Here is a 56,546-nt window from a genome sequence, read left to right as displayed (position 1 = left end):
CAGCGCGACCACCATCGCCGTGAGCACGAGGATGAGGCTGACCTGCACGCGGTCGAGCACCATCGGGCTGATATCGGTGCGCGTCACGTACGAGGTGCCGAAGTCGCCCGTGAGCAGCCCGCCGAACCACTCGAAGTACTGCACGATCAGCGGTCGATCCGTGCCGAACTGCTCTCGCGTCTGCTCGAGCAACTCGGGGGTGGCGTTCACGCCGAGTGCGATCTGCGCCGGGTCGCCCGGGATCAGTCGCATGAAGAGGAACACGACGACCGTGGCGACGACGTACGTCACCGCGAATCTCGCGAGATTGATCAGGATCCGTATGGCCATGCGGGTTCGGGTTCCTCGGGTTCAGTGGCGGGTTGGTGTGGTGCTCCCGCGAGAGCGCAGTTGTGGTCTCAGGCGTACGCCTCGTGCGACCTCAACTGCGCTCTCGCGCACTGGAGGGGCGAAAGCGGCGGTTCGCACCGCCGCTCCGCTTACTTCCAGCTCAGGTTCGTCAGGTCGAGCGCCTCGATGATGGCGTTCTCCGGCATGCCCTGGAGATCCGCCTTCGCGACGGTGATGTTCGGGAACAGGAAGAGCACGCCGGAAGCGGCGTCCTCGACGATCTGCTCGGCGACCTGCTTCATGCCGTCGACGTACCCGTCCTCATCGGCGGCGTCAGCTTCCTCGGCGATCGGGGCGATCTTCGAGTTGTCGTAGCCGATGTAGTAGTTCGGGTCGTTGAAGACGGTCAGAATGTCGCGGGCCTCGACGGCGAGCACCGTGGTCATCTGGTAGTCGTGCTTCGTGAAGACCTCGTCGAGCCAGACCGCCGGGAACTCGGCGGACTCGATGGTCGCGTTGATGCCGACGTCCTTCAGCTGCGAGACGACGATCTCCGAGACGGCCTGCGCGTAGGGGCGCGTCGGCACGGTGAAGGTGATGTCGAGGTTCTCCTGGCCGGCTTCCTGCAGCAGCTCCTTGGCCTTCGCGGGATCGTACGGGTACGCGTCGTTCAGATCTTCGTAGTACGGATCCGTCGGGGCCGCGTACGTGGCGACGAGCGAGCCGTAGCCGTTCCATGCGGTGTCGAGGATCGCCTGCTTGTCGAGGGCGTAGAGCACTGCCTGGCGCACGCGCACGTCGTCGAACGGGGCGGCCTTGTTGTTCATGGAGAGCGAGACCTCGCCGCTCGACGTGCCGGTGGTGACGACGAACTGGTCATCGGACTCGAAGCTCGAGAGCAGTTCGGGGGCCTGCAGGTTCGCGATCGCGTCGACGTCGCCGGTCTGCAGGGCGTTCGTGGTGGCGGTCGCATCGGCGAAGTACTTCAGCGTGACCTGCTCGACGCCAGGGGCCTCGCCCCAGTAGTCGTCGCGCGTGTCGAAGACGAGGCTCTCGTTCGGGGTCCACGACTCGACGGCGTACGGGCCGGTGCCGACGGGGGTGTTCGCGAGATCGTCGACGGCGTCCTCAGAGAAGATCGCGCCGACCGGCGTCGCGAGGCTGAAGAGCCACGCGTTCGAGGGCTTGCTCAGCGTGACCGCGACCTCGGTGGGGGAGACGACCTCGACGCTCTCGACGACGTCCATCTTCGCCTTGAGGCTCGACACCCAGTCGGTCTTGACGCGGTCGAAGCTGAACTTCACGTCGTCTGCCGTGAATTCGTCGCCGTTCGAGAAGGTCACGCCTTCCTGCAGCGTGAATGTGTACGTCTTGCGGTCGTCGCTGACCGTCCACTCGCTCGCGAGCAGCGGCTGGATCTCGCCCGACTGGTCGAGCTCGACGAGGCCCTCGTAGACGTTCGACATGAGTGCCTGCGGAATCGCAGAGCCTGCGGTCGTCGTGAAGTCGAGGTTCGTGGGGGTGCCGGTCAGGGCGATGGTCGCGGTGGTGGGGGTCTCCCCGTCGCTTCCCGAGCTGTTGCCGGCGCCCGCGGAGCAGCCCGCGAGACCGAGGATGGCCGCGGTCGCGATTGCAGCCGTGGTGAGAATCGCATTCTTACGTCGCATCATTGCTTTCCTGTGACTGAGGCCTCGCTGGGCGAAGCCGGGATGGAGGGTGGAGTCGGGCGACGATGCCCAGTCGCCGGTCCGCATGCACAGCGTATTCGCGAAACCGGAGGCGGTGTTCCAACAAATCCCGAGAGATTTCGAACCAGGATACATGGTAAGGCCACTTACGTGGGCGCTATCATCGGAGCACGCAGCCGACTCCACAGTGCTGCGCCCCTCGATCAGGAAGAGACTCAGGTGTCCACCACCCACAGCTTCGAGCCCGCGGTGCCCGTGCACACCTACCAGCGCATCGTCGATCAGATCGAGCAGGCGGTCATCTCCGGAGACATCCCCGTGGGATCGCAACTCGCGAGCGAGCGGGATCTCATGGTGCAGTTCGGCGTGAGCCGGCCGACCGTGCGCGAGGCGCTGCGCATTCTGCAGAGCATGGGGTTGATCGAGTCGCGCCCGGGCACCCGCGGCGGGCCCGTCGTGCTCGCGCCGTCGTCGAAAACCCTGTCTCGCTCGCTGCGCGCCCTCGTGGGCACCGATGCGCTCGACGTCTCAGCGCTCGTCGAGTACCGCGTCGTGCTCGAGGGCACCACGAGTCGCCTGGCTGCCGTGCGGCACGATGCCGAGCAGCTGGAGCGCATGCGCGCTGCGATCGAGCAGATGGAGCGCTACGCCGAGGCGAACTCGGACTCGTTCGCCGCCGCCGACATCGAGTTCCACGAGGCCATCTGGGAGGCCAGCGGCAACGAGGTGCTGCGCCTCACCGGTGAGGCGGTGTCCGGCGTGCTGCGCGCCATCATCCAGCGCGACGTCGAGAACGAGCACCACGACAACCGGTTGAAGCTCGAGTCCGCTGCGATCGACCGGAGCCTCTTCGCTGCGATCGAGCAGCGCGACGGCGCCCGCGCGAGCGGGATCGCGCGACGGGCGGTCGCCGATCGATTCGGGCTGCTCGTCGAGAGCGATCTGGATCGCCGCGCGCTCGCGGCCCTCGCGGAGTAGAGCGGGCCGCCGGCGCCACTCGCTCAGTGGGAGCGGCGGGCCGAGACGCACGCGAGCGCGAGGCTCATGGCTGCCGCGACGAGCGCGAAGACGACGACCGCCTGCGAGAGGCCGAACTGCTCGGCCATCGCACCGAGAGCGATGACCGGCACCGCGCTCCCGAGGTAGGTGACGGTGTACACCGCGCTGACGGTGGAGGCGTGCCGCAGCGGGTGCACTGCAGCCGTGGCCGCGGTGAACGCCGCCTGGAACGCGATGCCCTGCCCCACACCGGCGAGTGCGCTCGCGATGACGAGGAACCACACCGCTCCCACTCCGCCGGCGGCGGCGATCCCGATGAGCGCCACGGCGAGCGCGCTGAGCCCGACCGGCAGTCGCCACGTGCCGGAGAGCGGGACCAGCTGCACGAGTGCTGACGAGGCGAGCGTGACCGCGGCGAGCACTCCGATGACGACGCGCGAATCCGTGCCGGCGATCGTTGCGAAATGCGAGGGCGCCAGGGAGAGGCAGAAGCCGAACACCATGAAGCTCAGGAACCCGGTCGCGGCCGCGATGCGGAACGCGCGGGCGGCGGCGGGATCGTTGCGCCCGTTCGCCCCCGGCGCGTCGGGTCGCGGATCGGGCGCGTCGGCGAGTGCGATGCCCGCGAGTCGCGGCGTGCACTCGTCGTGGGGCGCGACGGCGATGATCACGGGGACGAGTGCGGCGAGGACGACTGCGACGACCAGGTACGGGGTCTGCAGGGGCACGCCGACGAGAGAGAGCAGGCCGCCCGCCACGGGGCCCGCGGCGACGCCGCCTGAGGTCGCGAGCAGCGTCAGGCGCCCGACGAGGGCGGGGCGTCCGGGAAGCAGCACGCGCAGGGCGCCGGAGCCGGTGCCCGTCGCGCACGCCACCGCGATGCCCTGCACGGCGCGGGCGACGCAGAACCAGCCGAGCGTCGGCGCGAAGGCAAGGGCCGCGGTGGCGAGCGCGGCGGCCGCGAGTGCCGCGATGAGCACGGTGCGGCGATTGACCCGGTCGGCGACGCGGCGGAACAGGGTCAGACCTACGATCAGCGAGAGCACGTAGCTCGAGAACGCGATCGAGATGCCGAGGGACCCGGTGTTCAGCTGCGCCTCGAGCAGCGGGAACAGTGGCGTGCTGAGATTCGCGCTCACGAGCAGGGCGAAGAGCGCCAGCGAGGTGAGTGCGACGCGGGCCCGAGGGCGGTGCAGTGCGGGAGGAGCCGGGAATTGCGGGGCCTGGGTCGGGGGCGGGGCGCTCGGGGTGCTGAGCGGGGGTCTCGCGGTCGCTGATGCGGTCGCACGCATGGCGGGCTCCTTCTTCGGGCGCAAGGGTGGCGCGTCCGGTGGTTCAGCCCACGGGGTGGTGCGGGCGTTGATCCGAGTGCGGCGGGGGTGTCCGCCTGCACATGAATGAGTTCATCGTACCCCGTCGATCTGCGCAAGCGAGCTCTCGCTAATTGGGCGATATGATCAATATGTCACCGGTAAACCGATCAGAAAGTGGTCAAAATGAGCGAACTTGACGCGACGGATCGGAGAATCCTCCTCCTGCTTGATCAGGATGCGCGGATGCCGACCGCGATGATCGCCTCGAAACTCGGCCTCGCGCGCGGCACCGTTCAAGCGCGGCTCGAGAAGCTGAAGGATGCTGGGGCGCTGCGCCTGCACAGTTCCCGCGTCACGCCAGCGGCTCTCGGGAGGCCGGTGGGCGCGAGCGTGCAGGTCGAACTCGACCAGCATCAGATCGGCGCCGCGGTCGAAGCGCTCGCGAACATCCCCGAGGTGCTGGAGTGCTTCGCGCCCGCAGGCAGCACAGATCTCCTGCTGCGGGTCGTCGCGCGGCATCCCGACGACCTGTACCGCGTCAGCGAGGAGATCCGTCTCTGCCCGGGCATCACCCGCACGTCGACGAGCCTGTTCCTGCGCGAGGTGATCCCGTACCGCGTCACGGGCCTGCTGGGTGAGCGCGCCCTGCGAGCCGGCGGCTCGGAGGGGCCGGCGCCCACGAAGCGCCGACCCATCGGAGCATAGACTGGGCGCATGCCCATCACGTCGGCGATGCTGCGCATCGCGGATCATCATCCCGAGCACCTCGCGATCGCGGGCGACGGGCAGCGGCTCACGTACGGGGAGCTGGTCGAGCGCTCGCGTCGTACGGCAGCGGTGATCGACACTCTGCAGAACGCACTCGGCGAGACGGGGACTCCGCCGTCGCCCGCGCCCGAGACCGGCGGCATCCCGATCAGCGCGATCAGCGTCGACTCGGCGCTCGCCGCGGCTCGATTCGTGGCGGCGCTCGCCGGGTACCGCGCGGTGTCGGCGACGATCGATCCGCGCTGGCCGCTCGAGCACCGGGTCGGCGTGGTGCTCGCGACGGGCATCAGCGTGATCGTCTCCGACTCCGCCGATCTGGCGGCAGCGCTCGCGGCGCAGGGATGGGGCGGCACGATCCTGACCCTCGCAGCGTTCGAGGAGCGCGAGCGAACCGTCGATCCGGCTCCGCCGCCCGAGGTGCGCGACGCGCGTGAAGCGTTCCTCCTCCTCTTCTCCTCGGGAACGACGAGCCGCCCGAAAGCGTTCCTCAAGACGAGGCAGCAGTACCGGGAGAACGTCGCGGTGTCGAGCGCGCACCTCGAACCGCTGCCAGGCGTCGCGACACTCGCCCCTGGCCCGGTCTCGTACAGCCTGACGCTCTACGCCGTCATCGAGTGCCTCGCCACGGGCGGCAGCGTGCACGTCGCAGACGCGTTCGATCCCTTCGGAGTGGCGGCGCGCGTGCGCGACGAGGCCATCACCCGGGTGGTCGCCGTGCCTGCGGTGGTGCAGACGCTGACCGACGCAGCCCGACGCGAACCCGACGCGTTCGATCGGCTCGAGCTCGTCGTGACGGGTGGAGCGAACCTTCCGGCTGCGATTCGCGACGGGTTGGCCCGCGCGCTGCCGCAGACGCGCCTCATCAGCTACTACGGTGCCGCCGAGATCGGGTTCATCGGCGACAGTCGCGACGGCGACGGCACCGCGATCACGATCTACCCCGGCATCGACGCGAGCGTGCGAGACGAGTCGGGTCGCGAGGTGCCGGAGGGGAGTGCCGGCACGCTCTGGATCCGTGCCGCCGCCTGCTCCGACGGCTACCTCGCAGGCACGACCGATGACGTGCTCCGCGGCGCCGACGGGTGGGCGACCGTGCACGACCAGGCCCGACTCGTCGCCGGCAAGCTGCATCTGCTCGGCCGCGCCGGCGACGTCGCGGTGACGGGCGGGCACAAGGTCTCGCTGCCCGAGGTCGATCGCGCCTTCGCGGCGGCGCCGGCGTCAGGCGGCGATCGCCGTGGCGCTCACGCATGCGGGAGCATCGTCGCTCTCGTCGTCGAGGCGAACGGCGAAGCGGTGCCGGATCGCGAGGCGCTCGCCGCCTGGGCCTCGGAGCGCCTGGCTCCGCAGTTCGTACCTCGCCGCTGGTTCTCGCTGCCGCAGTTGCCCCGCACCGTGGGCGGCAAGGTGCGTCGCGGGGAGACGGCCGAGCGCATCGCCGATGGATCGGCGGTGCGCCTGTGAGCGCCGCCGCGCGGGGGCGCCGGGTCGTCGTCACGGGCATGGGGGCGGTGACGCCGAGCGGGATCGGCGTCGGAGCGCTGTGGGACGCGGTGATGGGCGGGCGCAGTGCGATCCAGCGCTTGGACGGGCCGGAGTTCGATGCGCTGCCGGTGCGCATCGGGGGCAGGATCGAGGGGTTCAGCGCGGAGGGTCTCGTACCGGCCGGACTCGTGCGTCGTCTCAGTCCCGTGCAGCTCTGGGCGATCGCCGCAGCCGACGAGGCGCTGCGGCATGCTGGGGTGATCGGGGGAGACGCTGCCGGTGCGCACGTCGAGGCGTTCTCGGCGGGCGAGGTGTTCTCGGACGACGCGGATCGCGTGGCGATCATCGCGGCGACCGGGTCCGGCCCCGTCGACGCCATGCAGGCCGCCACCCGGGCGCTCGACGCGCGCGGGCCCAGAGCGGTTCCCCTGGCGCTCGCGGTGTACGGGGCGCCCGACGCGGCCGCTGCGCTCCTCTCGCAACGGTACGGTGCAATGGGCCCCGCGCAGGGGGTGTCGGCGACCTGCGCGAGCGGGGCGATCGCGCTCGGCGAGGGGCTTCGACGCATCCGCCACGGGTACGCCGACGCTGTGCTGGTCGTCGGCATGGAGGACTGCCTGGGGCCGGTGAACCTCGCCTCGAACGCGAACCTGCGCGCGCTGGCCGCCGGGTTCGAAGACGCCCCGCAGCTGGCGAGCCGTCCCTTCGACCGCGCCCGCAACGGGTTCGTCATGTCGCAGGGGGCCGGCGCGATCCTGCTCGAATCGGCTGAGCGCGCCGCTTCGCGCGGTGCGACGCCGCTGGCCGAACTCGCGGGCTTCGGGGCGTCGAGTGACGCCCACCACCCGACGGCCCCGCACCCGGAGGGGCGGGGAGCCGCACGCGCGGTCGCCGAGTGCCTCGACGACGCGGGCGTCGCGCCGGAGCAGGTCGATCACGTCAACGTGCACGGCACCGGCACCCCCGCGGGCGACGCCGCCGAACTCGCGGCTCTCGATCTGGCACTCGGAGCCCGTGCTCGAACGGTTCCGCTTTCGGCGACCAAGTCGACCACCGGCCACCTGCTCGGCGCGGCCGGTGTGGTCGAGGCGGTGATCTCGGTGCAGTCGCTGCGGGAGCAGCGCGTTCCCCCGACGCTCAATCTCACCGACCCCGAGTTCCCCGATTTCGATGTGGTGACGGGGCGGGCGCGGGCGGTCGAGCTCCGCACGGTGCTCTCAACCTCGTTCGGATTCGGCGGTCACAACGGGGCGATTCTGCTGCGCGAACCCGGGACTGACGCGAGCGAGAGCCATGCGCGCCCTGCAGCGCGCCGAGACCGGACAGAGGAGATACGATGACCGATCGAGAACTCAGGCACGCCGAGCTTGCCGAGCGCTATCTGCCCGATGCGCTGCTCGCACGGTTCCGCGAACGCGCCGCCGTCGTCGACCGCGAGAACGGGTTCTTCGACGAAGACCTGGGCGACCTGCGCGAGCGCGGATACCTGCAGATCTTCGTGCCCGCGGAGTTCGGCGGGCCCGGCCTGTCGCTGCACGAGGTCTCGCGCCTGCAGCAGCGCCTCGCGGGTGCGGCGCCGGGCACCGCGCTCGGCATCAACATGCACCTCATGTGCACGGGGGTGGCAGCGGCGATGCTCGCGCGCGGGGATCGCTCGCTCTCCCACGTCTTCGCAGAGGCGGCAGCCGGCGAGATCTTCGCGTTCGGCATCAGCGAGCCGGCGAATGACTGGGTGCTGCAGGGCTCGAACACGATCGCTGATCCGCAGCCCGACGGGAGCTACCGGTTGACCGGGACGAAGATCTTCACCTCGCTCTCGCCCGTGTGGACCCGGCTCATCACTCACGGGCTCGATGCGAGCGAACCCGGTGACCCGCAGCTCGTCTTCGGGTTCGTCGAGCGCACCTCGTCCGGGATCACCGTGTCGGATCACTGGGACGTGCTCGGCATGCGCGCGTCGCAGAGCCGCTCGACGAGGCTCGAAGGCGCGGTCATGCGCGCCGATCGTGTCGCGCGCCGCATCGCGCCGGGGCGTACGCCCGACCTCCTGACGTTCGCGATCACGAGCAACTTCCAACTGCTCGTCGCCTCGGTCTACGCCGGCGTCGCGCGGCGCGCCCTCGACGTGGCGGCTGAGGCGCTGCACCGGCGCCGCTCCGCGTCACGAGACGCCCCGCTCGCCGACGTGCCGGAATGGCGCACACGGCTCGCCGATGCGTACCGCGACTTCCTCTCCGTGCCGGCACAACTCGACGCGTACACCCGTGACTTCGACGAGCTCGTCGACCACGGCGCCGGGTGGCCGCCCCGCCTCGTCGCGGCGCGGATCGCGGCGGGTGAAGCGGCGCGGCGGGCGGCCGAGACGGCGCTCGCGTGCTCCGGCGGAGCAGGCTTCGACAGCGGCAGCGAAGCGGGCAGGCTCTTGCGCGACGCGACGGCGGGGCTCTTCCACCCGCCGAGCACGGATGCCTCACGGCCGATGTTCGCCGCCGCACTGCTCGACCAAGCGTGACGATCAGGTCGCTCCTGCTCCGATCGCTCACCCGCATGGCAAGCACGATTGGAGTACTGCCCGTTACCTGACTCCGGACGTAAAGCGCGACTTCGACCGCTGCATTCCAGAGGTTCGCCCCGCACGCCGTACGCATCCTGCATAGGCTGCACACACGGCGCTGAGGGGGAACCGGCTCTGGACACGCGGAGGATGCGCGAATGCCGAACGACCTTTCCATCGCTGATGCCGAGTTGCACGCTGCTGCGGACGAAATGACGCGAGCGGCTGGCGCGTTCGGCACCGTGTCGCGCGTTTCCACCGGTGCCGACTACGGATCCGGCATGGTGAGCTCGGCCGTCTCGGATTTCTCTGCGGCCCTGCGCGGCGCCTGCGGCGCGATCGAGGAACGTCTGCATGTCAATGCGCACTGGACGTCGAGCACCGTGGAGAGTTTTACGGCGCTCGACGGGCAGGTCGCCGCCGCGGTGAGCGCGTGAGGCGCGGCCATGGGTAACGGTGCGATCGCACGCCTCGGCGACATGGGGTCTGTCTTCGCCGTAGGGCGCAATCTAGCGCGCTCGGACCGGATGCACGAGGCGACGAGGTATGTGGCATCCGGTCTGCATCAGCTGCAATCGGCGGGGAGCGCGAAGACCCTCACGCGGCTCGTTGCCGCGTGCCGCCCCATCGAATCCGCGGCGCAGCTTGTGGCCGCCGCACAGGCCGCGGCCGCGGCCGCCCTCGAGGTGTACGCACGCGAGGTGAGCGAGTTGCAGCAGGAGGGGCGTCGCCTCAGCGACCTGAGCGAGGCGGCCCGAGCGCGACGGAACGTCATGTCGCGCGAGTTCGAGGAGAGTTACGGCAGCGACCAAGAGTCCATCGATCGGACGCGACGATTGGGCGGGCTCGTCGAGGAGGCGGATGACGAACTGCGGGGCATTGAGCAAGCGCTGTTCGATGTCGACGAGGCGAGAATGCGAGCGGATCGGCGGTGCGCCGACGCGCTCAATGCTCAGACCGGAGCGCTGCACGCGCTGAAGCGAGACACCGTCGGTAGCGCTGGAGTGGCTTCCCCGATGCAAGCCGTACATCTTGCAGTTCAGGCGTCACCAACCACCGATCGAGACCTGGCCATCGAGGCACTGACCTCGGCCACCTTGTCGGTGAATCAGAATGCCACCGTGTGGGAAGGCTTGGATCTCACTCCCCAGGAGGTCCGAGATCTTCCGATGAAGGACCTCTTCGCACTGGCGAACGTCGACGGTCTGCCCGCGTGGGCGCGCGACATCGCCTCGCGAAAGGCACTGGACTATGCGCTTTCTCAACCCGCCACAGCGTACGGCCTGATGGGGTTCACCGGCGAAGACATGAGCCAAGACGAGTTCGTGGAGCAGGTGACCGCGCTCAAGGCGTCGCTTGAGCAAGCCGAGAAAGACGGTCTCAAAGCGCCCGGGCGGCCGATAGTGCAGATGCTCGGGTTCGGGAATCACGATGGCGCGCTGACCACGGCGATCTCGCTGGGAGATGTGGATGCAGCATCGAACGTTGGGGTGAATGTGCCCGGCATGGGGGCGAAAGCTGACGATTTGGGTGGCGCGCTGCGTGGGGCGCAGGAGCTATTTCGGGTTGCCAATGAGGAGAATTCGAGCACAAGCTACGCAGTGGTGACCTGGCTTGGCTATCGGACACCCGGAATGCCGCCAGACACGGGAGTACTAGGTATGGATCGAGCAAACGCCGGCGCGCCAAACCTCGCCCGTTTTCTTGATGGGATTCATGCGCTACGAAGTCGGGAGTCCTCCGATGAGCTCGACCGGCTCGTCGTGTTCGCGCACTCGTACGGGTCGACGACCGCAGGGCAGGCCTTGAAGCTGACCACGAATGATGTTGACGCGTTTGTGACGTACGGATCAGCGGGATTGGCCCCCGGTACTGCTCTTGAGGAGCTGCATGCGGCCGACGTATTCTCCACGAAGGCACGCGGAGATAACGTCGCCGGCCTCGGGTACTCGGGGAATGATCGCGTCGACCCGCGTGCGATCGGCGCGCAGGAGTTCGACGCCGACTCGGGCGAAAAGCGAGTCACCGCGCACGATATGTTTTCGGAGGACGCCCCATGGAGTGTGTGGAACTGGGGCGGAGATGTTGGATACCTCTCCATCGGCACCAGCACTTTGGAGTTTATGGGCCGTTCTCTGGTGGGGACTCCGTGATGGTGAGGCGTTGGCCTTCCCGCATCCTGTTGAGTGCGGTTCTGGTTCTGGTATTCGGTGTTTCGGGTTGTGCGAGAATCGGAGGTTTCGGCGTGGATGCTGCGGGGATGACGCAGGAAGAAGTGGAGCGCTTGCCGTTGGAGCGGCAGTTCGACCTGCTAGGCGAGCGGTACCAGGCCATGCAGGAGCTGATGACGCACGCTCAGCGAATGGTGAGCCCAAACATTTGGACCTGGACGAGCCACGGATTCTATCCGGGTAGCGGCGATGCGCAGCGTTGGTCGATGCGTGGTGCGACCCCGAAGAACAGTTACTACCTCAGCATGTCGCGCACGATCAAGCTTCCGGGTGCGAGTGGGGCGGTTGAGGACGCTGAGTTGATGGCGGAGTACTTCGAGGCGCAGGGGTGGTCGACCACGCTGAGACAGGTGGATGCCAGACGGTATCGTGTGGAGGCGATGACCGACGAGGGCTTCTGGTTCGAATACCAGGTGCGACCACATGGGCAGTACTCGCTCGGGTTGCACAGCAAGGTGTTCTGGTGTGACAGGGACGCGTTGTCATCGGCGGTGATCGATCGCATTCCCGAGGAGCGGTTCGATATCGAGGAGTCGCCTCCCGGTGAGTTCATCCCATTCCCGAAGTGGAGCGACCCGGTTGTTCCGAAGGTCGGCTGATCGGACCGTGGAGAGTCATCGTCACTGTCGGCCGATTCTCCGGCAGAGGGTTCGTTTTGGGCTCGCTGTGGCGGTGCTGGCCGGGATGGTGAGCTTCTCAGGTTGCGCCTGGGTGGGAGGTGACGTGGATGCTGCTGGGATGACGCAGGAAGAAGTGGAGCGCTTGCCGTTGGAGCGGCAGTTCGACCTGCTCGGCGAGCGGTACGAGGTGATGCAGGGGTTGTTGACTGACGCGCAGCGCGTGGTGAGCCCGAACGTGTGGACGTGGACGAGTCACGGGTTCTATCCGGGTAGTGGTGATGGGCAGCGGTGGTCGATGCGTGGTGCGACGTCGAAGAACAGTTATTACCTGAGTATGTCGCGCACGATCAGGCTCCCCGGTGCAAGTGGGGCGGTTGAGGATGCTGAGTTGATGGCGGAGTACTTCGTGGCGCAGGGGTGGTCGACCACGCTGCGAAAGGAGGGTGCTAGACGATATCAAGTGGAGGCGATGACTGACGAAGGGTATTGGCTCGACTATTGGGTCGAACCGAACGGGCAATACTCAGTGGGGGTGCACAGCAAGGTCTACTGGTGCAACCGGAGCGAGTTGTCATCGGCGGTGATCGATCGCATTCCCGAGGAGCGGTTCGATATCGAGGAGTCGCCTCCCGGTGAGTTCATCCCGTTCCCGAAGTGGAGTGATCCGGTTGTTCCGAAGGTCGGCTGATCGGACTGTGGAGAGTCATCGTCACTGTCGGCCGATTCTCCGGCAGAGGGTTCGTTTTGGGCTCGCTGTGGCGGTGCTGGCCGGGATGGTGAGCTTCTCAGGTTGCGCCTGGGTGGGAGGTGACGTGGATGCTGCGGGGATGACGCGGGAAGAGGCGGAGCGCTTGCCGTTGGAGCGGCAGTTCGACCTGTTGGGTGGGCGCTATGTGCGTATGCAGGGGTTGTTGACTGACGCGCAGCGCGTGGTGAGCGCGGACGAGTGGATCTGGGTGAGTGAAGGCTTCAGTCCGATAGACGGTGACGGTCAGCGGTGGTCGATGCGAGGCGCTACGTCGAAGAATAGTTACTACCTCAACATGTCGCGCACGATCAAGCTTCCCGGTGCGAGTGGGGCGGTTGAGGACGCTGAGTTGATGGCGGAGTACTTCGAGGCGCAGGGGTGGTCGACCACGCTGAGACAGGTGGATGCCAGAAGGTATCGTGTGGAGGCGATGACCGACGAGGGCTTCTGGTTCGAATACCAGGTGCGACCACATGGGCAGTACTCGCTCGGTCTGTACAGCAAGGTGTTCTGGGGCGACACGTATGCACTGACCTTCGCAATCGTGGATCGCATTCCCGAGGAGCGGTTCGGTATCGAGGAGTCGCTTCCCGGTGAGTACATCCCGTTCCCGAAGTGGAGTGATCCGGTTGTTCCGAAGGTCGGCTGATCGGACCGTGGAGAGTCATCGTCAGCATCGGCTGATTCTCCGGCAGAGGGTTCGTTTTGGGCTCGCTGTGGCGGTGCTGGCCGGGATGGTGAGCTTCTCAGGTTGCGCCTGGGTGGGAGGTGACGTGGATGCTGCGGGGATGACGCAGGAAGAAGTGGAGCGCTTGCCGATGGAGCGGCAGTTCAACCTCTTGGGTGGACGCTATGTGCGTATGCAGGAGATGCTGGCGAATGCGCAACGAGCAGTCAGCACTGACACATGGACATGGGGGAGCAAGGGCTTCGGTCCGACTGGCGGTGACGGTCAGCGGTGGTCGATGCGAGGCGCTACGTCGAAGAATAGTTACTACCTCAACATGTCGCGCACGATCAAGCTTCCCGGTGCGAGTGGGGCGGTTGAGGACGCTGAGTTGATGGCGGAGTACTTCGAGGCGCAGGGGTGGTCGACCACGCTGAGACAGGTGGATGCCAGAAGGTATCGTGTGGAGGCGATGACCGACGAGGGCTTCTGGTTCGAATACCAGGTGCGACCACATGGGCAGTACTCGCTCGGTCTGTACAGCAAGGTGTTCTGGGGCGACACGTATGCACTGACCTTCGCAATCGTGGATCGCATTCCCGAGGAGCGGTTCGGCATCGAAGAGTCGCTTCCCGGTGAGTACACCCCGTTCCCGAAGTGGAGCGACCCGGTTGTTCCGAAGACCGGCTCATCCGAATGAGTTCGGTCGGCTTCGCATAGGGGATCCGGCGTCGTGCAGGGCGAGATCCGCAAGTCGTCACTGCACGAGCGCGGATCCACTGGACGAGCGCGGATCCACTGCACGACGACCAGGAGACTCGGATTCGGCATTCCAGGCGACTTGGATCCGGCGCATCATTGGAGCGGAAGCAGGCGACCGGCGACTCCGTTGTCGGCGGTCTCGGGCCACCTTAGCCCGGCATCTCGGCTTTGGGAAGCGGTGGACGAGTGACGTCTGAGAAGATGAACGCATGAATCCGCACGACCCCTTGGCGCTCGAGCGCCAAGTCTGCTTCGCGCTCACCGTCGCCTCTCGTGGCATCGTCGCCGCCTACAAGCCGGTGCTCGATCCGATGGGCATCACGCATCCGCAGTATCTGGTGCTCCTCGCGCTCTGGGAGCACCGCACCCTCGACCTGCGCACGCTCGCCGAACTGCTGCATCAAGAGGCCTCCACCCTGTCGCCGCTGATCAAACGACTCGAGGCGCAGGGGCTCGCGCGACGTGACCGGAGCTCGGCGGATGAACGGCGTCTCGAGATCACCCTCACGGAAGCTGGGGAGGCCCTGCGAGCGCGCGCCGAGCAGGTGCCGGTGCGCATGGCGGAGCGGCTCGGCATGACACCGACTGAGCTGGAGGAGCTGCACCGATCGATGCTGCGGCTGATCGACGCAAGCCAGATCTCGCTCGATGCGGGAGGCGATCCGGCTCCGGCCGTCTGAGCGCATCGCGCCTCGAGATGCTACCGTTGCCGGAGAACTGCGTATATTGCACGATATGGGGGCAGGATGCAGAAACGGAAGACGAGCACGATGAGGCGTGTGCTCGGAGTGCTCGCCGCATGCGCGATCGGCGCCGGAGTGCTCGTCGGAGGCCAGCTCACTGCGCCCCCCGCTCAGGCTCTCGATCTTCCCACCTGGGACGATGTGCAGGAGGCGAAGCAGAACCAGTCGTCTGCCGCGAAGAAGGTCAAGGAGATCGAGTCGCTCATCGCCGAGGGCGAGAAGGAACTCGACCGACTGCGCAACCTGCATGCGACGACGATCGATGAATTGCATGCGGCAGAAGATGCGCTCGCCGTCGCTTCGGAGAAGGCGGCGAACCTCGAGGTGCAGGCGGAAGCGAGCCGCAAGGAGGCCGACGAGGCCGCCGACCGCGCCGGGGCGCTCGTCGCTCAGATGTACCGATCGGGCGGAGTGGACCGCAGCGTCGAGATGTTCCTCGATGCCGACGGCAGCACGGCGGACGCGCTGCTCGACCGCATGGCGTCGATGTCGAAGGCGACCGAGCGGAACACGACGCTCTCGCAGGAGGCTCAACAGGCTGCGAACACGGCCGATACCCTCGGCCAGCAGGCGGAGGCGGCCGCGCAGGAGCGCGAGCGGCTGCGCCAGGTGCAGCAGGAGAAGGAGCTGGCCGCTGCCGAAGCCGTCGCCGGGCAGGGCGAGAAGGTCAAGGCGCAGGAAGCTCAGCAGAAGACGCTGCAGACGCAGCTCGCGGCGCTGAAGGACACGACCACGAAGACCGTGGCCGGTTACGAGGAGCGGCTGCGCGTTGAAGAGGAGCAGCGGCGCGCTGAGGCAGAGCGTCTGCGTAAGGAAGCTGAAGCGGCGCAGAGGGCAGCCGAGGAGGCCGCTCGACGAGCGGCGGAAGAAGCCGCGAACAATCCCGGTGGTGGTGGTGGTGGTGGTGCTCCTGCCCCCGGAGGCGGTGGCGGTGGCGGTGGCGCCGCGCCGCCCCCCAGCGGCGGTGGCGGCGGATCGAACGGCTGGATGTATCCGACCGCCGGCTTCTACGTGTCGGAGGGCTTCCGGCCTCCGGGCCGGCCCGATCACACGGGCATCGATCTCGCGACCGGGTGCGGCACGCCGATCTTCGCGGCCAAAGAAGGCACTGTGGCGATGACGTACTGGGACGGCGGCGGCGGCGGCAACATGGTGACCATCAATCACCCCAATGGATGGCAGACCCGGTACGCGCACATGATCGGATGGGCGGTCGTGGGGCAGGGCAGCAACGTGTCGGCCGGCCAGGTCGTCGGCTACGTCGGGAACACCGGCGCGAGCACCGGCTGCCACCTGCACTTCGAGATGCGACCCAACCAGGACAACGGCTGGTACGACTTCGTGGATCCTGCCTGGTACATCGCCTTCCCCTGATCGGGGTGACGCGCACGAGACGACGAGAGGGGCTCGGGATCGCTGTGATCCCGAGCCCCTCTCGTCGTGCGTCGGCGCGAGCGCGCCCGGAGGTCAGTGCCCTTCGGACGTGAGGCGATCCTGCGCCTCGACGATGAGCTGCTCGGCGTCTGCTGCGGAGCCCCACGCGTCGACCTTCACCCACTTGCCCGGCTCGAGGTCCTTGTAGTGCTCGAAGAAGTGCTCGATCTCCTTGCGGGTGTACTCAGGGATGTCGGCGACGTCCTGGATGTGCGCCCAGCGCGGATCCTTGTGCTGCACGGCGATGACCTTGTCGTCGCCGCCCGCCTCGTCGCTCATCTTGAGCACGCCGACGGGGCGCACCTTCACGCCGACGCCCGGGAACACCGGGAAGTCGAGCAGCACGAGCACGTCCAGCGGATCCCCGTCCTCGCCGAGGGTCTCCTCGAAGAACCCGTAGTCGGTGGGGTAGACGAACCCGGTGTAGAGCACGCGGTCGAGGTACACCCGACCGGTCTCGTGGTCGACCTCGTACTTGTTGCGGCTCCCCTTGGGGATCTCGATAACAGCGTCGAATGCTGCGGCCATGCGCGCTCCTCCGTGCTTTCTGTGAGCGGCCGCGAGCGGCCGAGTGTGCATATGCGGCTCCCAGGCTACCCGACCCCGCTCGCCGGGTACCGTTGAGGCATGCTGCAGACCGCGCTCCTCGCCACACGTCTCGCCGTCAGGGATGCGCTCCGGGCGGAGTTCGGGGGAGCTGGGTCGTCGAGCGCAGGCGTGCGGGGCCGGGTGCTCGTCGCAGTGTCGGGGGGTGCCGATTCGCTCGCACTCTCGGCCGCTGCGGCGTTCTCAGCGGTCCGCGAGGGCTTCACGGTGGCCGCGGTCGTCGTCGATCACGGCCTGCAGGCCGGTTCTGCTGACGTTGCGGATCGTGCCGCCGAGCAGGTTCGCTCCCTCGGGATCGACCCCGTGCTCGTGCGCCGCGCTGAGGTGTCGGCGTCGCGCTCACGACGATCCGGACCGGAGGCCTCTGCGCGTCATGCGCGCTACGCCGTGCTGGCGGAGTCCGCGCGGGAGGTCGGCGCCGTCGCGATCCTGACCGGTCACACTCGCGATGACCAGGCCGAGCAAGTGCTGCTCGGGATCGCCCGGGGCTCTGGGGCTCGGAGTCTCGCGGGCATCCCACCGCGTCGCGGCCTCGGCGACGGCATCGTCGTGCTGCGCCCGTTCGTCCGGGCCGAGCACGGAATCACCCGTGCGGTCACGGCGGCGGCGTGCCGGGAGGCGCAGCTCGAAGCGTGGCAGGATCCGCAGAACTCCGACCGCGCCTACACGCGCGTGCGCGTGCGCGGCGCCGTGCTTCCCCTGCTCGAGCGCGAACTCGGGCCCGGCGTCGCCGCGGCTCTCGCGCGCACGGCTGACCTCGCCAGGGAAGACGCGGAAGCCTTCGACGCGATGGTCGAGGAGCAGATCGAGGAGATCGTCGAGCACGCGGAGGCCGGGATCGCGGTCTCCGCAGGAGCGCTCGCGGCGAACCCTGCGGCGCTGCGTCACCGGATCATCCGGAGGGTGGCCGAAGCGGAGTTCGGCAGCGAGCTCAGTCGGGAGCACACCCTCGCGATCGCCGCCCTCGTCACGCACTGGCGCGGTCAGGGACCGATCGAGGCTCCCGGAATCACCGTCTCCCGCGTCGCCGGCCGCGTCGAGTTCACGAGGCGCGCGGGTTCGCCCCGCGGACCGGCCGCGAGCGCCCGTGTCGCAGACGGCGCCGCAGCAATGGAAGAATAGACCCATGGATGCGAAACATCTGGGCGATCAGCTCTCCGTCGTACTGCACACCGAAGCAGAGCTGCATCAGCGGCTCGCCGAACTCGCTCGTGAGATCGAGGCCGACTACGGCGACGAGCCGCCGCTGCTCGTCGGCGTGCTGAAAGGCGCCGTCATGGTGATGGCCGACCTCGCCCGCGAGCTCCGGTTCCACGCGCAGATGGACTGGATGGCGGTCTCGTCGTACGGCGCGAGCACGAAGTCGAGCGGCGTCGTGAAGATTCTGAAGGATCTCGACGCCGACATCACCGGGCGCGATGTGCTGATCGTCGAGGACATCATCGATTCGGGCCTCACGCTCTCCTGGCTCAAGGAGAACCTCGAGAGCCGCGGCGCCAAGTCGGTGCGCATCTGCACGATGCTGCGCAAGCCGGAAGCGCTCAAGGTGCAGGTCGACGTCGCCTACGTCGGCTTCGACATCCCGGTCGAGTTCGTCGTCGGGTACGGCCTCGACTACGCCGAGGACTACCGCAATCTCCGCGACGTCGCCGTGCTCGCGCCGCACGTCTACGGCGGCGAGTAACGTCCGCAGCACTGCAGCAGGGCCGGGGCGCCGAGTGCGCCGTGAGCGGACAAGCGCCCGCGGCTCAGACCGATGTCAGTGGCATTGGCTACGCTTACCGATGCTGGATCTCCCGGCACGCTCCTTCTGAAAGGTCCAGACTTGGCAGAGAATTCGACGAAGAGCACATCGAAGAGCCGTCGGCTCCTGCGCGGGCCGCTGCTCTATCTGATCCTCGCACCGATCATCGTGCTGCTCGGGTGGTCGCTGCTGTCGGGCGGAAGCACGCAGGAGGTGTCGACCGATCGCGGTCTCGAGATGCTCGCCGACGGCGACGCGAAGCACGCGGAGATCATCGACGGGGATCAGCGCGTCAATCTCGAACTCGAGAAGGCCGATAAGAAGACCGGATCGCAAGACGTCTACTTCTACTACGTCGCGCCCCGCGGTCTCGACATCGTCGAAGCCGTGAACGACGCGGATCTCAAGGACGGGTACACCGACCAGGTGCCGCAGCCCAGCCCGATCTGGTCGTTGCTGAGCTTCCTGCTCCCCCTGCTGCTCATCGGCCTGCTCATCTGGTGGATGCTCTCCTCCATGCAGGGCGGTGGCCGCGGGGTCATGCAGTTCGGCAAGTCGAAGGCGAAACTGGTCTCGAAGGAGACGCCGCAGGTCACGTTCGCCGATGTCGCCGGTGCCGATGAGGCCGTCGAGGAGCTGCACGAGATCAAGGACTTCCTGCAAGACGCCACCCGCTTCCAAGCCGTGGGGGCCCGCATCCCCAAGGGCGTGCTGCTCTACGGCCCTCCCGGAACCGGTAAGACGCTGCTCGCCAGAGCCGTCGCCGGCGAGGCAGGCGTGCCGTTCTACTCGATCTCGGGCTCCGACTTCGTCGAGATGTTCGTCGGCGTCGGCGCGAGCCGTGTGCGAGACCTCTTCAAGGAGGCGAAGGCGAACGCTCCCGCCATCATCTTCGTCGACGAGATCGACGCAGTCGGCCAGCGCCGCGGTCAGGGCATGGGCGGCGGCCACGACGAGCGCGAGCAGACGCTCAACCAGCTGCTCGTCGAGATGGACGGCTTCGACCCGAAGACGAACGTCATCATGATCGCGGCGACGAACCGTCCCGACATGCTCGACCCCGCGCTGCTGCGCCCGGGCCGCTTCGACCGGCAGGTCGGTGTCGACGCTCCCGATATGCCCGGGCGACTCAAGATCCTGCAGGTGCACGCCAAGGGCAAGCCGCTCTCGAAGAACGTCGATCTTGAGATCGTCGCCCGCAAGACGCCGGGCTTCTCGGGCGCCGACCTGGCCAACGTGCTGAATGAGGCGGCGCTGCTGACGGCGCGTTCGAACGCGCAGCTCATCGACAACCGCGCGCTCGACGAGGCCATCGATCGGTCGATCGCCGGGCCGCAGCGTCGCACGCGTCTCATGCGAGACCATGAGAAGCTCATCACCGCGTACCACGAGGGGGGCCACGCGCTCGTCGCGGCAGGCCTGAACCACACCGACCCCGTGACCAAGATCACGATCCTGCCCCGCGGCCGTGCACTGGGGTACACGATGGTCATCCCGCTCGAAGACAAGTACTCGGTCACGCGGAACGAGCTGCAGGATCAGCTCGCATACGCACTCGGCGGCCGGGTCGCCGAGGAGCTCGTCTTCCACGATCCGACCACCGGCGCCGGCAACGACATCGAGAAGGCGACGAGTACGGCGCGCAAGATGGTGACGGAGTACGGCATGTCTGCGACGGTCGGACCGGTGAAGCTCGGCCAGGGGCAGCCCGGCGCGTTCATGGGCGAGTTCGGGCAGAACCGCGACTACTCGGAGGGGGTCGCGATCACGATCGATGCCGAGGTGCGCGAGCTCATGGAACAGGCGCACAACGAGGCCTACGAGGTGCTCGTGCAGAACCGCGACATCCTCGACGCGCTCGCTCGCGAACTCCTCGAGAAGGAGACGCTCGACCACATCCAGATCGCCGAGATCTTCCAGGGAGTGCAGAAGCTCGCTCCGCGCCCCACCTGGTTGTCGCACGACGACCGTCCCGTCTCCGATCGACCGCCGATCGAGGTACCCGCCGCCGTGCGCACCGACGACCGCGCGGTCGGCGATCCCGAGCCGGGCGCTGCGCCCGGCCCCGATTCTCCCGCTGATTCGCCCGTGATCGCCATCGACCCGGCACCGGGTCTGCTTCCCCCGCAGACGACCGGCGACCCGGGGCAGCCCCCGCGCAACCTCGGCGTCGGCGGGGACGATCGCGACAGCACGAAGTAATCACCATGGGTGACACGGTGGATCGGGAGCGGATCGCTTCGGCGGTGCGCGAGCTCATCGGGGCTATCGGGGAGAATCCCGACAGCCCCGAGCTCGCGAGCACTCCCTTCCGTGTGGCGGACGCGTACGCCGAGTTCTTCGCGGGTGTCGGCCGCGACCCGTCGGTGCTGCTCTCCGACTCCGTCCCGGTCGGCGAAGACACCGGGGAGCTCGTCGTCGTACGCGACATCACCCTGCGTTCGATGTGCGAGCATCACCTGCTCCCGTTCCGCGGGCGAGCGCACATCGCCTACCGGCCGAACGAGCGCGTCGTCGGGTTGAGCGCCATCCCTCGCGTCGTCGAGATGCTCGCAGCGCGACCGCAGATGCAGGAGCGGCTCGGCGAGCAGATCGCGCAGACCCTCCACGACGGATTGGACCCGCATGGCGTGCTCGTCGTGCTCGAGGCGAGCCACGGATGCGTGGCCGACCGGGGCGTGCGGCAGAGCGAATCGACGATCATCACCGTGGCGTCTCGCGGGTCGCTCGCAGACGCGGCCGAGCAAGCCGCGGTCTTCGCCCTGCTGGGCCGAGCGCCTCTCGCTGGAGCAGAGAGCGGCGAGGCGTGACCGGCTCCGTCTCACGGGCGCGGCCGCGGGCGCGCGGGCGGGCACGTCCGACGGTGATGGGCGTGCTCAACGTGACCCCCGACTCGTTCAGCGACGGCGGATCGTATGCTGCGCACGATCTGGCGATCGAACGCGGCCTCGAACTCGTGGCCCAGGGCGCCGACGTGGTCGACGTGGGCGGTGAGTCGACGCGTCCGGGAGCGACGCCGGTGAGCAGCTCGGAGGAGCAGGCGCGCGTCCTCCCCGTGATCCGCGCCCTCGCCGAGGCCGGTGCCACGGTCTCGGTCGATACGCTGCACGCCGACACGGCAGCCGCTGCGGTCGCAGCGGGCGCGCGCTGGATCAACGACGTCTCGGGCGGCCTGCACGACCCCGCGATGCTCGCCGTCGCCGCCGACGCCAGCCGTCATCGATCAGTCGGATTCATCATCGGCCACTGGCGCGGCATCCCCGACCCCGCGCACCTGCGCTCCGAGTACGGGGACGTCGTGAGCGAGGTGGCGGACGCCCTCGCGGAGCGGGTCCGTGCCGCGATCGCGGCGGGGGTGAGCCCCGAACATCTCGTGCTCGATCCCGGACTCGGCTTCGACAAGACCGGAGATCAGGGCTGGCAGCTGCTCGCCGCGCTGGGGGAGCTCAACGCCGTGGGGTTCCCCGTGCTCGTCGGAGCGTCGCGCAAGCGCATGCTGGGGGAGGCCATCGCGGAGCTCGCGACGCCCCGACGTGAACCCGGCGAGATCAACCGCTCCCACGAGCGGGATCTCGCAACAGCCGTGGTCAGCGCGCTGGCTGCCGACGCCGGGGCCTGGGGCGTGCGCGTGCACGACGTCGTCGGCACGCGCCAGGCGCTCGCGGTGCAGGCGGCCTGGAGCGGGGCTCGCCGGCGCACGGCGGAGCCGGAGCGCACGAGCGGCCCTCAGGAAGACCGGATCACCCTCACCGGCCTCGAAGTGTTCGCCCACCACGGGGTCTTCGACTTCGAGCGCGAGCAGGGCCAGCGCTTCATCATCGACGCCGACGTGCAGGTGAGCCTCGCTGGCGCTGCCGCCGACGATGCGCTCGCGCGGACCGTGCACTACGGGGAACTCGCCGACGCGATCGCCGCCGCCGTCGGCGGAGACCCGGTCGACCTGATCGAGACGGTCGCCGAGCGGGCCGCGACGGTCGCACTCGGGTTCGCCGGCGTGCGCCGCGCGCGCATCACCGTGCACAAACCGGATGCCCCGATCGCGCAGACCTTCTCAGACGTCTCGGTCACCATCGTGCGTCATGCTGCGGAGAGGGCCCCGCTGTGATCGCCCAGGTCGTTCCCGTGCTCTTCGCCTTCGGCGCGAACCTCGGGGATCGCGGAGAGACCATCCGCTCAGCGCAGCGCGCACTCGCCGCGACTCCGGGCATCGAGCGGTTCGAGGCCTCTGCGCTGCGCGAGACGATCGCGCTGACGGCGTCGGGGCCAGATCCCGATGCTCCCCGCTACGTCAACGGCGTCGCCACCGCACGGACGACACTCGACCCCCATGCGCTGCTTGATGCCATGCAGGCGATCGAGACGACGCACGGCCGCGTTCGCGACATCCGCTGGGGTGACCGGACGCTCGACATCGACCTCGTGCTGTTCGGCGGGCGCGTGATATCGGATGACCGGCTGCAGGTGCCCCATCCCCGCGCGCACGAGCGAGATTTCGTGCTCGCCCCCTGGCTCGATCTCGACCCCGACGCGGTGCTCATGGGCCACGGCCGCGTTGCGGACCTGCTCGCGCGGATCGGCGATACCACCGTGCCCCTGAGCCATGACGACCACGCGAATGCCGGCTCGAAGGTCGTGCCGGGCAGATCGGGAGGGCTCGATGCGCAAGGTTGAGCGCAGCAACCCGCTCGTCACGCTCGCGGTCGCCGCGATGGGCGCAGCCGTCGGACTGGTGGTGCAGTTCGCCCTGTCGAGCCGCGGGCACGCCCCGCTCTCCCCGCCGCTCTCGCTGCCCGCCTCCCTGGTGCTGGTCGCGGGGGTGCTGCTCGTCTTCGGCCTGCGCCTGCGTCGCCAGATCCGCAAGCAGCCCGGAGCGATCGATCCGTTCCACGCCGTCCGGCTGCTCGTGACGGCGCGAGCCGGGCAGATCGTGGGGGCGCTCTTCGGCGGGTTCGGGGCCGGGCTGCTGCTCTCGCTGACCGGTCGGAGCGTGGCCGCCACGGCTGCGACGTGGGTGCCGATGATGCTCGTCGTCATCGCCGGTGCGGTGCTGCTCGGGTGCGCCGCGATCGTCGAGCACTGGTGCCGCGTGCCGCCGGGCGATGAGACGGACGAGGACGGCGGGCTCGATCCCGAGCGAGGACCGGCGGACCCGGCGGTGTACCGAGACCGCTGATCGGCCTGGGCCTAAGCTGGTGCCATGACTACGGGTGATGTCGAGGTAACGGAGTCCGCAGCCGGGTGGCAGACGGAGCGGGTCGACTGGAAGCGCGTCTCGCCGTCGTACGCGTGGGCGGATCTCGCGGTGAACCTGCTGTTCGTCATCGCGCTGGCCGCCGTCTTCGCGGTGATCTTCGTGTCGACCGGTGGCGACGCGCCGCTCTTCCTGCGCATCGGTCTCCCGGCGCTGATCCTGATCTTCCTGATCAACGCGATCTTCGCGTTCCGACGCGTGCGCGCGATCGGATACGTGCTGCGCGACGACGATCTGCTCTTCCGCCGCGGCATCATGTTCGAGCGCGTCATCGCCGTGCCGTACGGACGCCTGCAATTGGTCGACGTCACTCGCGGTCCGCTGCTGCGGGCACTCGGACTGGCGACGCTCAAGTTCGTCACCGCCTCGGCCGCGACCGGAGTCAATCTGCCCGGTCTGCGCCACGAAGACGCCGAGCAGCTGCGCGACCGCCTCGTTGAGCTCGCCGAGGCGCGGAGGTCGGGCCTGTGACCGTCGACCCCGAAGTCGACGCCCAACTGCCCGGCTCCTCCGACGCCGAGGGCTGGCGGCGCATGCATCCGCTGTCGCCGCTCCTTCGCGGCGGGCTCGCGCTGCTCGTGATCGCCGGCATCATCGTCGCGAACTTCCGAGATCACTTCGTGCAGTTCTTCTTCGCGAACAACCTCGATGACGGGGATGCGTCCGTCGACGTCTCCGGCGATCGCGACCTGGTCGACCTGTACGAGTTCCTGGTCGCCGAGGGGCTGCTGCTCGCCGTGCTCGGCGGCCTCGTGCTGATCCTCCTGCTGATCGTGCTGTTCTCCTGGCTGGCGTGGCGGTTCGCCACGTACCGCATCACGGAGGCCGCCGTTGAAGTGCGGAACGGGGTGCTGTTCCGCTCGCATCGACGCGCCCCGCTCGAGCGCATCCAGAGCGTGAATCTGCAGCGATCCCTCTTGGCCCGCGCGCTCGGCCTCACGAAGATCGAGGTCGTCACCGCGGGGCAGGGGGGCAAGGTCGAACTGTCGTTCCTCGGCCATCGAGACGCGAAAACCGTGCGCGAGCAGATTCTGCAGGTGTCAGGATCGCGTCGACGCGGCGGTGCCGCAGGTCAGCGCGCCGTCGCCGACGTGTCAGGCCCGGCGCCCGTCGGATTGGACGGAACGGTCTACTCGACCCCCGGTGACGCGCTCACCGCCCGCGCGCATGACTTCGTCGACGCCGACATCGACCCGGAGGCGATCGAAGCGCAGACGCTGGTGAAAGTGCCCGTCGGTCGGCTCGCGGCGAGTATCGCGCTCGGGTGGGAGGCGATCATCCTCGTGGTGCTCATCGCCGGCATCGTCATCGGCGGCGCCGTGCTCGAAGCCTTCTTGATCTTCGGCGTCATCCCGCTGCTGATCGTGATGGCGAGCGTCATGTTCGGGCAGTTCAACAAGGGCTTCAATTTCACGCTCTCGCGCACCGACGACGCGGTGCGCACCGGTTCCGGCCTCACGTCGACCATCACCGAGTCGATCCCGTTCGGGCGCATCCACGCGGTGGAAGCGCGGCAGCCGCTGCTCTGGCGCCCGCTCGGTTGGTGGAAGGTGCGCATCACCACGGCGGGCCACTCCGTCGCGCAGGGCGGGCAGAACGCGACCCAGAACGTCGTGCTGCCCGTCGGGCGAGAGGCCGACGTGCTCCGGGTGATCGAGACACTGCTCCCCGGCACCGGGACGGAGGCCGACGAGATCGCGACCCTGCGCGACGGACTGATCGGCCCGGCCGACGGGTACGTGCGCGGAGGCCGACGCTCGGCAGCCGTGCTGCTCTGGGGTCGTCGGCGCGCCGGCCTCCGCATCGAAGACACCGGCGGTGACGACGCGACGCTGCGCATTCGGCGCGGCGTGCTGACGCGCTCGTTCGCGATCATGCCCATCCTCCGCGCGCAATCGATCCAGCTGCGACGGCCGCTCGTGCATCGCATGCTCGGCCTCGCATCGATCTCGGCGCACACGGTGCTCGGGCCCGTGCGCATGGAGATGCGCGGGCTCGAACTCGGCGCCGCCCGCCGACTCTTCGACGAGCTCGCAGCGCTCGTGCTCCGCGTGCAGGGCGCCGAAGCCCAGCGCATCCTCGAGGCGCGCGCTCCGCTGGCCGAGCCGATGCCCGCCGAGCCGATGCCCGCCGAGCCGGTGCCCGCCGAGCCGGTGCTGGCCGAGCCGGTGCCCGCCGAGTCCGCGCTGCCGGAGCCCGTATCGCCGGAGCCTGTATCGCCCGAGCCCGTATCGCCCGAGTCGCCCCGCGCCCCGCGCCACGGCCACGGGCTCACGAGTGGACGGGCGCACGAGGCGTGAGCGCGGGTGCAGCCGCGTCCAGGCTCGGCATCGGCGTCGTCGGCGCCGGCCGCGTCGGGCCCGTACTCGCCCGGGCGCTCGCAGGAGCCGGGCACGCGATCGTCGGCATCACGGCGCTCGGAGTCGACGGGCGGGAGCGCGCGGAGGCGATGCTGCCCGGAGTGCCGGTGCTCGACGTCGCCGAGGTCGTACGGCGCTCAGAACTCGTGCTGTTCGCCGTGCCGGGCAGCGAACTTCCCGACCTGGTCACCGGGCTCGCCGCGACCGGCGCCTGGCAGCCCGGGCAGCTCGCGATCCACACCGCGCCCGAGCACGGGTACGGCGTGTTCGCGCCGGCGCTCGCCGCCGGGGTGATTCCACTCGCCCTCCACCCGGCGATGGTGTTCACGGGGACCAGTCTCGACCTCACGCGACTCGCCGAGGCGACGGTGGCCGTCACCGCCCCTGCGCCGGTGCTGCCCATCGGGCAGGCGCTCGCCGTCGAGATGGGCGCCGAGCCCGTCATCGTAGCCGAGGAGGATCGCGCGGCCTACGCCGAAGCCGTGAGTGCGGCGAGCGAGTTCTCCCGCGCGATCGTGCGGCAGAACATCGACGCCCTCCGGGCGCTCGGGATCGAGCGCCCGGGCCAGATCGTCGCCGGGATCGTGCGTGCCGCGGTCGAGGAGGAGCTGATCGCGGGGGAGCCCGATCCCGAACTGTGACTCGAGGGCCCCGGCAATCGCCGTGGGCCAGCCGACGCAGCAGGCGGAAGCTAGGATGGGTCGGTACGCCGACACGATCCGGAGGACCCCGCCCCTATGAGCGAGCAGACCGCAGCACCCGCAGATAGCGCCCCGGAGGCGACCGCCGAAGAGATCTTCGAGCAGAAGCGGGTGCGACTCGAGAAGCGCGACCGGCTGAACGCCGACGCGGACCTCGCGGGCGGAGCCTATCCCGTCGCGCTGCCGGTGACCACCACGATTCCGGCGGTCCGCGCCCAGTACGGTCACCTGGAGGAGACGCCCGATACGGCCTCCGGCGAGCGCGTGGGCCTGGCGGGGCGCATCGTGTTCCAGCGCAACACGGGCAAGCTCTGCTTCGCCTCGCTGCAGGCCGGCGACGGCACGCGCATCCAGGCGATGGTGAGCCTCGCCGAGGTGGGCGAGGAATCGCTCGCACGCTACAAGGAGCTCACCGACCTCGGCGACCACCTGTTCGTGAGCGGCGAGGTCATCTCGAGCCGCCGCGGCGAGCTGTCGATCAGGGTGAGCGACTGGGCCATCGCCGCGAAGGCGATCGCGCCGCTGCCGAACATGTACGCCGAGCTCAACGAGGAGACGCGCATCCGTCAGCGCTACCTCGATCTGATCCAGCGGGAGCAGGCCCGCATCAACGTCGTCACCCGTGCGCGCACCATGGCCAGCCTGCGCAGCACGTTCGCGGAGCGCGACTTCATCGAGGTCGAGACGCCGATGCTGCAGACGATGCACGGCGGCGCTTCGGCCCGTCCGTTCGTCACGAAGTCGAACGCCTTCGACACCGAGCTCTACCTGCGCATCGCGCCCGAACTGTACCTCAAGCGCGCGGCCGTCGGCGGCCTCGAGCGCGTCTTCGAGATCAACCGCAACTTCCGCAACGAGGGCGCCGACTCGACGCACAGCCCCGAATTCGCGATGCTCGAGGCGTACGAGGCGTACTCCGACTACAACGGCATCGCTGATCTCACGCAGTTGCTCGTGCAGAACGCGGCCCTCGCGGCCAACGCGGGAACGGAGCGCGAGGGCACCCATGTGGTGCGCTGGGCCGACGGGACGCTGTTCGACCTCGGCGGCGACTGGGAGCGCATCTCGATGTACGGCACGCTCTCGGAGGCCGCCGGCCGCGAGATCACGCCGGAGACGAGCGTCGGCGATCTGCAGGCGCTCGCCGATGCCGAGGGCGTCGAGGTGCACCTGCCCAACCACGGCAAGCTCGTCGAAGAACTGTGGGAGCACTTCGTGAAGGACGGACTGACCCGTCCCACCTTCGTCATGGACTTCCCGGTCGAGACGAGCCCCCTCACCCGGCACCACCGCTCGATCCCCGGCCTCGTCGAGAAATGGGATCTCTACGTGCGCGGCTTCGAGCTCGCGACCGGGTACTCGGAGCTCGTCGACCCCGTGGTGCAGCGCGAGCGCTTCACGCAGCAGGCGGCGGAGGCGGCGCGCGGCGACGACGAGGCGATGCCGATCGACGAGGACTTCCTGCGCGCGCTCGAGCACGGCATGCCTCCGTCGGGCGGCATGGGCATGGGCATGGATCGACTGCTCATGGCGCTCACGGGCCTCGGGATCCGGGAGACGATCCTCTTCCCGCTCGTCAAGTAAGCACCTTCCGAGCTCCCCAGGTTTCCGCGCGGGAGCGCACGTACACTGGGGGAACTATGGACAATTGGTGGTTGAACGCGATCTGGTCGCTGACTCCGACCGTGCTGATCGGCATCTTCTTCTGGCTGGTGCTGCGGCTGATCCTGCGCGCCGATCGCACGGAGCGCCAGGCGTACCAGCGCATCGAGGCCGAGGAGCGCGCGAAAGCCGGACTGCCCGCTCGAGACGAGGCCTGAGCGCCGACGGTTCCCCGCTACAGTGGACGTACGCGCACTCGCGCAATCATGGCACTGAGGTGACGCGGAGGGAGCCAGATGGAATTCGACTGGTTCGGACTGGATTGGCCCGTCGTCTGGGCCTGGTTCGTGCTCGTCGTCGACAATCTGATTCGTCTCGTCGCCATCTTCGTCGTCCCGCGCAATCGGCGCCCCACCGCCGGCATGGCCTGGCTCATGGCGATCTTCGCCCTGCCGGTGCCCGGTCTGCTGCTCTTCCTGGTCATCGGGAGCAAGCGGCTTCCTCGTGCACGCGAGCGGAAGCAGGAGGCGATCAATCACTTCGTCGCCCAGATCGCCGACCAGGAGGAAGCCGAACTCATCACGCCACCGGAACGGATGCTTCCGGGGCTCGACAGTGTGGTGAAGCTCGGCCGTGAGCTCGGAGCGCAGCCGATGCTGCAGGGCAATACGGCGTCGCTCTGCATCGACTACGAGGAATCGTTCGCTCGGATGGCCGAGGCCATTCGCGCCGCGAAAGCGTACGTGCACGTCGAGTTCTACATCTTGGTGCACGACGAGACCACGAACGACGTCTTCGCCGCCCTGCGCGAGGCCGTGGCCCGCGGGGTGACGGTACGCGTACTGCTCGACCACATCTCGGCCGTGCGGAATCCCGGCTCGAAGCGCACAGCGCAGAGTCTGACCGACATGGGCGCCCAGTGGTCGTACATGCTGCCGGTGCGGCCGTGGCGCGGCGAGTATCAGCGCCCCGACCTGCGCAACCACCGCAAGCTCATCGTCATCGACGGCTCCGTCGGCTTCATGGGATCGCAGAACCTCGTCGACTCCAGCTACAACAAGCGGTCGAATCGGCGGCGCGGTCTGCACTGGAAAGACCTCATGGTGCGGGTCGAAGGGCCCATCGTGCTCGGACTCGAAGCGGTGTTCCAAGGCGACTGGTACCTCGAAACCGGCGAGTACCTGACGAACCTCACCGACGAGGCGGTCAACGTACAGCAGCCCGGCGACCTCGACTGCCAGATCGTGCCGAGCGGCCCGGGATACGCAGGCGAGAACAACCTGCAGGTCTTCGTCGCCCTCATGTACTCGGCGCAGCGTCGCATCAGCATCACGAGCCCGTACTTCGTTCCGGACGGCTCCATCATGAACGCCGTGCGCGCCGCGACGGCTCGCGGGGTCGAGGTCGAGCTCTTCGTCTCGGAGGTCGGCGACCAGGCGATGGTGTACCACGCCCAGCGCTCCTACTACGAGGAGCTGCTGCGCGCCGGGGTGCGCATCATGATGTTCCGCCCGCCGTACATCCTCCACTCGAAGCACTTCACCGTCGACGAGGAGGTCGCGGTCGTCGGATCGTCGAACATGGATCAGCGATCCTTCGGGCTCAACATGGAGATCTCGATGGTGGTGCACGGAGCGGAATTCGTGCGCGATCTCGACGGCGTCACCGATTACTACCGCGAGAACTCGCGCGAGCTGACCCTCGAGGAGTGGGAGAAGCAGTCACTGCCCTCGCAGCTGCTCGACGGCATCGCGCGACTCACCTCGGCGCTGCAGTAGCCTCGCCGCGAGCGGCGAGGGTCTACGCTGAACTCAGCTGCGCCGGCGGGTGCGAGCAGAGTCGTACGAGGGGAATCAGATCATGTTCGCAGTGACCACCAACGACGTACCGGGATACCGGATCACCCAGGTGCTCGGGGAGGTGATGGGGCTCACCGTGCGTTCGGCGAACTTCGGGCAGAACTTCACCGCGGGCTTCCGGGCACTGGGCGGCGGCGAGATGCCCGAGTACACGAAGGTGATCTACGAATCGCGCTGGGAAGTGATGCACCGCATGTGGGCGGAGGCCCAGTCCCGCGGAGGGAATGCGGTGGTGGCGATGCGGTTCGACTCAGGCGCGATCGGCAACTTCACCGAGTTCTGCGCGTACGGCACGGCCGTCGTCATCGAACCGCTCGCTCCGCAGGCGCCCGCGACGCCGCAGAACCCGGCGCAGTAGTCGGGGAAGCGCGACCAGACGGGCTCGGCGTCAGAACGCGTGCTGCTCGGCTGGGGTGCCGAGGCGGCGGATCGCGATCCGCGGCCCGTTCCGCGTCTCGTCGACCGGGAACGGGATCTCGTGGGCTGCCGGTGCATCCCTCGCGGCCGCCGGTGAGATCAGCCAGGCCTCGCCGTTGAGAATGCGCGGGGCTTCCGTTCCGCTCAGCGCTGTCAGGGCGGAGCGGATGAGCGCTCCGTGGGCCACGACGATCGACCCGGGGGCCTCGCGCAGGATCCGCCCGAACGCTGACGCTCCGCGTTCCGCGAGCGCCGCGAGAGCCTCCGCGTCGGGGACGTCGAGGCCGGGCCACCGGGCGCTGGCATCGGTGACGAGCATCCCCTCGGCCGAACCGAAGTCGCGCTCGATGACGTCATCCGCGATCTCCGCCTGCGGCAGCTCGAGCCGGTCGGAGATGATGCGAGCGGTTTCGGCGGCGCGACTGAGCGGGGACGCGATGACGCGCCGCCACGGCCCTGCATCATGCAGCAGCTCGGCGATCTCACCGGCCTGGCTGCGGCCGCGCTCGTTCAGCGGGATATCCGTGCGGCCCTGGATGCGGCGACCGATGTTCCAGTCGGTCTCGCCGTGCCGAACGATGACGATGGATGCGGCGCGAGATTCAGGGGTGCTCATACTCCCACGCTAACCGGTCGAGGTCGTGCTGCGCCCGCGACGGAGGAACCGGCTGACGGTTCGGAGACCACTCGCCCGTGCGACTCGGTCGTCGGGCTGCGGAAGGCGGTCGCCCGTTCGATCTCCACGCGCACACGGGTGCCAGCAGCGCAACGCACGCCGTGCGCACGCGAGCGGATCGAGAGCCCCTGCCAGTCGATCACGAGGTCGTCGCCGCCTCGGCCGAAGAGCGACGAGGTGACGGTCGCGGGGCCCGATGGGTCTGGAATCGCGCGCACGTGCTCGGGCGAGACGGCGAGTTCCACTGCAGCGCCACCGTTTCGCCCCTGGCCGTCGAGTCGTGTCCCGTCCACACGCTCGAACGGCAGCGCGAGCGGGTGCTGATCAGCGCGGAACCCGGCGTGGTCGAGCACTCCCGGCACGATCGCCGCATCGGAGACGAACCCCGCGACGAAGGCCGACGCGGGGCGCTCGACCAGCTCAGCGGGGGTCGCCACTTGCTGGACTCGGCCGCCGTCGACGACGACCACCCGATCGGCGAGCGCGAGCGCCTCGCTCCGGTCGTGGGTGACGTGCAGCACGGTCAGGCCGAGCTCGCGGGTGAGCGCGCGGAGTTCGAGCCGGAGGCGATCGCGCAGCGGCTCGTCGAGTGCGGAGAGCGCCTCGTCGAGGAGCAGCACGCGCGGGCGCGCGACGATTGCTCGGGCGATCGCGACGCGCTGCCGCTGGCCGCCGGAGAGCGTGGCGGGGTTGCGCCGCTCGGCGCCGGGGAGACCCACGAGATCGAGTGCCTCTGCGACGCGGCGGCGGCGCTCCGCTCGCGAGACGCCGCCCCGGCGCAAGGGGTACTCGATGTTGCGGCCGACGTTCCAGTGCGGCCAGACCGCGTGCTGCTGGAACACCATGCCGAGCCCGCGCCGCTCGGGCTCCAGGCTCCGGCTCGGCGAAGCCACCACGGTATCGCCGATGCGCACGGTTCCGGCGGTCGGGGCGATGAAGCCGGCGACCGTGCGCAGCAGGGTCGTCTTGCCGGAGCCCGACGGGCCGACGAGGGCCACGAACTCGCCGTCGCCGATGCGGAGATCGACGTCGGCGAGCCCGAGATGGCCCCCGGGGTAGGAGAGACTGACCGATTCGAGTGCGACGGAAGACACGAGCGTTCCTAACGTGGGGTGCGGGCGGTGAGGCCGAGACCGGCGAGTCCGACGAGTGCGACGATGAGCGAGAGCGCGGACGAGGCGTTGTAGGCGCCTGCCTGCTGCAGGTTGAAGATGACGACGCCGAGCGTCTGGGAGCCGGGCGAGAGCAGGAGTACGGAGAGCGTGAGCTCGCGCACAGCGGTGAGCCCGACGAGAACCGCCCCCGAGATCGCTGCGGGAACGGCCATGCGGCACGAGATGTCCCAGAGCGCCCGCAGCCGGGTGGCGCCCGAGATGCGGGCTGCCTCCTCCGCAGTCGTCGGGGTCGCGGAGAGCGGGGCGTGCACGGATTGCACGACCAGGGCGAGGAACGACGTCAGATAGGCGCAGAGGATCAGCCATGGCGTGTTGGAGAGGCCGATCTTCGGTGCGATCACGAGCCAGGCGACAGCGATGACGAGTCCGGGGATCGCCTGCGGCAGGAGCGACAGACCGAGCAGCGCGGGGTTGCTCCGAGCGCGCGTGCGGGTCACGAACGTGCCGATCCCGAGTCCCAGCACTCCGCAGATGATGGCGGCGAGTGTCGCCAGCATCAGTGAGTTGCCGATACCGGTGAGTGTGCCCGATGCCGACAGGGCCCGTTCGAAGCTCGCGAGTGTGACCGTCTCGAGCGTGAGCGGCACCCCGGGCGCTGGCAAGAGGGATTGGATGGCGAGCGTGATGAGCGGCAGCACGGTGACCGCGAGCACTGCGATGGCGGTGAGCGCGCCGACCGGCACCCTGGCGCGTCCGAGCGGGAGCCGGGCCGGTGCTCCGGCTTGCGCGTCGAGCTCGACCCGTGTGCGCGTGCGCAGCAGATCGACGACGACACCGAGCAGCGCGATGACGAGCAGTACGAACCCGATGGCCGAGACCACCGCGAGGGGGTCGTCGACGGTGCCCGACTGCAGGTAGCGGTAGACGAGGGTGGAGAGCGTGACGTAGCGCTCGGGCAGACCGATGATGGAGGGGATGCCGAAATCGGCGAGATTCGATACGGCGATGAGTGTGAACGAGGAGAGCATGGCGGGTCGCAGCAGCGGCGTCGTGACCTCCCAGAGCGCGCGCGGCGCGGAGGAGCCGGCGATGCGCGCCGCCTGCTCCAGGTCCGCGGGAATGCGCCGCAGTGCAGCTGTCACGATCATCATCGCGATCGGGTAGCTGTGGAGGGTGAGGAGGAAGATCACGCCGTCGCCGCCGTAGAGATTCCAGAGCGGTGCGCCGAACCGCTGCGTCCAGAACGTGTTCACCGCTGCCGAGGGGCCGAGCAGGCTGAGCCAGGCGATCGCCCCGACGAACGGCGGCATGAGCATCGGGCTGAGTGCGAGCAGGCGGAGCGCGCGACGGCCGGGCAGGTCGGTGCGTTCGAGCAGCACGGCGAGCGCGCTGCCGATGACCACGGCGAGCACGGCTGAGACGGCGGCGGAGACGAGCGAGTTGCCGGCGGCTCCGAGCACGTCGGGATCGCCGAGGGCCGTCCATCCGCCGCCGGTCGCGGCGAGGACGACGATCGCGATGATCGGTACGAGGATGAGGGCGGCGACCGCGCACCACAGGGCGATGCGCACCGCGCGGAGGCCGTCGAGCGAGAACCGGGACCTCGACGGATCGGTGGCGCGATCCCGGCCGGTCCCGCGGGCGTCCCCGGCACCTCGGACGTCCCCGGCACCGCGGGCCCGACCGTGATCGGTCGAGCCCGCGAGCGGCCGCGAGAGCGTGTTACTGGAAGAGGCCATTGAAAGTCTCGACGGCGTCGGCCTGCGACGCGCGGATCGTCTCGAGGTCGGGGGTGAGCAGTGTGATGTCGGCAGTTGCGGGCGCGCCTTCCGGGCTCTCGACGTCATCGCGGATCGGGAGGTACGACTGCGATGCTGCGATCTCCTGCCCCTCCTTGCTGATGAGGAAGTCGACGAGCAACTGGGAGGCCTCTGGCTCCGCGGTATCGGCGAAGATGCCGACCGGCTGCGACACGAAGGGCACGCCCTCCTCGGGGTAGACCGCCTCGATGGGCGAACCCGCGGCGGCGAGGTCCCGCACGAGGGAGTCGACGACGATCCCGACCGGGCTGCTGCCGTCGGCGACGGCTTGCGAGACGGGGCCGTTGCTCTCCGCGATCAGGGGCTGGTTGGCGGCGAGCCCCTCGAGCCAGGTCATGCCCAGGTCGTCGTTGTCGAGCCACACGGCGGCGTTGTACGCAGCGGCGCCCGAGACGTCGGGGTTCGGCATCGCGATCTTCCCCGCGTACTCGGGGTCGGTGAGATCCTGCCACGAGTCGGGGGCCTCGGTGATGACGTTCGTGTTGATCGCGACGACGGTCGGCAGCACTCGCGTGCCGACGTAGAAGTGCTCGGGATCGACGAGATCCTGATTGATGGCCGCGGCTTCGGGGGATTCGTACTCGAGGAGCAGGTCGCGCTCGGCGTAGTCCTCGAACGTGCCGGCGTCGGCCGCCAGCAGCAGGTCGGCGCCGATGTCGCCCGACTTCTCCTCGGCTGCGATACGAGCGGTGAGATCTCCGGTGCCGGCGCGGAAGACGTCGACGGTGATCTCCGGGTGCTGCTCGGTGAACGCCGCGACGATCGCGTCGATCTTCTCCTGCGGCTCCGAGGTGTACAGGGTGATCGTCGACGCATCGGGGGTGCCGGCATCGCCGGAGTCGGTTGCGTCCGCCGAAGCGGCGCATCCGGTGAGTGCGAGGGCCGACAGGGCGAACGCGGCGATGACGCCGGTGGAACGATTACGAGACATGGGTCGCTTTCTGTGCAGAGCGGGTGATGGATTGGGTGAAGAGGGGCTCGGGTGAGTGCAGCGCGATGGTGGAAGCGCTCACTCCCTCGCTCGTGAACTGGACGAGCGAGAACATGGGGGAGTCGTGCCCGGCGACGGCGTCGGGGCCGGCGTTCATCACCTGGTGGTAGGCGAGAGAGGGGCCGACGAAGATGGGAATGCCGTGCATCGATGCCGTGAGGCCGTGGTGGAAATGCCCGGCGAGGATCGCACGGACGTCGCTGCCGTCGAGCACGTGGAGCAGCTCCTCCGCGTTGCGGAGGCCCTGGCGGCGGAGCGCCGGCAGCGGTGAGCCGAGCGGCGCGTGGTGCAGCGCGACGACCGTGCCGCGTTCCGCCGGTGCAGCGAGCTCGGAGGCGAGCCACTCGAGTTGATCGGCGTCGATGCGGCCGGTGCGCGAGTCGAGGCGGACCACGCGGACGCCGTCGACGAGGTGGGCGCCGAAGTGCGCGCGCGCGTGGCCGGGAAGTGCGTGCGCGGCGATGGGGTCGTCGTGGTTGCCGAGCACGGTGAGCACCGGTGCGGCCAGGCGATCCTGCAGGCGATCGCACGCCCGTGCCACCGCGGCGTAGGCGCCGGCGTTGCCGCGTTCGATGAGGTCGCCGGTGATGACGACCGCCTCCGGCGTGATGCCGGTCGCGAGCGCGTAATCGCCCACCCGTTCGAGCCGACCCAGGCCGTCGACCGCGTCGTAGAGCAGACCGCTCTCCGTGGCGTGGAGGTCGCTCACGTGGAGCACCGTGAACCGGCCGGTGCGGCGGCTCATGCGACTGATCCGGAGGCGATGGCGGCGTGCGCGTCCGCCCGATCGGCGAGGGCGGCCACATGGCCGGACGTCGCGCCGTGCGTGCGGAGATACTGGGCGACCCCTCCCAGCTCATCCACGATGTCGAGTGCCGACTCGAGGGCCTCCGCGGGGCTGTCGAGGTGGAGTCGCTCCGACGCGGCGCGCGCCGCAGCTGAGAGCGTGACGCCCGAGAGCTGCGCGGCGGCGATCGCCTCCCGCTGCGGGCGCACGGTCTCGCCCGACACTGCGTAGTCAGCCACGACTTCGGCACGCGCGTCTCCCGCGGCGAGTCTCGCCAGTGCGACGACGAGTCCGGTGCGGTCCTTCCCGGCTGTGCAGTGCACGACCGCGGTTCCCGGGTGCTCGGCGATGGCGATGACAGCGGCGGTGAGTCGTGAGCCGCGATCGCGGACGAGCCCCGCGTAGACGGATTCGAGCGTTCCCGAGCTGGGCGGCGCTGCGCCGTAGAGCGGCACGGAGCGCACGGGGATCGTGTGCGTGCGCCCCGCCTGCTCCGATTCCTCGCGCAGGTCGATGACGAGGTCGACGCCGACGTCTCGGAGGCCGCGCTCGCCGTCGGAGGTGAGTGCATCGAGGCCGGCCGAGCGCACGAGCCAGGGGCGACGGCGGTGACCGATGCCTCGTGCGTTGTAACTGCCGTCGAGTGAAATGTCGTGCACTGCTCTGTTCTCCTGCCGGTGTCGCCCGTTACATCGGGCGTGAAATGCGGTTACATGAGCAGCATCGCCGGGCAGGGTGTCGCGGTGGTGAACGGGTGGGGACGCGCAGCTGTCGAACTGGAGAAGGGTGCGAAAATCCCAGATCAGACAGATTTACTGCTGAGAGTCGACGAGGGCGTCAGCGACGACCTCGCGCATATCGAGCGCGTCGGTGCTCGATCGCAGGCCCGCGACCTCCGTGACGAGCGCCTGCAACAGCACGGAGTGGCCGAGTCGGCTGAAGAAGGGATCGACCGCGTGCTGGGTGCCGACTGCGCCGGTCGAGAGCGCGACGTCCGAGAGCTCGACCAGGGGGGCTCTCGGATAGCTGCAGAGCGACACGATTCGCGCACCGCGCTTGCGCGCGGCGCGCACCGTCGCCAGTGTGTGCGCGTTCGCCCCGGAATGGCTGAGTGCGAAACAGACGTCAGCATCGGTGAGGCTGTGAGCGGCGAACTGCTGAGCGAGGATGTCGAGCGGCGCTTCCACCGGGCGGCCGACCGTGGCGAGGCGCATGGCGGCGTCTTGCAGTGGTGGAGCGGAGAACCCGTTGGCGGCGCACACGACGCGCGAGGCGCGCGCGAGCAGCGCGGCGGCCTCGGCGAGGGCGGTGCGGTCGATCGAAGCCCGCCCGACGAGCAGTGCGGCTCGCGCGCTCTCGAAGACCTGGTCCACGGCGTCTCCCGGGGTGTGCTCCTCGGTGCCGGAGGCGGGCATCTCCCGTGCCAGTTCGAGGCGCAGATGCTGGAACCCGCGGAATCCGAGCCGCTGGCAGGCTCTGATGACGGTGGCGGTCGATGTTCCGGCCGCCGCGGCGAGCTCCTGCGTCGACCACTGCGGGACGTCGGCGGGGCGATCGAGGATCACTCGGGCGACCGCGCCCTCGCTCTGCCCGAGGGTCGCGGCGAACGCGCGGATCAGGGCGAGCGCAGACGCGGGTGCTGCTGGGGAGAGCGAGGGCGACGACATGCGTTCACGGTAAGCGGCACGGGTGAACGCGGAGTGTCGAGCCAGTGGACTGCGCGGGTCCGCCTCCGGGCTGCACGGGCTCTGGCTCCGACGTCGCGCTACTCGGAGACGACGAGCAGGTCGCCCACCTCGCAGTCGAGCGCACGGCAGATCGCGGTGAGCGTCGAGAAGCGGATCGCTCGCGCGCGATCATTCTTCAGCACGGAGAGGTTCACGAGGCTCACCCCGACCATCTCGCTCACCTGCGTGAGGGTGAGACCCCGCTCTGCGAGCAGCTCGTCGAGCCGGCAATGGATCGCGTGCCCCTCGTCGGGGTCGACGGGAGTCATACGAGGCCCTCGGTCTCGCGCTCGAGGCGCATCGCGCGTCGGATTGCGATGTCGATCAGTCCGAGGGCGGAGATCCCGAAGAGGATGATCACGTACCATCCCCACCACGCCAGAGTTCCGGTGTCTGTGGCACGGACGTCGAGTGCTGCGGCTACCCCGTTCGCCGCGAAGTGCCGGAACGCATACGCCGCAAGCGCTCCGCCGACGCCGCTCCACATGGCTGCGCTGAATGCTCGGCTCACGGCGGGCGTGAAGAACTCGCCGCGCAGCACACTCCGCGTCAGTCGCGCCGTGCAGGCGATCACGACCAGGGCGGCAATGGCCGCGAGCACGATCGAGATCGCCAGGCACACCGTCGAGACCGGGTTGACATCGGGCACGATCACGTCGATCCGCGTCGCGATCCCGGAGATGGGGTCCGCTGCGATCGGTCCGTCTGTGCCGTACTCCGTCACCCCCTCCGCGGTGATCTCCCGCGGTTGGATCGGAAGGGTCCACGCGATGCCACCGGGGACGAAGCGACGCCGGAACTCGGCGATCGCGAGCGCGACGACGGCGATCGCGGCGAGTGAGCACATGACGAGTACGCCGATGGCGTCCGAGCGGATCCTGCGCGGAGTGAACTCGCCTCGGGAGGGTGGGCGCTGGGAGCTGCGACGCTGACATGGCGCCTCCTTATCGTTCATCGTTATTATCGGTGATCGATAAGCTACGGGATGCGGGGCTCGGCCGTCAACCGCCCGTCACGCCTGCGGCGAACACGGCCCCGCGATACGGGATCACCACGTAGCCTGTTTCCATCGGCGGCGCCTTTCCCGTGCTACAGGCGTCGCAAGGAGGTAGGAGATGTTCGAGAGATTCACTGATCGTGCTCGCCGGGTTGTGGTGCTCGCCCAGGAAGAGGCGAAGATGCTCAACCACAATTACATCGGTACTGAGCACATTCTGCTGGGCCTGATCCACGAGGGCGAGGGCGTTGCAGCGAAGGCGCTCGAGCAGCTCGAGATCTCGCTCGACGCAGTGCGTGCGCAGGTCACCGACATCATCGGCACCGGGCAGCAGCCGCCGGCGGGTCACATCCCGTTCACGCCACGCGCCAAGAAGGTGCTCGAGCTGAGCCTGCGCGAAGCGCTGCAGCTGGGCCACAACTACATCGGCACCGAGCACATCCTGCTCGGCCTGATCCGCGAAGGCGAAGGCGTCGCCGCGCAGGTGCTCGTGAAGCTCGGCGCCGATCTCAACCGCGTGCGCCAGACCGTGATCCAGCTGCTCTCCGGCTACCAGGCCGGCAAGGAGAGCGCGACCGTGGGTGCGCCGGAGTCGGGCGGCGAGTCCAAGGGCTCGCAGGTGCTCGATCAGTTCGGCCGCAATCTCACGCAAGCGGCCCGCGAGGGCAGGCTCGACCCCGTGATCGGTCGTGAGAAGGAAGTCGAGCGGGTCATGCAGATCCTCTCGCGCCGCACCAAGAACAACCCGGTGCTGATCGGCGAGCCCGGCGTCGGCAAGACCGCCGTCGTCGAGGGTCTCGCGCAGGCGATCATCAAGGGCGAGGTGCCCGAGACGCTCAAGGACAAGCAGGTCTACGTGCTCGACCTCGGCTCCATGATCGCGGGCAGCCGCTACCGCGGCGACTTCGAGGAACGCCTGAAGAAGGTCACCAAGGAGATCCGCAACCGCGGCGACATCATCATCTTCATCGATGAGATTCACACGCTCGTGGGTGCCGGTGCGGCAGAAGGCGCGATCGACGCGGCCAACATTCTGAAGCCGATGCTCGCGCGCGGTGAGCTCCAGACGATCGGCGCCACCACGCTCGACGAGTACCGCAAGCACTTCGAGAAGGACGCAGCGCTCGAGCGCCGCTTCCAGTCGATCCAGGTCGCGGAGCCGTCGCTCCCGCACTCGATCAACATCTTGAAGGGCCTCCGCGACCGTTACGAGGCGCACCACAAGGTCTCCATCACCGACGGCGCCATCGTCGCCGCGGTGAATCTCGCCGATCGGTACGTGCAGGATCGCTTCCTGCCCGACAAAGCCATCGACCTGATCGACGAGGCCGGCGCACGCCTCCGCCTGTCGATCCTGTCGAGCCCGCCGGAGCTGCGGGAGTTCGACGAGAAGATCGCCGTCGTCCGTGCTGAGAAGGAGCAGGCGATCGAGGGTCAGGACTTCGAAGCCGCCGCCAACAAGCGCGACGAGGAGAAGAAGCTGATCGCCGAGCGACTGCGCCTCGAGAAGCAGTGGCGTTCGGGCGACGTGGCCACCCAGGCCGAGGTCGACGAGGGACTGATCGCCGAGGTGCTCGCTCAGGCGACCGGCATCCCGGTCTTCAAGCTGACCGAGGAGGAGACCTCGCGGCTCCGCTTCATGGAAGACGCGCTCCACCAGCGCGTCATCGGCCAGAACGAGGCCATCTCGGCACTCGCGAAGACGATCCGTCGCCAGCGCGCGGGCCTCAAGGATCCGAAGCGCCCCTCCGGCTCGTTCATCTTCGCCGGCCCGACGGGCGTCGGCAAGACGGAGCTCGCGAAGGCGCTCGCCGAGTTCCTGTTCGATGACGAGGATGCGCTGATCTCGCTCGACATGTCGGAGTACGGCGAGAAGCACACCGTTTCGCGTCTCTTCGGTGCCCCTCCGGGGTTCGTCGGGTTCGAAGAGGGCGGCCAGCTCACCGAGAAGGTGCGCCGCAAGCCGTTCTCCGTCGTGCTCTTCGATGAGATCGAGAAGGCTCACCCCGACATCTTCAACTCGCTGTTGCAGATTCTCGAAGAGGGTCGCCTCACCGACGGTCAGGGTCGCGTGATCGACTTCAAGAACACCGTCATCATCATGACGACGAACCTCGGATCGACCGCGATCGCTGGCGGACCGGTGGGCTTCCAGCTCGAGGGCGACTCGTCGGTCGGGTACGACATGATGAAGGGCAAGGTGAACGAGGAGCTCAAGAAGCACTTCAAGCCGGAGTTCCTGAACCGTGTCGACGACACGATCGTGTTCCCGCAGCTCACCAAGCCGGAGCTGCTGCAGATCGTCGATCTGTTCGTGAAGCAGCTGAAGGATCGCCTGCTTGATCGCGACATGCACATCGAGATCACGGTCGCGGCGCGCGAGCGCCTCTCCGAGGTGGGCTACGACCCGACGCTCGGTGCGCGTCCGCTGCGCCGCGCGATGCAGCGGGAGATCGAGGATCGCCTCTCGGAGCGCATCCTGAGCGCCGAGTTGCTGGCGGGCGACCTCGTGAAGGTCGACTTCGTCGACGGCGAGTTCACCTTCGCCACCGAGCCGCGCGCGGATCGGGATGCGGGAGCCGCCTCGGCTTCGGCCGCGGCCGCCGTGGCTTCGACCGCCGCAACTCCCGGCATCGGTGAGTAACGCACTCCGCGCAGAAGGGCCCGCTGCTCACGCAGCGGGCCCTTCTGCGTATGCGGGCGCGCACGCCGCGAGGCGGGGCGCGGGCACCCCGGGCGTAGACTGGAACGATGAGCGCCGCACCTGAGATCAGCATCCGCAGCGCGCGCACGGGAGACGTGCCGCAGATGGTCGCACTGATGGAGCCGCTCGTCGCGAGACGCATTCTTCTCGGCAAGGACCTCGTCGATCTCTACGCCGCCGTGCCCGAGTTCCTGGTCGCGGTCGACGTCGACGACGCCGTCGTGGGGTACGGAGCCGTGCACGTCATGTGGGAGCAGCTGGGCGAAGTGCGCACGCTCGGGGTGGCCGAAGCGCTGCTCGGGCGGGGGGTGGGGCATCTCCTGCTCACCGCGCTCGAAGAACGAGCACGCTCCCTCGGACTCGCGCAGCTCTTCTGCCTCACGTTCGAAACCGAGTTCTTCGGCAAGCACGGCTTCGAGCGCATGAGCGAAGACACCGAGCTCATCGCCGCCGAGGTGTACGCCGAGCTGCTGCGCTCGAGCGATGAGGGCGTCGCGGAGTTCCTGGACCTGGCGAGGGTGAAACCGAACACGCTGGGCAACACGCGCATGCTGAAGCACCTGTAGGGCGCGAACGCCGCTACGCTGACGCCATGTCGACACTGAGGGATCCGGTGGGGCCGAAAGACCGCAAGGTGTACGTCCGCCGTCGGCTGATCGTGCTGCTGGTGCTGCTCGCCGTGGTCGCGGTCGTCGTGCTGATCATCGTGCGACCGGGGTCGAGCGGGGGCGTGGCCAGCGCGGGCGAGGTCGAAGTGCCCAAAGACCTCGTCGAATCCCCGGCACCGGATTCCGACGACGCCGACGGCGCCGGAGACGACGACGTCGCAGCCTGCAGCGCGGGCCAGTTCTCGGTGACCCCGGCGACCGACAAGGGGGACTACGCCGCGGGTGAGCTGCCTCAGCTCTCGCTCAGCGTCGAGAACACTGGCGAGGAGCCGTGCTCCGCCGACCTCGGCAGCGCGAACCTGCAGTTCGTCATCGTCAGCGGTGATGACGAGGTGTGGCGGTCGGTGGATTGCCAGGAGAACGCGGAGCACCTCGCCGTGATCCTCGAACCCGGCAAGCCACTCGACACCGAAGCGATTCCCTGGGATCGCACCCGTTCGAGCCCCGAGACCTGCGACATCTCCCGCGATCCAGTCGCCGCTGGCGGCGCGTCGTATCACCTCCGCGCCACCGCCGCTGGAACGCAGGGCACGGGCACCGCTCAGTTCCTGCTCTACTGAGACCGCTCCGGCGCGACGGCCGCCTCGAGTCGCAGCGCGATCCAGAGCTCCGCCCGGTCGTCGGGATCGCTGACGGAGCGGGCGGTCACGCGCTCGATGCGGGCGACGCGATCGCGAAGCGTGTTGCGGTGGATCCCGAGGGTTGCCGCCGTTGGGCCTCGCTGACCGTTCGCGGCGAAGAGCGCATGGAGCGTCTCGCGAAGCATGGCGCGATCCTCGGCGCTCATCGCATCCGGGGCGAGCGCGTCGTATGACTCGCAGAGCGGGCCGAGTACGCGCTGCGACATCGGTGCGACGCCGGATCCCGCCGCGCCCATGCCCGCATTAGACCCTGTGGCGTCGCGGGCGTCTGCGGCGTCGAGCTCCAGGAGGGCTTCGAGAATCGGCGTATCGCGATCCGCCCAGATGACCGCTGGCACCCGCGGCGCCGTGTAGAGGGGCGCGGTGGGGGAGAGGGCGCGCAATCGGCCCGCCGCCGACCGCCGGCTCTGCACGGCGTCTGCGAGCGGTGACGGGCGGCCGACGACGACATCGAGGTTGTACGACGCGGCGGTCGCGAGTGCAGTGTCGAGCGCTCCGGGGTGGTCGTCGACGATCTGCCAGGCGCGGCCGACGCCCGGCGCGGGGGCCGGGGCATCGTTGGGGGCGACGAGCCGGTCGAGACCCGAACGCGGCTTCCTGCGCCACGATGCCAGATCTTCCGCCGTGCCCTGCACGGCGAGCACGCGCACGCGACCCGGAGGCTCGAGACCGGGCGCGAGGATCCCGATCCCGTGGACGGCCGAGCCCCGCGCGAGGAGCGCAGCGGTCAATCGTTCCCATCGCTCCCGCTCTCGGGCATTCTCGGCTCGGTTCTCGCCCAGGGCGAGGCCGAGCACCATGGCGCCCGCTGCGACGATCGAGCGCCCCTCCGCCGAGAGCGGGGACCCGCCCGCGATGGCCAGCTGAAAACGGCCGCCGGCGTCGAGGTCGATGACCTCGGCCTCGGCCGCCTCCGCGGCGGAGGCGAATCCGGCGGTGGCCGCGAGCGTGCCGCCGTCGGATCCCAGCAGCGCGAGGTGCTTGCCGGTCGCTTGAGCGAGGCTCGCGAGCACCTCGGCGGGTTGCTGCTCCCCGCGCGCGCCCTCGAGCAGGCGCTGCTGGGCCTGCAGCGCCCCGCGCGCAGCACCGAGATCGTCAGCGCGCAAGAGCTCGGCGACGGCCTTGCTCACCGCGATGAAGGGGACGGGAAGCGGGACTTCGAAGAGCGCGACCCGGTACGCACTCGCCGCCTGGACGAGGGGTTTCGGGATGCGCTCGTGATTGACTCCGATCCCGAAACCGATGGCGGCGACGCGCGCCCGATTGAGGCCGGCGACGAAGTCGCGCCACCGGCGGTCATCGTGCGCGAGGGCGAGCCCGGTGGTCAGCACGATCTCTCCGCCTTCGAGGTACGAACCGAGGTCGAGCAGCTCGGTGTTCGACACCCACGTGATCGTGGGATCGCCCGCGCCCGATTGCACGAGGCGCAGGTGCAGGTGGGGTATCGCGAGGAGCTGCGAGAAGGCGACCATGATGCGATTCTTGCACAGGTCACACCCGTTGGGATATGCAAGCCTGCCGCGGGCAGCGGGCAGGCCTGCGCCTACACTGGCGGTACGGGAACGGCGCACCGCACCGACGTCCGCTCCGCCCCCGCACGAGCAGCAGACGATGAGGAGCGCACCGATGACGGGCACCGGGCAGCCGAGGCATGAGAACGAATCCACCGAACGCGTGCCGCAGGGGGCCCTCCACGGCATCCGCGTCGCGGACTTCTCACGAGTGCTGGCCGGTCCGCACGCGACGATGATCCTCGCCGATCTCGGCGCCGATGTCATCAAGATCGAGAGCCCGGAGGGCGATGGCACCCGCCAGTGGAACCCTCCGGTCAACGCGGTCGGGCAGAGCACCTACTTCGCGGGGGTCAACCGAGGCAAGCGCTCCGTCGTCTGCGATCTGCGCGACGCAGCAGGGCTCGCTCGCGCACGCGAACTCGCCCGCACGGCAGACGTCGTCATCGAGAACTTCAAGCCGGGCACGATGGAGAGATTCGGCCTCGGATACGACGCCGTCGCGGCCGAGAACCCCGGAGTGGTGTTCTGCTCGATTTCAGGATTCGGCGACACCGAGGGGCGCGACCTCCCGGGGTACGATCTGCTCGTGCAGGCCGTCGGCGGCTTGATGAGCATCACGGGCCAGGCCGACGACGCCGGGGGAGAGCCGACCAAGGTCGGCGTGGCCCTCGTCGACATCCTCACCGGTCTCAACTCCGTGATCGGGATCCAGGCGGCGCTCCGCGCTCGCGACTCCGCGGAGTCTCCCACCGCCGGTCGCGGTCAGCACGTCAAAGTCACACTGCTCGGATCGCTGCTCTCGGCGCTCGCGAACCAGGCGTCCTCCACCCTCGAGACGGGCGTCGCGCCCGGTCGAATGGGCAACGCGCACCCGTCGATCGCGCCGTACGAGACCTTCGCCGCCGCCGATCAGTCGATCGCCCTCGCTGTCGGCACTGACGGGCAGTTCGCGCGGCTCTGCGACGTGCTCGGCATCGCCGAACTCGCCCGTGATGATCGCTTCGCCACGAACCCGCAGCGCGTCGCACACCGGGTCGAGCTGCGCACAGAGCTCGAGACGGCATTGAGGGAGCGATCCGCAGCCGACTGGATCGCCGCCTTCACTGCCGCCAGCATCCCCGCCGGCCGTGTCAACTCCATCGCGCAGGCACTCGACCTCGCCGAATCACTCGGCCTGGAACCGGTCGCGGCGACCGCGGCGACGGCTCCCGACGGTTCCGAGCAGACGGTGCGCTCCGTGGCGACGCCGATCTCGCTCTCGGAGACGCCGGCCCGCTACGAGGTGCCGCCGCCGGGCATCGGCGAGCACCAGGACGCCAGCTGGCTCCCGCGGTAAACGCACCCCATTCTCACCCCTTCGCCCGAACCTTCCCCGAGGAGCACCATGACCACCACCATCGATCAGCTGTTCGACGTCGCCGACTTCGTCACCGAGGAAGAGCGCGAGTGGCAGCTCAAAGCCCGTGAGTTCGCGCAGACGCGCATTCGCCCCATCATCGACCAGGCCTTCGAAGATCGCCGCCTCCCCGTGGAACTGCTGCCCGAGGTCGGCGAGTTCGGGGCGTTCGGCATGTACCTCGACGGCTACGGCCTGCGCGGCGCATCCTCCGTCGCCTACGGCCTGGTCGCCATGGAATTCGAGGCGGTCGACTCCGGCTTCCGCACCGCACTCTCCGTGCAGGGCTCGCTCGCGATGGGTGCGATCTACAAGTTCGGCTCGGAAGAGCAGAAGCAGCGCTGGCTGCCGCTCATGGGCCGCGGCGAAGCGATCGGCTTCTTCGGGCTGACCGAACCGCAGGGCGGCTCCGACCCCAACACCATGCTGACGACCGCGCGACGCGAGGGCGACGAGTGGGTGCTGAACGGCAAGAAGCGCTGGATCGGCCTCGCCACCATCGCGCAGCTCGGCGTCATCTGGGCGAAGGACGACGAGGGCATCGTGCGCGGCTTCATCGTGGAGACCGACACCCCCGGCTTCACCGCCACCGCGATCGAGAACAAGCTGTCGATGCGGGCCTCGCTGCAGACCGAAATCGTGCTCGAAGACGTGCGCATTCCGGCCGATGCGATCCTCCCCGGCTCGAAGGGGCTCTCGTCGCCGTTCAAATGCCTGAACGAGGCGCGCTACGGCATCGCGTGGGGCGTCATGGGCGCGGCCCGATCCTGCCTCGAGGTCGCAGTCGAGCGCTCGCAGACCCGCGAGGTCTTCGGTGCGCCCATCGGAGGCAAGCAGATCATCCAGGCGAAGCTCGCCGACATGTTCCTCGAGTACCAGAAGGGCCTGCTGCTCGCACTGCACCTCGGGCGTCTGAAGGATGCTGGCAACCTCACCTACGGGCAGATCTCCGTCGGCAAGCTGAACAATGTGCGCGAGGCCATCAAGATCGCCGGTGCCGCCCGCTCGATTCTCGGCGGCGACGGCATCACCTCGGAGTTCCCCGTCATGCGCCACATGGCGAACCTCGAGTCGGTGCGCACCTACGAGGGCACGGACGAGGTGCACCAGCTGGTCATCGGACGCGAGCTGACGGGTATCGCAGCCTTCTAGTCGGTCGGGCGGGCGCAGCCTCGATTCGCCCTCCTGCCTGCCCCTCCCGGTGTCGTGGCCGCGCGGATCGCCCGTGAGCTAGGGTGACTGGCGGACGGAAGGAGCACGTGGTGGACGTGAAACGGGTGAGGGCGGCGACGGCAGGCCGGGTCGGGAGCTCAGATCGGGCGGACCGCCTCGAGCGGGTGCCGTGGGCGGCGGTCGCCGTGTTCGTGGTGCTGTCGTTCGGTCTCGCCTGGCTGATCGCGATGCCGCTCTGGCGCATGGGCGCCGACGCCGACGCATACACGCTGTGGTTCGGCCTCCTCGCGGCAGCGATGATGTTCACCCCGGCGATCGCAACCGCGGTGGCGCTCTTCGTGATGCGTGCGCCGCGACGGGAGCGCCTCCGCTTTCTCGGCATGTGGCCCCTGCGCCCGGCGCGCCGGGTCGTCTGGTTCACGGTCGCAGCACTCGTCGCGCCGCTCATCGTCGTGCTGGCCGCCGTCGGCGTATCGGTGCTGTTCGGCTGGGCGCGCCTCGACCTCGTGAACTTCTCCGGTTTCCAGGCGACCCTCGACGCGCAGTTCGCCTCGCTCGACGCCGAGACCGCCGAGCTCGCACAGGAGAGCATGCCGCCGCTCGGATGGCTCGTCGCTCTGCAGGTGCTGCTCGTGCCGATCGGCGGCCTCGCGAACAGCCTGCTGGCGTTCGGGGAGGAGATCGGATGGCGGGGATGGCTGCTCACGGCGCTGCGTCCGCTCGGCACTTGGCCGGCGATCGTCATCACCGGGGTGATCTGGGGGCTCTGGCACTCGCCCCTCATCCTGCTCGGGTACAACTTCGGGCTCACCGACTGGCGGGGCGTCGCTCTCATGACCGGAGGCTGCGTGGCGTGGGGCGCGCTGCTCGCCTGGTCGCGATTGCGCAGCGGGTCGGTATGGCCGGCAGTGATCGGCCACGGGGCGCTCAACGCCTCTGCCGGCATGATCGTGGTGCTCGCGGCCGCAGATGCGCCGATCGATCCCGCGCTGGCCATGCCGTTGGGGGTATCGGGGTGGATCGTGATCGCGGTCGTGGTGGCGGTGCTCGTCGCCACGGGGCAGTTCCGCGAGGATCACCAGCCCCCGCTCGGCCCGCGCGCCCGACGAGGAAGCGGAGAGGGCGGCGCGACCTATGACGCTGCAGGCTCTGAGCGCGTCAACGCGACGATGCGGTCCGAAACGTCGGGGTAGCGCGCGCACAGCGCGTCGCGCTCGCCGAGTGCGAATCCGTTCCACGCGAACGGGGGCGACATCGTCGTGCCGACCAGGCTCCACGCTCCGAGCGATGAGGAGCCCTGCATGACGCCGGCCGGCACGACGAGCTGGGGCAGCTGGCCGGCATCCGGGTCAGGGCCCAGCAGCCGCTCCTCGGCGCGGCCGTCGGGGTGCAGGAGGAGTACTCGCATCGGGTCGCCGGCGTACCAGTGGTACACCTCGACCGAAGCGAGAGCGTGCAGCGCCGAGAAGTCCGGGTCGGCCAGCAGGTAGTAGATCGCGCTCGAGTGGTCGTCGAGGTGCATGCGGCGGAAGAGGCCGCCCTCGTGCTCGAGCGGTTCGAGCGAGAGGCGCTCGACCCAGCGCGCCGCCTCCTCAGGGAGCGGAGGCGTGTCGGAGCGGTGCGCGGGGGACGCCGGTGACGCGTTCACGCGAGCGCGGCTTCGCGGGTCTTGCGGAACCGCTTGCTGAGCAGGATGAGCACAATGAGCGTCACGACGTACGGGCCGGCGTCGGTCAACTGCTGCGGCAGGCCGAACGACTGCAGGCGGAATCCGATGGCGTCCGCGAAGCCGAAGAGCAGCGCGGCGCCGAGCACTCCGACGGGATGGGCGCGGGCCAGCATCACGGCGACCACGGCGATCCATCCGCGACCGGCCGACATGTTCTCGGTGAACTGCACCACATTTCCGAGGGCGAGCTGCGCTCCGCCGAGCCCGGCGAGCGCGCCGGAGACGATGACGGCACCCAGCTGGTACCGCTGCGGGTCGACGCCCATGGTGGCCGCGGCGAGCGGGCGTTCACCGACGCCGCGCAGACGGAGGCCGAGGGGGGTGCGGAAGAGCACGATCCAGAGCGTCGGCACCAGCAGCAGCGCGAGGTACCCGAGCGGTGTCAGCGCGAAGAGCTGGCCGATCCAGGGGATGTCGGCGAGCACGGGGATGCGCCACACGGGAATGCCGACGATGCCCGGATCCTGGAACACGCCCTGCACGTCGAAGATCGCGACGAGGAGGAAGCTCGTCATGCCGACGGCGAGGATGTTCATGGCGACCGCGAGAACGATCGGGTCGCCCTTGCGGTAGACCGCACCGTACCCCAGGATGAGCGAGAACAGCGCCCCGGCGATCATGGCGACGATCACTCCGAGCAGCCAACTGTGCGTGAAGAACGATGCCGCGACACCGGCGAATGCGCCGACGAGGATCATGCCCTCGAGGCCGATGTTGAAGATGCCGGCCCGTTCGGCGATCATGCCGCCGAGTGCGGCGAGCAGGATCGGGATGAGCGACCGGAGGACGGACCCGATGAGGTCCTGGTCGAAGAGTTCGAGGACGTTCATCGATCCGACTCCTTCGTCTCGGTGCCGGCACCGGGCACCGGAGCATGCGGTTCGGCGATCGCCGCCGCGTTCAACGGCGGCTCGGCCGCCGCCGGCCCCGAGGATGCTCCGTCAGCGGAGCCGCGTCTGCGGAACCGGGGAAGCGCCACGCGGAACGCGAGCAGTACGATGACGAGCGCTTGAATCACGGCGGCGATCTGCGGCGAGAGCCCGAGTTCGCGTCCCATCGCATCGCTGCCGACCATGATCGCCGCGAAGAACAGACCGGCGATGGCCGTGCCGATGGGACGGTAGAGGGCCAGCAGCGTGACGAGCAGCGCGGTGAAGGCGTAGTTCGTCTGCACGAAGTACCCCTCGATGAGTCGGGTGCTCGGGGCCCCGATGATGAGCATGACGCCGAAGAGCCCGGCGAGGCCGCCGGAGAGCGCCATCGTGCGCGTGACGAGCGGGCCCGGCTTCACGCCTCCGTAGCGCACGAATTCCGCGTTCTGGCCGCTGAGACCCGACTCGAAGCCGAACCGGGTGCGACGATTCACGAAGACGGCGCCCGCGATGACGACGATGAGCACGATGATCGACCAGTTGACTCCGGTGAGCACCGCGGTGACCGGGCTCGTGGGCCCGAACGTCGATCGCAGCGTCTCGGCGAAGGCGGAATCCTTCGGCACGAGCATGCCGAGCTGCACCTCGGGTCGCAGCTGCTGGGTCGCGACGAGGTCCGTGCTCGGGTCGTTCAACTGGAACCGGATCAGCCACGAGGAGAAGTAGCGAGCGGGGTAGTTCAGCAGCAGCGTCGAGAGCAGGATCGGCACCCCGAGCAGATTCTGGAGGAGCGCCGAGATGAGCCCCCACGCCGCGCCGGTCGCAATCGCGACGATGAAGGCGAGCGGCACGATGAGGATCGCCGGGCCAGGGACGTAGACCGCGACGATGCCGCCGGTCAGCGCCCCCAGGCCGGCCTGTCCCTCGGTGCCGAGGTTGAGCACTCCGGCACGGAAGGCGACCGCGATCGCGATGCCGATACCGATGATGGGAACGGCGCGCTGGAGCGTGTTCGCGAGTCCCGAACCGGTGCCGAACGATCCCTGGAGCATCGCGACGTATCCGCTGATCGGATCGACGCCTGCGATGAGCATGAAGCAGGCGCCAATGAGAAGGGCGAGTACCACCGAAACTGGGATGGGGCCTGCGAGCCAGCGACCCGCTGTGCGTGCGGCATTCATCGTGCGGTCCCCTTCTCGGTGACATCAGTGCGTGGAGCGTCGTCGGTGCGTTCGCGCAGCGCGTCGAACGATCCGGGTCGATGGCGCTCCTCGGGTGCGTGCCCTGCCATGTAGAGGCCGAGCAGCGCCTCGCTCGCTTCGGCTTTCGGCACCTCGGCCACGATGCGACCCTCGAACATCACGACGATACGCGACGAGAGCGACATGATCTCGCTCAGTTCGGCGGAGATCAGGAGCAGCGCGCCACCCGTGTCGCGGTACTCGCAGAGCTCCCGGTGAATCGATTCGATCGCTCCGATGTCGACGCCGCGCGTCGGCTGCTCGGCGATGAGCAGCGGAGAGCCGTAGTCGAGCTCACGAGCGACCACGACCTTCTGGAGGTTGCCGCCGGAGAGCGTGCCGACCCGCGTCGTCGGGCCAGCGATCTTGACGCCGAAACGGCTGATCAACCGTTTCGAGTGCTCGAGCATGGCCGATCGCGAGAGCAGGCCCCGCTTCAGGAGGGGGGCGCGCCGATGATGGCCGAGTGCGAGGTTGTCGATCGCGTCGGCACCGCCGGCACTGCCGACGGCATGGCGATCCTCCGGGATATAGGCGATTCCGCCGTCGCGACGCTGAGCGATCGACGAGGCGCTGAGATCGCGTCCCACGACCGACACGGTGCCCTCGTCGGCTTTGCGCATGCCGATGATCGCCTCGGCGAGTTCGACCTGGCCGTTGCCCGCGACGCCCGCGATGCCGACGACCTCGTTGCGGCGCACGAACACACTTGCATCCGAGACGGCGTCGCGCCCGCCCGACCCCGGCACGGTCAATCCGCGAACATCGAGCACCACGTCGCCCGGTGCGTGCGCGGGGGGCGGGGTGGCGAGGTTGACATCGCGACCGGTCATGTGGCGGGTGATCTCATCGGGAGAACTGGCGGCCGTGACGAGTTGCGCCACATTGCGCCCGTCGCGCAGCACGGTGACGCGGTCTGAGATGGCCATGACCTCGCCGAGCTTGTGGGTAATGAGGATGATCGTGCGTCCATCGGCTTTGAGCGCCCGGAGCACGTCGAAGAGACGCTCGGTCTCTTGCGGGGTGAGTACCGCGGTCGGCTCGTCGAGAATGAGCACGCGAGCCTCGCGGTAGAGCGCCTTCACGATCTCGACGCGCTGCAGCACGCCGACCGGCACGGAATCCACTCGCGCCGCGGGGTCGAGCGAGAGGCCGTAGCGCTCGGCGATCTCCGCAACGGCGCGGTTCGCCTCTGCGCGATCGATGAGCCCGCGCTTCTTCGGCTCGCTGCGGAACACGACGTTCTCCGCGATGGTGAGCGACGGGAAGAGTTTGAACGACTGGAACACCATGCCGATGCCGGCATCGATGGCGTCGAGGGGTGAGGAGAATTCTCGTCGCTCGCCCCTGATGTAGATCTCGCCCTCATCGGGCTGATAGACGCCGGCGAGCTGCGACATCAAGATCGACTTGCCCGCCCCGTTCTCGCCCATGAGCGCGTGGATCTCACCGGCTTCGACCTCGAAGTCGACGCGATCGTCGGCGAGTACGCCGGGGAAGCGCTTGGTGATCCCGCGCATCGAGACTTCGGCGACCATCCGTGTTCCTTTTCTTGGTGGTGCATGAAACTCGCCGGTTGAGCGAGCGCGGGAAGACGAGACCCAGGGTACTGCGAAACGGTCTCGACTTCGGCGCGCTCGGCTCAACCGGCGATCCGGGGGTTATGCGAGCGGGTCGGTGACCTTGATCTTGCCCGAGACGATGTCGTCGCGCGCCTGGGTCACCTCATCGAGCACATCCTGGTGCTCCATGATCGTGCACTGCGAATCAGCGGCATCCTCGGTGAGGCTGACGATGGTCATGCCCTCCTCCTTGAGACCGAAGGAGCTCGTCGCATCCTTCGAGCTCTTGCCGTCCATGATCTCGCCGACGACGGTCTCCACGACGCGGTTGACCGACTTCACCGTGCCGTCGACGACCGACCCGGGTGCGATCGGGCACTGGTTCGCGTCGACGCCGTAGGCGGAGAAGCCCTTTTCAGCTGCGGCCTCCATGATGCCGCCGTTCGAGGCAGCGCCGACGGCGAAGACCTCGTCCACGCCGCTCGCTGCGAACGCGAGGGCCTGCTCCTTGCCGCGCGCCGGATCGGCGAACGGGTTGTCGCCGCCGATGACCTGCGGAGCCACCGTGTCGACATCCTCGTTCACGCTCTTGGCGCCTTCGGCGAAGCCATCGGAGTACTTCTTCAGCAGTTCGTTGTCGACCGAGATGACCGAGCCGACCTTATTCGCCTCGGTGAGGAGCCCGGCTTCCATGCCGAGCAGGTACGACGGCTCCTGCTCGCGGAACGTCGCCTGGTAGAGGTTGTCGGGGGCGCCCTCGACGAACGTGTCGATGAGCATGAAGTTCTGCTGCGGGTTCTGCTCGGCGAGCTCCTTGGCGACGTCGCCGAACTGGAAGCCGAGCATCACGACGACCTCGGGAGCTTCGGCGATCGCGGCTTCCAGGTTGGAACGGCGCGTCGCATCGTCCTTCGATTCGAAGGTCTTCGCGGTGCCCTCGAAGGTCTCGGCGACCGATTCGATGCCGACCTTACCCGACTTCAAGAACTCGTTCTGGCCGATCGGATCGCTCGTGATGTAGATGAAGCTGGGGCCGTCGCTGGCCGCCTCATCCGAGGTGCCGCCGCCGCCGGAGCAGGACGTGAGCAGCAGTGCAGCGGATGCCGCGCCTGCGACGAGAGCCGCGCGAACGCGACGCTGGGTGAAGAACATGGGTGTTCCTTTCGAACGGGAGGGTTGGGGTGAGCTTACGAACGGAGTGACTCGAGCGACACGCTTTCGAGCGTCTCGCCGCGGCTGAGCAGGATCACCCGGCGCTCGGTGACGATCGCCGTGATGAGGTCGTGCGGGGTCACGTCGAAGGCCGGGTTCACGGCATCGATGCCCGCGGGGGCGGTGCGCGTGCCGCCGAACCCCACGACCTCGTCGACGCCGCGATCCTCGATCTCGATATCGGCTCCGCTCGCGGTGCGCATGTCGATCGTGGATTCTGGCGCGACGACGATGAAGGGCACTCCGGCGTGCTGCGCGGCGAGCGCGAGCGAGAACGACCCCACCTTGTTGGCGGTGTCGCCGTTGGCCGCGATGCGGTCGGCGCCGATGAAGACCGCGTCCGCGATGCCGCGCGAGAGCAGGAACGGGCCTGCGGAGTCGATCAGGAGCCGGAAGGGCGCCTGCATGCGTTCGAGCTCCCATGCGGTGAGGCGCGCGCCCTGCAGCAGCGGGCGCGTCTCGAGGGGGAGCGCCTCGATGAGGGAGCCCTGCTCGAAGAGCGTCTCGATCACGCCGAGCGCGGTGCCGCGCTCGACCGTCGCGAGACTGCCGGTATTGCAGATGGTCATCACGCTCACGCGATCCTTCGCCGCGAGCTCTCGCGTGAGGTCGGCGCCGCGCAGGCCCATCGAGATGCAGGCCGCGATGTCCTCGTCGCGGATGAGCACGGCCTCGTCGAGGATGGCGGCGGCGCCCGCGTCGAGCTTGGTCAGCGCGCGGTCGACGCCCCACGAGAGATTCACCGCGGTGGGGCGGGCCTCGCGAAGAATCGCGGCCTGGCGACGCACTTCGTCTCGGTCGAGCTCGTCATCGCCGTGCTCCGCCTGCACAGACGCTGCGATGAGCGCGACGCCGAACGCGCCTGCCACGCCGAGTGCCGGGGCGCCTCGCACCGCGAGCCGCTGGATGTCGTCGATCAGTTGCGGCAGCTCCGTGACGCGGTGCACCTCGACCCGTTGGGGGAGCAGGGTCTGATCGATGAGTTCGATGGCTCCGTCGACCCAGTCGATCGTGCGCAAGCGGTGCTCCTTTATCCGTCACAGTTTCGCCGCAGGGAATCGCTGATTGCTCTGGGAGTGCTGACGCCCCCACCCCGGGCTGCAGTATCGCAGCTCTCAGAATACCTGACGCTGACGCTCCTTCGAGCCTGCTGTCGGGGTTCCACAACCGGGTGCGGTTCAGTGCGCGGATGCGAGCCGTTGCCGAGCCGGTCATGCATCGTTCACGGATCGATATGCGTGTCGTATCGCGGGATGCGATTCCGTCGGCGTAGCGTGTGACGCATCGGGCAGGGTGCCCGATCGAGGAGGCCGGTCGGTCACCACCTCGAAGCCACTGGCCAACTCGCTGAGTCGGGGCGCTGCCCCGGTGCAGAGGAGCCATCGTGGCTGAGATCCAACACCCCGCAACCCCGGTTCCGGCGCTCGTCGAGGCGGAGCCCATCGCGTCGGGCCGCTCGTCGGCACTCCGGACGCCGAGTTCCCCCGAGCTGTCCGACGACACCCTGCAGCAGTTGCGCACGTACGTGCTCGACACGTCCGTCCTGCTGAGCGACCCGGCGGCGCTGTTCCGCTTCGCCGAGCACTCGGTGGTGCTGCCCGTCGTCGTCGTGATGGAGCTGGAGAAGAAACGGCACGATCCCGAACTCGGATACTTCGCGCGGCGCGCGCTGCGCATCCTCGACGAACTGCGGGGCAAACACCTGCGGCTCGACATCCCGGTTCCGGTGGGCGACGCCGGGGGCACCGTGCGCGTCGAGCTCAACCACACGAGCCTCGACGGGTTGCCGAGCGGCATGCGCCTCGGCGACAACGACACGAGAATCCTCGCGGTGGCGCAGAACCTCGCCTCCGACGGTCTCGACGTCACGGTGATCTCGAAGGATCTGCCGATGCGATTGAAGGCCGCAGCGCTCGGGCTCGGATCGGAGGAGTATCGCGCCGAGCTCGCTCGCGACGACGCCTACACGGGGATCGCATCGTTCGCGCTCGACGAGGAGCAGATGCGCGTGCTGTGGGAGGACGAGCGGCTCGACGACGTCGAGGCCGCCGCCGACCTGCCGCTCGGCACGGGGCTCGTGCTCACCTCGGCGCGCGGTTCGGCGCTCGGAAGAATCGACGGAGACCGGTCGCTGCACGTGGTGCGCGGCGACCGGGAGGTGTTCGGCGTGACGGGGCGCAGCGCTGAGCAGCGCCTCGCGATCGATCTGCTGATGGACCCGAAGGTGGGCATCGTCTCGCTGGGCGGCAGTGCTGGCACGGGCAAGTCGGCGCTCGCGCTCGCCGCAGGGCTCGAAGCCGTGCTCGAGCGACGGCAGCATCGCAAAGTGATGGTGTTCCGACCGCTCTACGCCGTGGGCGGCCAGGATCTCGGCTACCTGCCTGGCGACCACCAGGAGAAGATGAACCCCTGGGCCCAGGCGGTGTTCGACACCCTCGGCTCGATCGTCTCTCAGAACGTGCTCGACGAGGTGGTGGCGCGCGACCTCGTCGAGGTGCTGCCGCTCACGCACATCCGCGGGCGCTCGCTGCACGATGCCTTCGTGATCGTGGACGAGGCGCAGTCGCTCGAGCGGGGCGTGCTGCTGACCATGCTCAGCCGCATCGGCCAGAACTCGCGCGTCGTGCTCACGCACGATGTGGCGCAGCGCGACAACCTGCGCGTCGGTCGGTACGACGGAATCGCGGCGGTCATCGAGAAGCTGAAGGGGCATCGCCTGTTCGGTCACGTGACCCTGACCCGCTCCGAGCGAAGTGAGATCGCGGCCCTCGTCACGGATCTGCTCGACACCCCGTAGACGATGAGGCGACCGGCCGGGCGCGATGACCCGGCCGGTCTG

The 56,546-nt window shown here is 68.8% G+C and carries 54 protein-coding genes (1 of these 54 only partly in view); 34 read left to right on the top strand and 20 right to left on the bottom strand.

What is annotated here, in order from left to right:
* Window positions 1–330, bottom strand: partial view of an ABC transporter permease gene (locus tag JSQ98_RS06580; protein WP_090151061.1) — the 5' portion only. It extends 618 nt beyond the left edge of the window; the window shows 330 of its 948 coding nt (coding positions 1–330); it begins with the start codon at window positions 328–330; the stop codon falls past the left edge of the window.
* Window positions 331–479: 149 nt separating this feature from the next.
* Window positions 480–2,000 (bottom strand): ABC transporter substrate-binding protein, encoded by a 1,521-nt coding sequence (locus JSQ98_RS06575; protein ID WP_211648887.1) that lies wholly within the window; start codon window positions 1,998–2,000, stop codon window positions 480–482.
* 237 nt (window positions 2,001–2,237) lie between these two features.
* On the opposite strand from JSQ98_RS06575, the gene JSQ98_RS06570 reads away from it, so the two are divergent.
* Window positions 2,238–2,996 carry a FadR/GntR family transcriptional regulator gene (locus JSQ98_RS06570; RefSeq protein ID WP_211648886.1) on the top strand — a complete coding sequence of 253 codons (759 nt, stop codon included), beginning with the start codon at window positions 2,238–2,240 and terminating at the stop codon, window positions 2,994–2,996.
* A 23-nt stretch (window positions 2,997–3,019) separates the two neighbouring features.
* Here the strand turns inward: JSQ98_RS06570 and JSQ98_RS06565 are convergent, their stop codons facing one another.
* Window positions 3,020–4,309, bottom strand: a complete 1,290-nt coding sequence (locus tag JSQ98_RS06565; RefSeq protein WP_211648885.1) for an MFS transporter — start codon at window positions 4,307–4,309, stop codon at window positions 3,020–3,022.
* A gap of 204 nt (window positions 4,310–4,513) precedes the next feature.
* Between JSQ98_RS06565 and JSQ98_RS06560 the strand changes: the two genes are divergently transcribed.
* From JSQ98_RS06560 to JSQ98_RS06505, 12 genes are all read left to right on the top strand, one after another.
* The gene (locus JSQ98_RS06560; RefSeq protein ID WP_090151048.1) at window positions 4,514–5,035 is read left to right on the top strand and encodes an Lrp/AsnC family transcriptional regulator; all 522 of its coding nucleotides are present in this window, start codon (window positions 4,514–4,516) and stop codon (window positions 5,033–5,035) included.
* Window positions 5,036–5,044: 9 nt separating this feature from the next.
* A complete protein-coding gene (locus tag JSQ98_RS06555) occupies window positions 5,045–6,562 on the top strand; it encodes a class I adenylate-forming enzyme family protein (RefSeq protein ID WP_211648883.1) in 1,518 nt (505 codons plus the stop codon).
* A 38-nt stretch (window positions 6,563–6,600) separates the two neighbouring features.
* Complete coding sequence (locus tag JSQ98_RS06550) at window positions 6,601–7,923, top strand: beta-ketoacyl-[acyl-carrier-protein] synthase family protein (RefSeq protein ID WP_211650442.1); 1,323 nt, start codon at window positions 6,601–6,603, stop codon at window positions 7,921–7,923.
* A complete protein-coding gene (locus JSQ98_RS06545) occupies window positions 7,920–9,095 on the top strand; it encodes an acyl-CoA dehydrogenase family protein (RefSeq protein WP_211648882.1) in 1,176 nt (391 codons plus the stop codon). The genes JSQ98_RS06550 and JSQ98_RS06545 overlap by 4 nt, the downstream gene beginning before the upstream one ends.
* A gap of 200 nt (window positions 9,096–9,295) precedes the next feature.
* Window positions 9,296–9,574, top strand: a complete 279-nt coding sequence (locus JSQ98_RS06540; protein WP_211648881.1) for a hypothetical protein — start codon at window positions 9,296–9,298, stop codon at window positions 9,572–9,574.
* Between the two features lie 9 nt (window positions 9,575–9,583).
* Entirely contained in the window at window positions 9,584–11,290 is a 1,707-nt protein-coding gene (locus JSQ98_RS06535) for an alpha/beta hydrolase (protein ID WP_211648880.1), read from the top strand.
* A gap of 107 nt (window positions 11,291–11,397) precedes the next feature.
* Window positions 11,398–11,967 carry a hypothetical protein gene (locus JSQ98_RS06530; RefSeq protein WP_211648879.1) on the top strand — a complete coding sequence of 190 codons (570 nt, stop codon included), beginning with the start codon at window positions 11,398–11,400 and terminating at the stop codon, window positions 11,965–11,967.
* A gap of 67 nt (window positions 11,968–12,034) precedes the next feature.
* Window positions 12,035–12,676, top strand: coding sequence for a hypothetical protein (locus JSQ98_RS06525; RefSeq protein ID WP_211648878.1), 642 nt, complete (start codon window positions 12,035–12,037; stop codon window positions 12,674–12,676).
* Between the two features lie 139 nt (window positions 12,677–12,815).
* Entirely contained in the window at window positions 12,816–13,385 is a 570-nt protein-coding gene (locus JSQ98_RS06520) for a hypothetical protein (protein WP_211648877.1), read from the top strand.
* 139 nt (window positions 13,386–13,524) lie between these two features.
* A complete protein-coding gene (locus JSQ98_RS06515; RefSeq protein WP_211648875.1) occupies window positions 13,525–14,103 on the top strand; it encodes a hypothetical protein in 579 nt (192 codons plus the stop codon).
* A gap of 271 nt (window positions 14,104–14,374) precedes the next feature.
* Entirely contained in the window at window positions 14,375–14,845 is a 471-nt protein-coding gene (locus JSQ98_RS06510; protein ID WP_211648872.1) for a MarR family winged helix-turn-helix transcriptional regulator, read from the top strand.
* Between the two features lie 90 nt (window positions 14,846–14,935).
* Window positions 14,936–16,282, top strand: a complete 1,347-nt coding sequence (locus JSQ98_RS06505) for a peptidoglycan DD-metalloendopeptidase family protein (protein WP_249290765.1) — start codon at window positions 14,936–14,938, stop codon at window positions 16,280–16,282.
* A 93-nt stretch (window positions 16,283–16,375) separates the two neighbouring features.
* Here the strand turns inward: JSQ98_RS06505 and ppa are convergent, their stop codons facing one another.
* A complete protein-coding gene (gene ppa / locus JSQ98_RS06500) occupies window positions 16,376–16,870 on the bottom strand; it encodes an inorganic diphosphatase (RefSeq protein ID WP_211648870.1) in 495 nt (164 codons plus the stop codon).
* A gap of 99 nt (window positions 16,871–16,969) precedes the next feature.
* On the opposite strand from ppa, the gene tilS reads away from it, so the two are divergent.
* From tilS to JSQ98_RS06430, 14 genes are all read left to right on the top strand, one after another.
* Window positions 16,970–18,070: a tRNA lysidine(34) synthetase TilS gene (gene tilS / locus JSQ98_RS06495; protein WP_211648868.1), complete on the top strand. Its 1,101-nt coding sequence runs from the start codon at window positions 16,970–16,972 to the stop codon at window positions 18,068–18,070.
* A gap of 4 nt (window positions 18,071–18,074) precedes the next feature.
* The gene (gene hpt, locus JSQ98_RS06490; protein WP_090151013.1) at window positions 18,075–18,632 is read left to right on the top strand and encodes a hypoxanthine phosphoribosyltransferase; all 558 of its coding nucleotides are present in this window, start codon (window positions 18,075–18,077) and stop codon (window positions 18,630–18,632) included.
* A gap of 141 nt (window positions 18,633–18,773) precedes the next feature.
* Window positions 18,774–20,894 (top strand): ATP-dependent zinc metalloprotease FtsH, encoded by a 2,121-nt coding sequence (gene ftsH / locus JSQ98_RS06485; protein ID WP_090151010.1) that lies wholly within the window; start codon window positions 18,774–18,776, stop codon window positions 20,892–20,894.
* Window positions 20,895–20,899: 5 nt separating this feature from the next.
* Window positions 20,900–21,502 carry a GTP cyclohydrolase I FolE gene (folE, locus tag JSQ98_RS06480; protein WP_090151007.1) on the top strand — a complete coding sequence of 201 codons (603 nt, stop codon included), beginning with the start codon at window positions 20,900–20,902 and terminating at the stop codon, window positions 21,500–21,502.
* Window positions 21,499–22,797, top strand: coding sequence for a dihydropteroate synthase (gene folP / locus JSQ98_RS06475; protein ID WP_346728728.1), 1,299 nt, complete (start codon window positions 21,499–21,501; stop codon window positions 22,795–22,797). Before folE ends, folP begins: the two co-directional genes overlap by 4 nt.
* Complete coding sequence (folK, locus tag JSQ98_RS06470; RefSeq protein WP_211648867.1) at window positions 22,794–23,363, top strand: 2-amino-4-hydroxy-6-hydroxymethyldihydropteridine diphosphokinase; 570 nt, start codon at window positions 22,794–22,796, stop codon at window positions 23,361–23,363. Before folP ends, folK begins: the two co-directional genes overlap by 4 nt.
* Window positions 23,350–23,865 (top strand): DUF3180 family protein, encoded by a 516-nt coding sequence (locus tag JSQ98_RS06465; protein ID WP_090151001.1) that lies wholly within the window; start codon window positions 23,350–23,352, stop codon window positions 23,863–23,865. The genes folK and JSQ98_RS06465 overlap by 14 nt, the downstream gene beginning before the upstream one ends.
* A gap of 24 nt (window positions 23,866–23,889) precedes the next feature.
* Complete coding sequence (locus JSQ98_RS06460) at window positions 23,890–24,414, top strand: PH domain-containing protein (protein ID WP_200331336.1); 525 nt, start codon at window positions 23,890–23,892, stop codon at window positions 24,412–24,414.
* Window positions 24,411–26,243: a PH domain-containing protein gene (locus JSQ98_RS06455; RefSeq protein WP_346728727.1), complete on the top strand. Its 1,833-nt coding sequence runs from the start codon at window positions 24,411–24,413 to the stop codon at window positions 26,241–26,243. The genes JSQ98_RS06460 and JSQ98_RS06455 overlap by 4 nt, the downstream gene beginning before the upstream one ends.
* A complete protein-coding gene (locus JSQ98_RS06450) occupies window positions 26,240–26,944 on the top strand; it encodes a DUF2520 domain-containing protein (protein ID WP_090150998.1) in 705 nt (234 codons plus the stop codon). The genes JSQ98_RS06455 and JSQ98_RS06450 overlap by 4 nt, the downstream gene beginning before the upstream one ends.
* Before the next feature lie 96 nt (window positions 26,945–27,040).
* Window positions 27,041–28,588, top strand: coding sequence for a lysine--tRNA ligase (lysS, locus tag JSQ98_RS06445; RefSeq protein ID WP_211648866.1), 1,548 nt, complete (start codon window positions 27,041–27,043; stop codon window positions 28,586–28,588).
* A 56-nt stretch (window positions 28,589–28,644) separates the two neighbouring features.
* Window positions 28,645–28,824 (top strand): hypothetical protein, encoded by a 180-nt coding sequence (locus JSQ98_RS06440; RefSeq protein ID WP_090150992.1) that lies wholly within the window; start codon window positions 28,645–28,647, stop codon window positions 28,822–28,824.
* 78 nt (window positions 28,825–28,902) lie between these two features.
* The gene (gene cls / locus JSQ98_RS06435; RefSeq protein WP_200331340.1) at window positions 28,903–30,384 is read left to right on the top strand and encodes a cardiolipin synthase; all 1,482 of its coding nucleotides are present in this window, start codon (window positions 28,903–28,905) and stop codon (window positions 30,382–30,384) included.
* An 82-nt stretch (window positions 30,385–30,466) separates the two neighbouring features.
* The gene (locus tag JSQ98_RS06430) at window positions 30,467–30,823 is read left to right on the top strand and encodes a YbjQ family protein (protein ID WP_090151423.1); all 357 of its coding nucleotides are present in this window, start codon (window positions 30,467–30,469) and stop codon (window positions 30,821–30,823) included.
* 30 nt (window positions 30,824–30,853) lie between these two features.
* Here the strand turns inward: JSQ98_RS06430 and JSQ98_RS06425 are convergent, their stop codons facing one another.
* From JSQ98_RS06425 to JSQ98_RS06385, 9 genes are all read right to left on the bottom strand, one after another.
* On the bottom strand, window positions 30,854–31,498 hold the full coding sequence (locus JSQ98_RS06425) for a histidine phosphatase family protein (protein WP_200331342.1): 645 nt from the start codon (window positions 31,496–31,498) through the stop codon (window positions 30,854–30,856).
* Window positions 31,495–32,652 (bottom strand): ABC transporter ATP-binding protein, encoded by a 1,158-nt coding sequence (locus JSQ98_RS06420; protein WP_211648865.1) that lies wholly within the window; start codon window positions 32,650–32,652, stop codon window positions 31,495–31,497. Before JSQ98_RS06420 ends, JSQ98_RS06425 begins: the two co-directional genes overlap by 4 nt.
* 8 nt (window positions 32,653–32,660) lie before the next feature.
* Window positions 32,661–34,412 (bottom strand): ABC transporter permease, encoded by a 1,752-nt coding sequence (locus JSQ98_RS06415; RefSeq protein ID WP_249290764.1) that lies wholly within the window; start codon window positions 34,410–34,412, stop codon window positions 32,661–32,663.
* Window positions 34,396–35,424, bottom strand: a complete 1,029-nt coding sequence (locus JSQ98_RS06410; protein ID WP_211648864.1) for an ABC transporter substrate-binding protein — start codon at window positions 35,422–35,424, stop codon at window positions 34,396–34,398. The genes JSQ98_RS06415 and JSQ98_RS06410 overlap by 17 nt, the downstream gene beginning before the upstream one ends.
* Window positions 35,414–36,229, bottom strand: a complete 816-nt coding sequence (locus JSQ98_RS06405) for a metallophosphoesterase family protein (protein ID WP_090150978.1) — start codon at window positions 36,227–36,229, stop codon at window positions 35,414–35,416. The genes JSQ98_RS06410 and JSQ98_RS06405 overlap by 11 nt, the downstream gene beginning before the upstream one ends.
* Window positions 36,226–36,930 (bottom strand): tyrosine-protein phosphatase, encoded by a 705-nt coding sequence (locus JSQ98_RS06400; RefSeq protein WP_211648863.1) that lies wholly within the window; start codon window positions 36,928–36,930, stop codon window positions 36,226–36,228. Before JSQ98_RS06400 ends, JSQ98_RS06405 begins: the two co-directional genes overlap by 4 nt.
* A gap of 153 nt (window positions 36,931–37,083) precedes the next feature.
* Entirely contained in the window at window positions 37,084–37,938 is an 855-nt protein-coding gene (locus JSQ98_RS06395) for a MurR/RpiR family transcriptional regulator (protein WP_211648862.1), read from the bottom strand.
* Window positions 37,939–38,036: 98 nt separating this feature from the next.
* A complete protein-coding gene (locus JSQ98_RS06390; RefSeq protein WP_211648861.1) occupies window positions 38,037–38,267 on the bottom strand; it encodes a helix-turn-helix domain-containing protein in 231 nt (76 codons plus the stop codon).
* Window positions 38,264–38,953: a hypothetical protein gene (locus tag JSQ98_RS06385; RefSeq protein WP_211648860.1), complete on the bottom strand. Its 690-nt coding sequence runs from the start codon at window positions 38,951–38,953 to the stop codon at window positions 38,264–38,266. The genes JSQ98_RS06390 and JSQ98_RS06385 overlap by 4 nt, the downstream gene beginning before the upstream one ends.
* Window positions 38,954–39,113: 160 nt before the next feature.
* On the opposite strand from JSQ98_RS06385, the gene JSQ98_RS06380 reads away from it, so the two are divergent.
* The 3 genes from JSQ98_RS06380 to JSQ98_RS06370 all read left to right on the top strand — a co-directional run bounded on the left by JSQ98_RS06380 (window position 39,114) and on the right by JSQ98_RS06370 (window position 42,927).
* Window positions 39,114–41,639: an ATP-dependent Clp protease ATP-binding subunit gene (locus tag JSQ98_RS06380; protein WP_211648858.1), complete on the top strand. Its 2,526-nt coding sequence runs from the start codon at window positions 39,114–39,116 to the stop codon at window positions 41,637–41,639.
* A gap of 107 nt (window positions 41,640–41,746) precedes the next feature.
* The gene (locus tag JSQ98_RS06375) at window positions 41,747–42,265 is read left to right on the top strand and encodes an amino-acid N-acetyltransferase (protein ID WP_090150960.1); all 519 of its coding nucleotides are present in this window, start codon (window positions 41,747–41,749) and stop codon (window positions 42,263–42,265) included.
* A 26-nt stretch (window positions 42,266–42,291) separates the two neighbouring features.
* Window positions 42,292–42,927 carry a hypothetical protein gene (locus JSQ98_RS06370; RefSeq protein WP_211648856.1) on the top strand — a complete coding sequence of 212 codons (636 nt, stop codon included), beginning with the start codon at window positions 42,292–42,294 and terminating at the stop codon, window positions 42,925–42,927.
* Here the strand turns inward: JSQ98_RS06370 and JSQ98_RS06365 are convergent.
* Window positions 42,921–44,480 carry a PucR family transcriptional regulator gene (locus JSQ98_RS06365; protein WP_211648854.1) on the bottom strand — a complete coding sequence of 520 codons (1,560 nt, stop codon included), beginning with the start codon at window positions 44,478–44,480 and terminating at the stop codon, window positions 42,921–42,923. The two genes, JSQ98_RS06370 and JSQ98_RS06365, sit on opposite strands and share 7 nt — an antisense overlap.
* Window positions 44,481–44,634: 154 nt before the next feature.
* Between JSQ98_RS06365 and JSQ98_RS06360 the strand changes: the two genes are divergently transcribed.
* The 3 genes from JSQ98_RS06360 (at window position 44,635) to JSQ98_RS15365 (ending at window position 48,284) form a co-directional block, all read left to right on the top strand.
* Window positions 44,635–45,858: a CaiB/BaiF CoA transferase family protein gene (locus JSQ98_RS06360; protein WP_211648852.1), complete on the top strand. Its 1,224-nt coding sequence runs from the start codon at window positions 44,635–44,637 to the stop codon at window positions 45,856–45,858.
* 48 nt (window positions 45,859–45,906) lie between these two features.
* Window positions 45,907–47,070 (top strand): acyl-CoA dehydrogenase family protein, encoded by a 1,164-nt coding sequence (locus tag JSQ98_RS06355; RefSeq protein ID WP_090150945.1) that lies wholly within the window; start codon window positions 45,907–45,909, stop codon window positions 47,068–47,070.
* 110 nt (window positions 47,071–47,180) lie between these two features.
* Entirely contained in the window at window positions 47,181–48,284 is a 1,104-nt protein-coding gene (locus tag JSQ98_RS15365) for a CPBP family intramembrane glutamic endopeptidase (RefSeq protein WP_346728726.1), read from the top strand.
* Here the strand turns inward: JSQ98_RS15365 and JSQ98_RS06345 are convergent.
* The 6 genes from JSQ98_RS06345 to mtnA all read right to left on the bottom strand — a co-directional run bounded on the left by JSQ98_RS06345 (window position 48,224) and on the right by mtnA (window position 54,726).
* Complete coding sequence (locus tag JSQ98_RS06345; protein ID WP_211648850.1) at window positions 48,224–48,739, bottom strand: cupin domain-containing protein; 516 nt, start codon at window positions 48,737–48,739, stop codon at window positions 48,224–48,226. The two genes, JSQ98_RS15365 and JSQ98_RS06345, sit on opposite strands and share 61 nt — an antisense overlap.
* Complete coding sequence (locus JSQ98_RS06340; RefSeq protein ID WP_090150938.1) at window positions 48,736–49,650, bottom strand: ABC transporter permease; 915 nt, start codon at window positions 49,648–49,650, stop codon at window positions 48,736–48,738. The genes JSQ98_RS06345 and JSQ98_RS06340 overlap by 4 nt, the downstream gene beginning before the upstream one ends.
* Window positions 49,647–50,873 carry an ABC transporter permease gene (locus JSQ98_RS06335; RefSeq protein WP_211648849.1) on the bottom strand — a complete coding sequence of 409 codons (1,227 nt, stop codon included), beginning with the start codon at window positions 50,871–50,873 and terminating at the stop codon, window positions 49,647–49,649. Before JSQ98_RS06335 ends, JSQ98_RS06340 begins: the two co-directional genes overlap by 4 nt.
* Window positions 50,870–52,471, bottom strand: coding sequence for an ABC transporter ATP-binding protein (locus JSQ98_RS06330; protein WP_211648847.1), 1,602 nt, complete (start codon window positions 52,469–52,471; stop codon window positions 50,870–50,872). The genes JSQ98_RS06335 and JSQ98_RS06330 overlap by 4 nt, the downstream gene beginning before the upstream one ends.
* Before the next feature lie 123 nt (window positions 52,472–52,594).
* Complete coding sequence (locus JSQ98_RS06325) at window positions 52,595–53,647, bottom strand: BMP family ABC transporter substrate-binding protein (RefSeq protein ID WP_090150926.1); 1,053 nt, start codon at window positions 53,645–53,647, stop codon at window positions 52,595–52,597.
* A 35-nt stretch (window positions 53,648–53,682) separates the two neighbouring features.
* Complete coding sequence (mtnA, locus tag JSQ98_RS06320) at window positions 53,683–54,726, bottom strand: S-methyl-5-thioribose-1-phosphate isomerase (RefSeq protein WP_211648845.1); 1,044 nt, start codon at window positions 54,724–54,726, stop codon at window positions 53,683–53,685.
* Window positions 54,727–55,196: 470 nt separating this feature from the next.
* On the opposite strand from mtnA, the gene phoH2 reads away from it, so the two are divergent.
* Window positions 55,197–56,504: an RNA 5'-3' helicase PhoH2 gene (gene phoH2 / locus JSQ98_RS06315; RefSeq protein WP_234037467.1), complete on the top strand. Its 1,308-nt coding sequence runs from the start codon at window positions 55,197–55,199 to the stop codon at window positions 56,502–56,504.
* Window positions 56,505–56,546 lie beyond the last annotated feature (42 nt).

Source organism: Leucobacter manosquensis (assembly GCF_018304845.1).
GTDB lineage: Bacteria > Actinomycetota > Actinomycetes > Actinomycetales > Microbacteriaceae > Leucobacter > Leucobacter alluvii.
This window is presented reverse-complemented; position numbering and strand designations above follow the sequence as displayed.

Coding starts and splice junctions, on each gene's coding strand:
- JSQ98_RS06575 (WP_211648887.1), bottom strand. CDS start 2,000: ATGATGCGACGTAAGAATGCGATTCTCACCACGGCTGCAATCGCGACC.
- JSQ98_RS06565 (WP_211648885.1), bottom strand. CDS start 4,309: ATGCGTGCGACCGCATCAGCGACCGCGAGACCCCCGCTCAGCACCCCG.
- JSQ98_RS06560 (WP_090151048.1), top strand. CDS start 4,514: ATGAGCGAACTTGACGCGACGGATCGGAGAATCCTCCTCCTGCTTGAT.
- JSQ98_RS06555 (WP_211648883.1), top strand. CDS start 5,045: ATGCCCATCACGTCGGCGATGCTGCGCATCGCGGATCATCATCCCGAG.
- JSQ98_RS06550 (WP_211650442.1), top strand. CDS start 6,601: ATGGGGGCGGTGACGCCGAGCGGGATCGGCGTCGGAGCGCTGTGGGAC.
- JSQ98_RS06545 (WP_211648882.1), top strand. CDS start 7,920: ATGACCGATCGAGAACTCAGGCACGCCGAGCTTGCCGAGCGCTATCTG.
- JSQ98_RS06540 (WP_211648881.1), top strand. CDS start 9,296: ATGCCGAACGACCTTTCCATCGCTGATGCCGAGTTGCACGCTGCTGCG.
- JSQ98_RS06535 (WP_211648880.1), top strand. CDS start 9,584: ATGGGTAACGGTGCGATCGCACGCCTCGGCGACATGGGGTCTGTCTTC.
- JSQ98_RS06530 (WP_211648879.1), top strand. CDS start 11,398: ATGACGCAGGAAGAAGTGGAGCGCTTGCCGTTGGAGCGGCAGTTCGAC.
- JSQ98_RS06520 (WP_211648877.1), top strand. CDS start 12,816: ATGACGCGGGAAGAGGCGGAGCGCTTGCCGTTGGAGCGGCAGTTCGAC.
- JSQ98_RS06515 (WP_211648875.1), top strand. CDS start 13,525: ATGACGCAGGAAGAAGTGGAGCGCTTGCCGATGGAGCGGCAGTTCAAC.
- JSQ98_RS06510 (WP_211648872.1), top strand. CDS start 14,375: ATGAATCCGCACGACCCCTTGGCGCTCGAGCGCCAAGTCTGCTTCGCG.
- JSQ98_RS06505 (WP_249290765.1), top strand. CDS start 14,936: ATGAGGCGTGTGCTCGGAGTGCTCGCCGCATGCGCGATCGGCGCCGGA.
- ppa (WP_211648870.1), bottom strand. CDS start 16,870: ATGGCCGCAGCATTCGACGCTGTTATCGAGATCCCCAAGGGGAGCCGC.
- tilS (WP_211648868.1), top strand. CDS start 16,970: ATGCTGCAGACCGCGCTCCTCGCCACACGTCTCGCCGTCAGGGATGCG.
- hpt (WP_090151013.1), top strand. CDS start 18,075: ATGGATGCGAAACATCTGGGCGATCAGCTCTCCGTCGTACTGCACACC.
- folE (WP_090151007.1), top strand. CDS start 20,900: ATGGGTGACACGGTGGATCGGGAGCGGATCGCTTCGGCGGTGCGCGAG.
- JSQ98_RS06465 (WP_090151001.1), top strand. CDS start 23,350: ATGCGCAAGGTTGAGCGCAGCAACCCGCTCGTCACGCTCGCGGTCGCC.
- JSQ98_RS06460 (WP_200331336.1), top strand. CDS start 23,890: ATGACTACGGGTGATGTCGAGGTAACGGAGTCCGCAGCCGGGTGGCAG.
- lysS (WP_211648866.1), top strand. CDS start 27,041: ATGAGCGAGCAGACCGCAGCACCCGCAGATAGCGCCCCGGAGGCGACC.
- JSQ98_RS06440 (WP_090150992.1), top strand. CDS start 28,645: ATGGACAATTGGTGGTTGAACGCGATCTGGTCGCTGACTCCGACCGTG.
- cls (WP_200331340.1), top strand. CDS start 28,903: ATGGAATTCGACTGGTTCGGACTGGATTGGCCCGTCGTCTGGGCCTGG.
- JSQ98_RS06430 (WP_090151423.1), top strand. CDS start 30,467: ATGTTCGCAGTGACCACCAACGACGTACCGGGATACCGGATCACCCAG.
- JSQ98_RS06425 (WP_200331342.1), bottom strand. CDS start 31,498: ATGAGCACCCCTGAATCTCGCGCCGCATCCATCGTCATCGTTCGGCAC.
- JSQ98_RS06415 (WP_249290764.1), bottom strand. CDS start 34,412: ATGGCCTCTTCCAGTAACACGCTCTCGCGGCCGCTCGCGGGCTCGACC.
- JSQ98_RS06410 (WP_211648864.1), bottom strand. CDS start 35,424: ATGTCTCGTAATCGTTCCACCGGCGTCATCGCCGCGTTCGCCCTGTCG.
- JSQ98_RS06405 (WP_090150978.1), bottom strand. CDS start 36,229: ATGAGCCGCCGCACCGGCCGGTTCACGGTGCTCCACGTGAGCGACCTC.
- JSQ98_RS06395 (WP_211648862.1), bottom strand. CDS start 37,938: ATGTCGTCGCCCTCGCTCTCCCCAGCAGCACCCGCGTCTGCGCTCGCC.
- JSQ98_RS06390 (WP_211648861.1), bottom strand. CDS start 38,267: ATGACTCCCGTCGACCCCGACGAGGGGCACGCGATCCATTGCCGGCTC.
- JSQ98_RS06385 (WP_211648860.1), bottom strand. CDS start 38,953: ATGAACGATAAGGAGGCGCCATGTCAGCGTCGCAGCTCCCAGCGCCCA.
- JSQ98_RS06380 (WP_211648858.1), top strand. CDS start 39,114: ATGTTCGAGAGATTCACTGATCGTGCTCGCCGGGTTGTGGTGCTCGCC.
- JSQ98_RS06375 (WP_090150960.1), top strand. CDS start 41,747: ATGAGCGCCGCACCTGAGATCAGCATCCGCAGCGCGCGCACGGGAGAC.
- JSQ98_RS06370 (WP_211648856.1), top strand. CDS start 42,292: ATGTCGACACTGAGGGATCCGGTGGGGCCGAAAGACCGCAAGGTGTAC.
- JSQ98_RS06365 (WP_211648854.1), bottom strand. CDS start 44,480: ATGGTCGCCTTCTCGCAGCTCCTCGCGATACCCCACCTGCACCTGCGC.
- JSQ98_RS06360 (WP_211648852.1), top strand. CDS start 44,635: ATGACGGGCACCGGGCAGCCGAGGCATGAGAACGAATCCACCGAACGC.
- JSQ98_RS06355 (WP_090150945.1), top strand. CDS start 45,907: ATGACCACCACCATCGATCAGCTGTTCGACGTCGCCGACTTCGTCACC.
- JSQ98_RS06340 (WP_090150938.1), bottom strand. CDS start 49,650: ATGAACGTCCTCGAACTCTTCGACCAGGACCTCATCGGGTCCGTCCTC.
- JSQ98_RS06335 (WP_211648849.1), bottom strand. CDS start 50,873: ATGAATGCCGCACGCACAGCGGGTCGCTGGCTCGCAGGCCCCATCCCA.
- JSQ98_RS06330 (WP_211648847.1), bottom strand. CDS start 52,471: ATGGTCGCCGAAGTCTCGATGCGCGGGATCACCAAGCGCTTCCCCGGC.
- JSQ98_RS06325 (WP_090150926.1), bottom strand. CDS start 53,647: ATGTTCTTCACCCAGCGTCGCGTTCGCGCGGCTCTCGTCGCAGGCGCG.